Origin of the sequence: Methylobacterium iners, from assembly GCF_022179305.1 — a bacterium.
GTDB lineage: Bacteria > Pseudomonadota > Alphaproteobacteria > Rhizobiales > Beijerinckiaceae > Methylobacterium > Methylobacterium iners.
On record NZ_BPQP01000017.1, the window covers coordinates 1 to 57671 of the forward strand.

Annotated in this window: 51 protein-coding genes, 3 pseudogenes and 1 riboswitch; of the genes and pseudogenes, 28 read left to right on the forward strand and 26 right to left on the reverse strand. The window is 61.4% G+C overall.

Going from position 1 to position 57671, the window contains the following annotated elements; all coding sequences use genetic code 11:
- Positions 1 to 177: 177 nt before the first annotated feature.
- Positions 178 to 675, reverse strand: a complete 498-nt coding sequence (locus MFF55_RS05765) for a hypothetical protein (protein ID WP_238243134.1) — start codon at positions 673 to 675, stop codon at positions 178 to 180.
- 791 nt (positions 676 to 1466) lie between these two features.
- Here MFF55_RS05765 and MFF55_RS05775 point away from each other — a divergent pair.
- Together MFF55_RS05775 and MFF55_RS05780 are read left to right on the forward strand one after the other, a co-directional pair.
- Positions 1467 to 2003, forward strand: a complete 537-nt coding sequence (locus MFF55_RS05775) for a hypothetical protein (protein WP_238243136.1) — start codon at positions 1467 to 1469, stop codon at positions 2001 to 2003.
- The gene (locus MFF55_RS05780) at positions 1987 to 2532 is read left to right on the forward strand and encodes a hypothetical protein (protein ID WP_238243137.1); all 546 of its coding nucleotides are present in this window, start codon (positions 1987 to 1989) and stop codon (positions 2530 to 2532) included. The genes MFF55_RS05775 and MFF55_RS05780 overlap by 17 nt, the downstream gene beginning before the upstream one ends.
- A gap of 296 nt (positions 2533 to 2828) precedes the next feature.
- On the opposite strand, the gene MFF55_RS05785 is transcribed toward MFF55_RS05780, so the two are convergent.
- The 4 genes from MFF55_RS05785 to MFF55_RS05800 all read right to left on the reverse strand — a co-directional run bounded on the left by MFF55_RS05785 (position 2829) and on the right by MFF55_RS05800 (position 10575).
- Entirely contained in the window at positions 2829 to 3089 is a 261-nt protein-coding gene (locus tag MFF55_RS05785) for a hypothetical protein (RefSeq protein ID WP_238243138.1), read from the reverse strand.
- Positions 3090 to 4999: 1910 nt separating this feature from the next.
- Positions 5000 to 8455 (reverse strand): SbcC/MukB-like Walker B domain-containing protein, encoded by a 3456-nt coding sequence (locus MFF55_RS05790; protein ID WP_238243139.1) that lies wholly within the window; start codon positions 8453 to 8455, stop codon positions 5000 to 5002.
- Between the two features lie 115 nt (positions 8456 to 8570).
- Positions 8571 to 9200 carry a DUF4194 domain-containing protein gene (locus MFF55_RS05795; protein ID WP_238243140.1) on the reverse strand — a complete coding sequence of 210 codons (630 nt, stop codon included), beginning with the start codon at positions 9198 to 9200 and terminating at the stop codon, positions 8571 to 8573.
- Positions 9193 to 10575 carry a Wadjet anti-phage system protein JetA family protein gene (locus tag MFF55_RS05800; RefSeq protein ID WP_238243141.1) on the reverse strand — a complete coding sequence of 461 codons (1383 nt, stop codon included), beginning with the start codon at positions 10573 to 10575 and terminating at the stop codon, positions 9193 to 9195. The genes MFF55_RS05795 and MFF55_RS05800 overlap by 8 nt, the downstream gene beginning before the upstream one ends.
- 692 nt (positions 10576 to 11267) lie before the next feature.
- Here MFF55_RS05800 and MFF55_RS05805 point away from each other — a divergent pair.
- Positions 11268 to 11549, forward strand: a complete 282-nt coding sequence (locus MFF55_RS05805) for a hypothetical protein (protein ID WP_238243142.1) — start codon at positions 11268 to 11270, stop codon at positions 11547 to 11549.
- 264 nt (positions 11550 to 11813) lie between these two features.
- On the opposite strand, the gene MFF55_RS05810 is transcribed toward MFF55_RS05805, so the two are convergent.
- The 3 genes from MFF55_RS05810 to MFF55_RS05820 form a co-directional block, all read right to left on the reverse strand.
- Positions 11814 to 12008, reverse strand: coding sequence for a hypothetical protein (locus MFF55_RS05810; RefSeq protein WP_238243143.1), 195 nt, complete (start codon positions 12006 to 12008; stop codon positions 11814 to 11816).
- A 112-nt stretch (positions 12009 to 12120) separates the two neighbouring features.
- Positions 12121 to 12705 (reverse strand): NUDIX domain-containing protein, encoded by a 585-nt coding sequence (locus tag MFF55_RS05815; protein WP_238243144.1) that lies wholly within the window; start codon positions 12703 to 12705, stop codon positions 12121 to 12123.
- A gap of 425 nt (positions 12706 to 13130) precedes the next feature.
- Positions 13131 to 13301 (reverse strand): hypothetical protein, encoded by a 171-nt coding sequence (locus MFF55_RS05820; protein WP_238243145.1) that lies wholly within the window; start codon positions 13299 to 13301, stop codon positions 13131 to 13133.
- Between the two features lie 1665 nt (positions 13302 to 14966).
- Between MFF55_RS05820 and MFF55_RS05825 the strand changes: the two genes are divergently transcribed.
- Positions 14967 to 15116 (forward strand): hypothetical protein, encoded by a 150-nt coding sequence (locus tag MFF55_RS05825; RefSeq protein WP_238243146.1) that lies wholly within the window; start codon positions 14967 to 14969, stop codon positions 15114 to 15116.
- Positions 15117 to 15289: 173 nt separating this feature from the next.
- Positions 15290 to 16975 carry a methyl-accepting chemotaxis protein gene (locus MFF55_RS05830; RefSeq protein ID WP_238243193.1) on the forward strand — a complete coding sequence of 562 codons (1686 nt, stop codon included), beginning with the start codon at positions 15290 to 15292 and terminating at the stop codon, positions 16973 to 16975.
- Positions 16976 to 17207: 232 nt separating this feature from the next.
- Here MFF55_RS05830 and MFF55_RS05835 read toward each other — a convergent pair whose 3' ends face one another.
- Positions 17208 to 17552, reverse strand: a complete 345-nt coding sequence (locus MFF55_RS05835; protein ID WP_238243147.1) for a hypothetical protein — start codon at positions 17550 to 17552, stop codon at positions 17208 to 17210.
- A 701-nt stretch (positions 17553 to 18253) separates the two neighbouring features.
- Positions 18254 to 18676 carry a PilZ domain-containing protein gene (locus tag MFF55_RS05840; RefSeq protein ID WP_283206705.1) on the reverse strand — a complete coding sequence of 141 codons (423 nt, stop codon included), beginning with the start codon at positions 18674 to 18676 and terminating at the stop codon, positions 18254 to 18256.
- 119 nt (positions 18677 to 18795) lie between these two features.
- Between MFF55_RS05840 and MFF55_RS05845 the strand changes: the two genes are divergently transcribed.
- A complete protein-coding gene (locus MFF55_RS05845; RefSeq protein WP_238243149.1) occupies positions 18796 to 19044 on the forward strand; it encodes a hypothetical protein in 249 nt (82 codons plus the stop codon).
- A 364-nt stretch (positions 19045 to 19408) separates the two neighbouring features.
- Here the strand turns inward: MFF55_RS05845 and MFF55_RS05850 are convergent, their stop codons facing one another.
- Together MFF55_RS05850 and MFF55_RS05855 are read right to left on the reverse strand one after the other, a co-directional pair.
- Positions 19409 to 20011, reverse strand: a complete 603-nt coding sequence (locus MFF55_RS05850; protein ID WP_238243150.1) for a DUF4142 domain-containing protein — start codon at positions 20009 to 20011, stop codon at positions 19409 to 19411.
- Positions 20012 to 20473: 462 nt separating this feature from the next.
- On the reverse strand, positions 20474 to 21490 hold the full coding sequence (locus MFF55_RS05855) for an NAD(P)H-binding protein (protein ID WP_238243151.1): 1017 nt from the start codon (positions 21488 to 21490) through the stop codon (positions 20474 to 20476).
- 376 nt (positions 21491 to 21866) lie between these two features.
- Positions 21867 to 21974, forward strand: a riboswitch (glycine riboswitch).
- A gap of 47 nt (positions 21975 to 22021) precedes the next feature.
- Here MFF55_RS05855 and gcvT point away from each other — a divergent pair.
- The 4 genes and pseudogenes from gcvT to MFF55_RS05875 form a co-directional block, all read left to right on the forward strand.
- Positions 22022 to 23167 carry a glycine cleavage system aminomethyltransferase GcvT gene (gene gcvT, locus MFF55_RS05860; RefSeq protein WP_238243152.1) on the forward strand — a complete coding sequence of 382 codons (1146 nt, stop codon included), beginning with the start codon at positions 22022 to 22024 and terminating at the stop codon, positions 23165 to 23167.
- A 27-nt stretch (positions 23168 to 23194) separates the two neighbouring features.
- Positions 23195 to 23557 carry a glycine cleavage system protein GcvH gene (gcvH, locus tag MFF55_RS05865; protein ID WP_238243153.1) on the forward strand — a complete coding sequence of 121 codons (363 nt, stop codon included), beginning with the start codon at positions 23195 to 23197 and terminating at the stop codon, positions 23555 to 23557.
- Positions 23558 to 23596: 39 nt separating this feature from the next.
- Positions 23597 to 26443 carry an aminomethyl-transferring glycine dehydrogenase gene (gcvP, locus tag MFF55_RS05870; RefSeq protein ID WP_238243154.1) on the forward strand — a complete coding sequence of 949 codons (2847 nt, stop codon included), beginning with the start codon at positions 23597 to 23599 and terminating at the stop codon, positions 26441 to 26443.
- A gap of 30 nt (positions 26444 to 26473) precedes the next feature.
- Positions 26474 to 26605, forward strand: a pseudogene (locus tag MFF55_RS05875) (IS3 family transposase); the annotation flags it as partial.
- Positions 26606 to 26619: 14 nt separating this feature from the next.
- Here the strand turns inward: MFF55_RS05875 and MFF55_RS05880 are convergent.
- Together MFF55_RS05880 and MFF55_RS05885 are read right to left on the reverse strand one after the other, a co-directional pair.
- Complete coding sequence (locus tag MFF55_RS05880) at positions 26620 to 27012, reverse strand: DUF4149 domain-containing protein (RefSeq protein ID WP_238243155.1); 393 nt, start codon at positions 27010 to 27012, stop codon at positions 26620 to 26622.
- A 601-nt stretch (positions 27013 to 27613) separates the two neighbouring features.
- Positions 27614 to 28006, reverse strand: a complete 393-nt coding sequence (locus tag MFF55_RS05885) for a cell wall hydrolase (protein ID WP_373874729.1) — start codon at positions 28004 to 28006, stop codon at positions 27614 to 27616.
- A gap of 951 nt (positions 28007 to 28957) precedes the next feature.
- Between MFF55_RS05885 and MFF55_RS05890 the strand changes: the two genes are divergently transcribed.
- From MFF55_RS05890 to MFF55_RS05925, 9 genes and pseudogenes are all read left to right on the forward strand, one after another.
- Positions 28958 to 29923, forward strand: a complete 966-nt coding sequence (locus tag MFF55_RS05890; RefSeq protein ID WP_238243156.1) for a hypothetical protein — start codon at positions 28958 to 28960, stop codon at positions 29921 to 29923.
- 49 nt (positions 29924 to 29972) lie between these two features.
- Positions 29973 to 30221 (forward strand): acyl carrier protein, encoded by a 249-nt coding sequence (locus MFF55_RS05895; protein WP_238243157.1) that lies wholly within the window; start codon positions 29973 to 29975, stop codon positions 30219 to 30221.
- A 6-nt stretch (positions 30222 to 30227) separates the two neighbouring features.
- Positions 30228 to 31754 (forward strand): AMP-binding protein, encoded by a 1527-nt coding sequence (locus MFF55_RS05900; protein ID WP_238243158.1) that lies wholly within the window; start codon positions 30228 to 30230, stop codon positions 31752 to 31754.
- Positions 31747 to 33060 (forward strand): type III PLP-dependent enzyme, encoded by a 1314-nt coding sequence (locus tag MFF55_RS05905; RefSeq protein WP_238243159.1) that lies wholly within the window; start codon positions 31747 to 31749, stop codon positions 33058 to 33060. The genes MFF55_RS05900 and MFF55_RS05905 overlap by 8 nt, the downstream gene beginning before the upstream one ends.
- Before the next feature lie 13 nt (positions 33061 to 33073).
- Complete coding sequence (locus MFF55_RS05910; RefSeq protein ID WP_238243160.1) at positions 33074 to 34507, forward strand: lipopolysaccharide biosynthesis protein; 1434 nt, start codon at positions 33074 to 33076, stop codon at positions 34505 to 34507.
- Between the two features lie 593 nt (positions 34508 to 35100).
- The gene (locus MFF55_RS05915) at positions 35101 to 36138 is read left to right on the forward strand and encodes a YihY/virulence factor BrkB family protein (protein WP_238243161.1); all 1038 of its coding nucleotides are present in this window, start codon (positions 35101 to 35103) and stop codon (positions 36136 to 36138) included.
- 9 nt (positions 36139 to 36147) lie between these two features.
- Positions 36148 to 36225 (forward strand): annotated as a pseudogene (locus tag MFF55_RS26960) (DUF3606 domain-containing protein); the annotation flags it as partial.
- A 125-nt stretch (positions 36226 to 36350) separates the two neighbouring features.
- The gene (locus tag MFF55_RS05920; RefSeq protein ID WP_238243162.1) at positions 36351 to 36593 is read left to right on the forward strand and encodes a hypothetical protein; all 243 of its coding nucleotides are present in this window, start codon (positions 36351 to 36353) and stop codon (positions 36591 to 36593) included.
- A 4-nt stretch (positions 36594 to 36597) separates the two neighbouring features.
- Entirely contained in the window at positions 36598 to 37269 is a 672-nt protein-coding gene (locus MFF55_RS05925; RefSeq protein WP_238243163.1) for a class I SAM-dependent methyltransferase, read from the forward strand.
- A 1105-nt stretch (positions 37270 to 38374) separates the two neighbouring features.
- Here the strand turns inward: MFF55_RS05925 and MFF55_RS05930 are convergent.
- Positions 38375 to 38683 carry a hypothetical protein gene (locus tag MFF55_RS05930; protein ID WP_238243164.1) on the reverse strand — a complete coding sequence of 103 codons (309 nt, stop codon included), beginning with the start codon at positions 38681 to 38683 and terminating at the stop codon, positions 38375 to 38377.
- Between the two features lie 653 nt (positions 38684 to 39336).
- On the opposite strand from MFF55_RS05930, the gene MFF55_RS05935 reads away from it, so the two are divergent.
- Positions 39337 to 39681 carry a hypothetical protein gene (locus tag MFF55_RS05935; RefSeq protein ID WP_238243165.1) on the forward strand — a complete coding sequence of 115 codons (345 nt, stop codon included), beginning with the start codon at positions 39337 to 39339 and terminating at the stop codon, positions 39679 to 39681.
- A gap of 1051 nt (positions 39682 to 40732) precedes the next feature.
- Here the strand turns inward: MFF55_RS05935 and MFF55_RS05940 are convergent.
- The 3 genes from MFF55_RS05940 to MFF55_RS05950 all read right to left on the reverse strand — a co-directional run bounded on the left by MFF55_RS05940 (position 40733) and on the right by MFF55_RS05950 (position 41835).
- Entirely contained in the window at positions 40733 to 41038 is a 306-nt protein-coding gene (locus tag MFF55_RS05940; protein WP_238243166.1) for a hypothetical protein, read from the reverse strand.
- Positions 41039 to 41126: 88 nt separating this feature from the next.
- The gene (locus MFF55_RS05945) at positions 41127 to 41333 is read right to left on the reverse strand and encodes a hypothetical protein (RefSeq protein ID WP_238243167.1); all 207 of its coding nucleotides are present in this window, start codon (positions 41331 to 41333) and stop codon (positions 41127 to 41129) included.
- A gap of 283 nt (positions 41334 to 41616) precedes the next feature.
- Positions 41617 to 41835, reverse strand: a complete 219-nt coding sequence (locus MFF55_RS05950; RefSeq protein ID WP_238243168.1) for a hypothetical protein — start codon at positions 41833 to 41835, stop codon at positions 41617 to 41619.
- A gap of 640 nt (positions 41836 to 42475) precedes the next feature.
- On the opposite strand from MFF55_RS05950, the gene MFF55_RS05955 reads away from it, so the two are divergent.
- The 4 genes from MFF55_RS05955 to MFF55_RS27085 all read left to right on the forward strand — a co-directional run bounded on the left by MFF55_RS05955 (position 42476) and on the right by MFF55_RS27085 (position 46225).
- A complete protein-coding gene (locus MFF55_RS05955) occupies positions 42476 to 42742 on the forward strand; it encodes a hypothetical protein (protein WP_373874730.1) in 267 nt (88 codons plus the stop codon).
- Between the two features lie 280 nt (positions 42743 to 43022).
- A complete protein-coding gene (locus MFF55_RS05960) occupies positions 43023 to 43403 on the forward strand; it encodes a hypothetical protein (protein WP_238243169.1) in 381 nt (126 codons plus the stop codon).
- A 270-nt stretch (positions 43404 to 43673) separates the two neighbouring features.
- The gene (locus tag MFF55_RS05965; RefSeq protein ID WP_238243170.1) at positions 43674 to 44735 is read left to right on the forward strand and encodes an HD-GYP domain-containing protein; all 1062 of its coding nucleotides are present in this window, start codon (positions 43674 to 43676) and stop codon (positions 44733 to 44735) included.
- Between the two features lie 1178 nt (positions 44736 to 45913).
- Complete coding sequence (locus MFF55_RS27085; RefSeq protein ID WP_373874731.1) at positions 45914 to 46225, forward strand: DUF6894 family protein; 312 nt, start codon at positions 45914 to 45916, stop codon at positions 46223 to 46225.
- A 925-nt stretch (positions 46226 to 47150) separates the two neighbouring features.
- Here the strand turns inward: MFF55_RS27085 and MFF55_RS05970 are convergent.
- Both MFF55_RS05970 and MFF55_RS05975 read right to left on the reverse strand, forming a co-directional pair.
- The gene (locus MFF55_RS05970; protein ID WP_238243171.1) at positions 47151 to 47903 is read right to left on the reverse strand and encodes a hypothetical protein; all 753 of its coding nucleotides are present in this window, start codon (positions 47901 to 47903) and stop codon (positions 47151 to 47153) included.
- 55 nt (positions 47904 to 47958) lie between these two features.
- Positions 47959 to 48351, reverse strand: coding sequence for a hypothetical protein (locus MFF55_RS05975; protein ID WP_238243172.1), 393 nt, complete (start codon positions 48349 to 48351; stop codon positions 47959 to 47961).
- A 421-nt stretch (positions 48352 to 48772) separates the two neighbouring features.
- Between MFF55_RS05975 and MFF55_RS05980 the strand changes: the two genes are divergently transcribed.
- The 3 genes from MFF55_RS05980 (at position 48773) to MFF55_RS05995 (ending at position 50927) form a co-directional block, all read left to right on the forward strand.
- On the forward strand, positions 48773 to 48973 hold the full coding sequence (locus MFF55_RS05980) for a PCI domain-containing protein (RefSeq protein ID WP_238243173.1): 201 nt from the start codon (positions 48773 to 48775) through the stop codon (positions 48971 to 48973).
- Entirely contained in the window at positions 48948 to 49124 is a 177-nt protein-coding gene (locus MFF55_RS05985) for a hypothetical protein (RefSeq protein ID WP_238243174.1), read from the forward strand. Before MFF55_RS05980 ends, MFF55_RS05985 begins: the two co-directional genes overlap by 26 nt.
- Before the next feature lie 1245 nt (positions 49125 to 50369).
- On the forward strand, positions 50370 to 50927 hold the full coding sequence (locus MFF55_RS05995; protein WP_238243176.1) for a dihydrofolate reductase family protein: 558 nt from the start codon (positions 50370 to 50372) through the stop codon (positions 50925 to 50927).
- Positions 50928 to 50929: 2 nt separating this feature from the next.
- On the opposite strand, the gene MFF55_RS06000 is transcribed toward MFF55_RS05995, so the two are convergent.
- The 6 genes and pseudogenes from MFF55_RS06000 to MFF55_RS06025 form a co-directional block, all read right to left on the reverse strand.
- A complete protein-coding gene (locus MFF55_RS06000) occupies positions 50930 to 51115 on the reverse strand; it encodes a hypothetical protein (RefSeq protein ID WP_238243177.1) in 186 nt (61 codons plus the stop codon).
- Between the two features lie 238 nt (positions 51116 to 51353).
- Complete coding sequence (locus MFF55_RS06005; RefSeq protein WP_373874732.1) at positions 51354 to 52037, reverse strand: glutathione S-transferase family protein; 684 nt, start codon at positions 52035 to 52037, stop codon at positions 51354 to 51356.
- A gap of 243 nt (positions 52038 to 52280) precedes the next feature.
- Positions 52281 to 52739: a hypothetical protein gene (locus MFF55_RS06010; RefSeq protein WP_238243178.1), complete on the reverse strand. Its 459-nt coding sequence runs from the start codon at positions 52737 to 52739 to the stop codon at positions 52281 to 52283.
- 44 nt (positions 52740 to 52783) lie between these two features.
- Positions 52784 to 53586 (reverse strand): annotated as a pseudogene (locus MFF55_RS06015) (IS5 family transposase).
- Between the two features lie 821 nt (positions 53587 to 54407).
- Positions 54408 to 54782, reverse strand: a complete 375-nt coding sequence (locus MFF55_RS06020) for a hypothetical protein (RefSeq protein WP_238243179.1) — start codon at positions 54780 to 54782, stop codon at positions 54408 to 54410.
- A 770-nt stretch (positions 54783 to 55552) separates the two neighbouring features.
- Entirely contained in the window at positions 55553 to 56128 is a 576-nt protein-coding gene (locus tag MFF55_RS06025; protein ID WP_238243180.1) for a Ros/MucR family transcriptional regulator, read from the reverse strand.
- A gap of 483 nt (positions 56129 to 56611) precedes the next feature.
- Between MFF55_RS06025 and MFF55_RS06030 the strand changes: the two genes are divergently transcribed.
- Complete coding sequence (locus tag MFF55_RS06030; protein ID WP_373874733.1) at positions 56612 to 57373, forward strand: alpha/beta fold hydrolase; 762 nt, start codon at positions 56612 to 56614, stop codon at positions 57371 to 57373.
- Positions 57374 to 57671 lie beyond the last annotated feature (298 nt).

A 57671-nucleotide genomic window follows, 5' to 3' on the forward strand; every position in this document is an offset into this window, starting at 1 on the left:
TGCCCAGACAGAAACCGCGCGAACGCGCGGTTTCTGTCTGGGCATGAGATGCCTCGTACTTGATTAGTGGGTATGAATTTAGAAGGCTGGATCAAACCGACTTCGGCCTACCCGGTCGCGTTATGGAAGCGAGCTCAAAACTGCCGGCGCTATCCCGGAAATCCTGGGCTTGCTCAGTCACGCAGCAACCACTTGGGTGCCCGGCTTTGGCTTTGAGCGTTTTGCCAAAATCGTCGGGGAGACTTCCACATTCTTCTCTAAGATCCCGACCCCGCCTTCCATGACGTTCACGGTCCGGAGGTCGTGAGTTCCTGTCCGCTCGTACAAGCGGTCCGCGTTATGCAATCTGCGCAACATCACTTGGCGACGAGCTGCCCTCGCAGCCTGCCAGGTGCCTTTCAGAGCAGCCGACAGGCATACACTCCAAGACTCACCCGTAACCGTGCGACGGGCCTTCGCAGCTATTGTGGCAGCCCACATGATGGCTATGCGGTTGAATCTTCCGCAGACAATGAGAGGTGTGACGCGCCCCAACGCTTGTGCCCGACCAAAAGCGAGATTAGCGAAGGCTGAAACAGCAAGCGCAGCGCGACGCTCAATTTTGGAGATCTGCTCCCGATCAGCGCGCAAGCCTTGCAAGGCGTAGGACCACGATATTGAACGACGGTAGGCCATCGATATCCTCCAAATTTGATACCTCAGGTATCTAGCATCGGTCGGGAGGTGTCAATACCTCAGGCATCATTTAATACTTTGGGGACAGCGAGCCGGTCCATGCTAACGAGTGAATTGGTCCGCGCGGCTCGCGCGCTGGTTAGATGGGAACAAAGAGACCTAGCCGAAGCTTCGGGAGTGTCTCTACCCACAATCAAACGTCTAGAGACGAAGCCAGGCAGCCTTAGCGCCCACGGACCGACTGTCTCCGCGATACTGCAGGCGTTCGAGCGAGCTGGAGTTCAGTTCATACCAGCGAACGGAGGGGGGGCAGGCGTCCGTTTTCGTGAAAGGCAGGATGCCGAGAAACATATGTCGGGCACTGCGAGCTAGAGCGATCAGAGAGTTCAGCTGAATTCGCCAATGAGCGCGCAGCTTTAGAAGGCGAAGCGAACACTTTTAACGATACGAAGAACTGCCTCTCGCACCTGACACACAGAGGGCATCGATGCATACGATTACTGACACTCGCGGCGATGCTGCCGGCGTCCTGTGAGAATGCAAACGAACCGCGCGGGACAGCACCCTAGGACAAGCAGGGCGGCCAGCGCTTCATGGCAAATCTTCGTTTTGGCGAATTGCCAAGCCTTGTTTAGGTAGAAGAAGGTGCGGCTACGAAGCCGTATCCAGTTCGTCGTCGCACGTAAGGAATAGGATCCATCGTGGCAGAAAGACCATCCCCGTGCTCGGTCGAGAAAGTCACGTCGCACCCTACTAGCATAGATCTGCTTCCACAATCGCACGTCGTTTTGATGGGAGAGGACGCCGGACATTACAGGCGCATCACGCAGCAGATCGTTGAGAGCGTCAGTCCAACGGATATTATCGAGCATTTCTGGGTCCGAGATATTGCCGACCTCATCTGGGAAACCCTTCGGCTGCGCCGCCTCAAGGGCAATCTCCTCCAGACGGCTTCCCACAAGGCATTAAAGCGAGTCCTTCGTGATGCGGTAGGCTTTCCGGCCATCGAGCAACTTGTGAAGAGTTGGTCGACTGGCGATGCAAGCTCCCTGCAAAGGGTTGATGATCTGCTCAAGGGTATGAGTCTCTCATTCGACGCCGTCTACGCCGAGGCGCTGGCGGAAAGAGTGGGAGAGATCGAGCGGATCGATCGCCTAATCGCGAGTGCCGAGTCCCGCCGGAATACGGTTCTGCGTGAGATCAGCCGTCATCGCGACGCTGTGGCCTTGAGGCTCGCCCGTGCCAGCGCCGCGATCGAAGACGCTGAATTCGCCGAGGTGCGGGAAACCGACGAGCAAAGGCCGGTTCAGAATGGTGAGCCCACGTAAGCTTGCGGCCAACCGCGACAACGCGACCCGCAGCACCGGACCGCGTTCGCCTGCAGGCAAAGCGGCGACCGCACGCAATGCCCGCCAGCACGGCCTTGCGACATCCGTTCTCGACCTTGAGCCGTTGCGAGCCGAGGTTCAGCAACTTGCGGCCGCTATCCTCAAGAGCTTCAACGGTCGAGGTGACCTTGAGCTCGCGATGCGGATCGCCGAAGCGCAGGTCGATCTCAACCGCGTGCGTCACGCCCGCCAGATCATACTCACTCGACCGTTGGCCGCACCAATCGCTACAGCATACTCAGGAGGATCTTTCACGGAAAAACTTCGAGCCGCCGTTTTGCAGGTGCATCAAAACGAGAGTGACATCCAAGCTGGCGGGAAAGCGCGTAGCAAATCCGTCTCTACGGACGAGAGCGACCTAGATCACTTCGCTAAGTTCGCTCGAGAACTCTCGGCATTGGATCGATACGAGCGGCGGGCTTTATCACGGCGAAAACTTGCAATTCGTAAGTTTGATTTATCGTTATAATATTTATAAAAAAGAAAATTAAGTATTGATACTTATAGGTCTAAACTGTGATATATAAATGATTACAGAAACATGGAATTCAGAGAGTCTAGATTGCTCTGACGGCCGAGCTCCAGTGCGAGGCATGAAATGGCGCCGCGGACACAGGCTCAGCATTCCGAATCAGAGCGCCCGGCATCAAAACATTTTTGGCAGAACAAACCCACGAGACGGCCACTTACGAAGGGAAGTGCAACCCCTGCGAAGAGTTGCCCGTCAGACGATTTCACAGCATTCCCGGTTGAAAGTGCGCGCCGCTATGTCGACTGCGTGATCGCAGGACCACCGTCGGAACATGAGCCGGCATCGGCGGGATCGGCTTTGGTCGCGTCCCCATCCTCGAGCATTAAATCGATCTCGGCGATTTCAGAGCCGGTGACCTCGTTCTCCAGGTCGAGCACCATCCCCGTCAATGTCGACGGTGTCGAAGCGCTGGTCTGCATCGAACTCTTCAAGAGATTGACGCCGATCCTGATGTCTCGATAGCGCTGAAACTCGAATGAAAACAAAGATTGCACGCTGTTCCAGCACGCGTTCCTCGATCCCAACTAGAGCTTCCCTCTTTACCAAGCAGGTCGAAATCAGCTTAGCTGTTGATCAAGGGGCACAATTTCTGCGATCCTGCCCCTGAAAACGTGAACTTGGGAATAGCCCCTTTTTCGGCAGGATCAATGCGAAAGGCTTGGCGGGATTCAGGCCCAGATCATGCCCGAGCTGTTATGATAGGTCCGTTGCCGGACTCACGGCGCTCAGCGGATACTTGCCCCCATGCTGCGCCTGAGTCGGAGGCGTAGACGTGGTTGCGTAGAGCAAACCGGACCATGCGGCCCGTTTCCGATTGGCTCTCGAGGACATACAAGCGCCCGTGCTGATTTCACGCCGGGCACGCCGCCGCTCACCGCTGCGGGGTGAAGAGCTGCTGGAGCTGCTGTTGCTCACGGCTGAGAGGATCACGGCCCGCGCTCCCCCCACCGCCTTGCCCCTCAAGCAATCCGCTCCGGCCTCTGCTGGATGTGCCACCTGGAAGATTGACCAAAGGTGGGTCTACAGATGGGAGACAGACGATCTGACAAAGGGGAGGGATGTCTGTCGGCTGCGTGCAACGAGCAACCGCGTTTCCCTCGATGCAGCCGCACCCGCAAACCGCCAGAGCCGGCACCGCGGATGATGAGAGCACGAGCGCTAAGAACAGACTTCGCAAGATGACACCTTAGCCTAGGTTCGACACACCGTCCGATTGCTCTGCCGGTCAAGCAAAGGCCTCCGACGCAACCTCACCAGCAGGCACGCGGCAAGCGGCGTTTCCAGAACTCCCCGCGACGGAGTTCACGCTGTGGCTTCCCACGCACTCGACCAGCCGCTTTTTGTAGAACCGCATTGTTTGATGGTTCTGGCTCCGACGTGGGCTCATGCGGCAGCGAAGCGGCCTCGGCAACAGACCCTGGAGCTTCTTGCTCCAGTATTATCTCCGGGGTCCCAGCATCGGCTGCAGAGTCGCACGGAGCCGCGGCATGCGGCACCTTCCTGCTCACCCTCCTCAACCGTTGGTGCGGCGTGATTTCCTCTGCCTGTGGCTCTTCCTGCAGTAGCGTACTCGGCTCGTACATCGGGAGGAGGCTTGGTAATACGCGCCGCGCGGGCTGAGGAGCGGATTGAGTAGCTTCCCCATCCCGCTCCAGAAACCGATCTTGTTCGCGAATGATCTCTGCTGGCGCCTCGATCAACGGCGTGCTTCGCCAAAGCGCTGCACTGTTTGGCGATGAGCGAGCGTTGCTGGCTGACGGTGAAGTCGGTGTACGGGTACGTTTGATCTCGACCACAACGGGTCGCGCGCTCTGGCGGCGCTTCATCTCGTCATCCTAAATCTGCAGGTGAGTTTCGGTGAGTCAGCTGACATAGAGGTATGTGGAGTAACTTTGATTCATTGTCCAGACTGCCTACGTGCAGGTGAAGAAAGTGCTACGCGATGACACATGAAGAAAGGTCTTAACCAATCACCCGAGAACTCTCGATGGAAGGCCGACTAAACGGGTGCCCGAAGCGCATCGATCGCCATAAAAGCGTTTCCTGCAGTGGCTGCTCGCGGTCTAGGAGATGGCTAGTTGCTACTCATTAAGCCTGCGCATCATTCCATTTTGGCTAGGGAACCTGTGTGGTCCGCTCCCTCCGGCTGTCGCATGCCACCAACAGCACGCTCGTATTCCGCACCCGACGGAATACATCGTCCGCAAGCACCGTCAGCCTTCTGGTTACAGATCGGGACTCCCTCGTAATGAGGGCTAATGCTGATGACCGGCAAGCAATTGAGGGCTGCTTGTGCCCTGGTCGGCTTGGTATAAACTGTCCTTGCCGAACGTGCTGGGCTGAACGTGAACACCATTGGTACGATGGAAATGCATGGTTCCGAGCCGCCATCTGTCGAATGATGTCACTCGGCAGCCTCTGATAACTGAAACCCTTCGATACCCTGCCGTTCCGGGTTGATAGCAGCGAGCGCGCGCTTAGCTGTTTCCAGGGGATGCTCGGACTCTATTCGTACTGTCGTCAGATCGGGGCTTTTGTAGACCGTCACGATCGTGTCCATCACTTCTGTCAGCGTCGTGCGCTTGTCCTCGGGTGCAGCAATGAGGAGCTGAAGCCCCCAGGCTTGATAAAGGTCGACCAGGGCTTGCGAGTTGCGGATGTCCAGCTTTGAGAAGGCTTCGTCGAGCAGGCACAGACCAAGCCCGGGATTCTCGTCGCCCGGACGGTCGCCGGGGTAATAGGCTGATGCCAGCGAGGCGGCGATGGCAACATAGAAGGGTGCCTGAGCCTCACCGCCGGAGCCGCGCAATGCACGATTGGACATCGTTGTACGATTGCCGGAACGATCCCGCATACCGATCTCGTAGACGAAGTAGTTGCGATAGTCGGCCAGTCGCGAGGCGCTCTCTTCGCCCGAAATAAGTGCCGTGATCTCCTCTATTGCGGCAACCAGTGGCCCAGTCGTGTTTTCGGAGCCTGACTCCTGAAGGAGCGCTTGAGCGGCTTCAGCCGATCGCGCCACCTCGGTGGCAAGCGCGTGGACCGCGGCGTAGCGACGATCAACAGTCGCCTCGAAGGCGTAGGTCTGCCCGGTGAAGGTTTGGCTCGACAAGCGTTCGTTCAACGCATCGAGCCTCGCGTACACGCGCTCGAACTTGTCGGCGAGGCGCGTCAGGAGATCTTCGATCATCAGGCGGCGCATCTCGCCCTCAGCCTGCACCGCCTGATCACGGTACCGCCGCAGCTCGTGGCCGGCGACCTCGTCGTAGGACCGCTTGGTCCAGGCGTAGCCAAAGGACGCTGGAGCGTCGCCCTGACCGAGCGGATTGTCGGTGCGCCACTCGGCACAATACTCGGCTAGATCGCGCTCTGCCGCTCGGCCATGCCGCCGTGCCCGATCCGCAGTCTCCTCAGCCGCAACTCGGGTGGCCTTGGCGAGGGCTGCCAAGTCCTTTGCGTCGAGGCCGCGCATGTCTGCTCGGATCTTAGCGGGGGCTAAGGAGTCAAAGCCGTCAGGACGTACGAGACGAATCCGGACAGCGTCGGCTCCGTTCCAGCGCCCATAGGCCCTTCGCTTGGCTTCTAGAGCGCCTCGGACGTGCTCTCTTGCTGAGGTCAGCTTCGCACTCAAGCCCGCATGCTCGCTCAGCAGTGCGTCACGCTTCGGCTCGAGAACCTGAACGAGCTCGGTGAGATAGGCCGACCTCTCCTTCACGAGCGCCGCAATCTCCTCTTCCAACGCCCCGGAGTTCACCTTCTCGACAGCTTCACGCTCGGTCGCAAGGCTACGCCTGAGCCCTTCGATAGCATCAGCCTCCTGACGCAAAGCGCCAACGTCTAGGGGTGCCTCGGCCAAACGCGCTTGGAGCGCGGCAGTGCGACGGGCGGCCTCCCGTAGAACCTCGGCCTCGCGCCGCAGCCGACGCGCCTCGGCGGTTGCATGCTCTAGGTTCCTCCGCGCCTCAGCGGTCGGGCCCCGATTTCCTCGCGTCATCATCAATTGCACGGGTCGGACGACCGAGTACGCCATGCCCGAGGTCGAGCGCCCACTAGGGGCTACTGCGCGACTCATATGGGCGAGCGCAGCGTCATTCGGAGCCAAGTCGAACCCCCCTAGTCGAGCGGTCAGGAAGGCTTCCGCATGCGGATCATCGGTCTTGATCAGACTTAAGGGTCCGTCGTCGAACCGACCGCCACGCCGCCGTGCGGTGTCGGTCGTCTTCACGAGGATGCAGCGATAGAACTGGCTCTTGCGAGCTTCGAGATGCGCGAAGGCCCGATTGAGCTCATCGGGTTGAACGACAAGCGCCTCGCGAGCATTTCCCAAGAGGCCTTCCAGGGCTGGACCCCAAGTTGGATCAACAATCTCGGCAAGCTCGCAGATCGGGACCGCGTCGATCCCGAGCCGAGCTAGTTCGTCACGGAATGCGATCACCTCCTGCGAGAGGCGTGCAGCCTTGGCAGGTCCAACCGAGAACTCCGCTGACAGGATTTGCGCTTCCCGCTCCTGTGCGCGTGCTCGCAAGGCTGCATCCTCGGCAGCGATGTCTAGAGGACCTGCCAAGTCAGGCAACGCGACAAGGTCGGCAAGCAGGTGCCCGAACACCCCGTCCAGGCGCAGAGTCTCCTCGGGCGGAGCCTCACGACGCAGACCGGACCTAGCACAGGCCTCAACGAGTCGGAGCGCCTCAGGATTATTGGATCGGATCTCAGCCGAAACGGCTGTGAGCTTCCCCGCCTCCTGGATGATGCCAACCAAGGCGGCGACCCGGGCCGCAAGGTCTCGGCGATCTCGCGTGAGTATCGCGTGTCGCGCGTCGGTGGCAGCCCGCAATCCCTGCGCAGCTCCTCCACTCAGCAGCGCCTTCTTCATGGAAATTTCGGCGTCGATCTCGCGTACGAAGCCCTGGCTGGCAACGACGCTCTCGGTCGCGATGCGCAGTCGGTTGGCGACATCGCCAACCTTTTCCCGAAGCGTCACAAACTCGAGCACGCGGCGGCGGAGATCGGCACTCGCGGCCCGCAGCTCGTCGAGGACGCTCGAAAGGCTTGCTTCCGCCCAGGTGTCATAGCGGCGAAGGATGCGATCGAGCTGCGAGAGGCGACGCTCGAGTTCATCGATGGTTTCAAGGAGGCGCCGCCAGTTTTCAACCGATTGCCGGATCCGGGCCACATCGAGGGGTTCGGGCTCAAGGACGAAGGACCGCACGAAGGCTGAGGAGTCGAAGATCGGCTTGAAAGCGACTGCGTTGGAGAAGGTTCGAAGGAAATGCCTCGGCTCCGGGGCGGTGGCCCCTTCGCGGAGAAGCGCGAGAAGCTCGGCGGTAAATCGCTCGCCGGACGAGCGGAACTCCTCGAACCGGTCTGCGCGAAAGCGCAGATCCTTGGCGATCTCGGCCCAAGGCGCGACGAAGCTTCCCTCATGCGCCTCGCGGACGTAGTCGGCGATCTCGAAGCGATGGCCGTCGGCGATGAAGCGGGACAGTGTCGTCTCGCGGCTTTCCTCGGCTCGCGCCGCGAGGGCAAGCCCAACCGAGACGGTGCGGCGTGAAACCTCGTTCTCAAACACCAGGACAATCAGGGTTTCACAGGCTTCGCGGGTCGGACGTCCGCCCTCGGAGGGATCGCTGATCCAGCCGAGGCAGTAATCTCGCACCGTGCGTGCGCTACGCCCTGAGGCGGAGGCGTTAAGGATCAATCGGCTGGCATTGTTGCCGGCCAGGACCGTGCTAACCGCATCGAAGATGGTCGACTTGCCTGCTCCTGTTGGTCCGACCAGCGCTGTAGCGCCGCGAATGCGGATCTGCTCCCGCCGGATCAGGTACCAATTGGAAAGGGCGATGTCGGTGAGGCGATACACCGGGATGGCCGTTCGATTTGCGAGTGACAGACACCTATCGCACGAACACCGGCGCCGGGCGACTCGAGGGTTGAAGCGTCAGCTTCTCGGCAAACCTAATTGTGCTGGTCACGTCCTATGCGTCGCTTCGAGCCTCAGCCCAAGCCCGCACTTGATCCATCCAGCTATCGGAAGCGAGCACGGCAATCCCTGGCAGGATCATCAGCAGCGTGATGCGCTCCGTCCGGTCGCGTTCGCCGAGCCTCACCGCGCCTTTCCGCGCGAGAAAGCGCAGAATCTCGATGAGCCGGGACTCCTCGGGCGGATCATTTCGGGCCGCTGTTCGAATCGCCTCAGCAACGTCGTCCGTTGTGCACTCGACGACGCCGTCTGTGGTCACGCGGTGGTCACGTAGGCCCTCCTCATAGGTCAGTCGCAGCGCGAGGAGCACCAGAGTCTCGTCCTTGCGCAGGCGTTCGGCCTGTACATCGTGGCGGATCGCTTCGGCAGGAACTTTTAGGAACGCCATCTGATCGCGGTGCGAGACCGCAAAGTCATAGCCGATGCAGGCAAAGTAGCTCTGGAAGAAGGGTGCATAATGGGTGGCCAGTTCATAAGATCGGCCGATGCCCGGTGTGTCCGAATATACGCATTGCGCCTTCAACAATACCTGAAGTGCACGCACGAGTTCGCCCTCGTCCGGCGCCTTCGCGCCCGACGGCGGTGGCTCGGCGCCGTCAATGATGGCCCGAAATTCCTCAAGCACCGGTGGCACGCTCCACGATGAAGTCAGGGCAGTCCAACCATCCGTTCTCGATACGGCCCCCAACTCGCGCGATGTGATAACGGGCACTCAGGGTGCCGTCGAACAGCACGTCGATCTCACGCAGGCGCTGAAACACGATGAATTCGTCGACGTCGGCGACGCATATTTGTGAGCCGCGGATCGAAGACGCTGAGCCGAGCTTGTTCTCGATAAAGCGCACGACGCGATCAGGTGTCACTGCGACGCGTGTTCGGAATGCGTTCTTGGCCGCGATGAACGCCTCTATGGCTGGGTCAATGGTGATTTCGGGCAGAGGTTCGGCCCGAATAGGTGGCCGCCGCACGCGTGGAGCATAGAGATGCACCCCGCCCACAGGCGCTCGGAACAGAGATACAGGTGCTTGAGGTAGGCTGTGAAGTGCGGCTCCAGCAGCACCGATCGCCCGTAGGGCGGCGGCGGTGCGCTCGATCCGATCGGAGTCACGGTGATCTATGTAGCGCAAGGCTGCAGCGATACGACGCTCCAACCGGGCTACAATGTCGGCCACTCCGTCGAGATGTCGGTCGAGCCCCTCGAAGATGGACTGGATTTCTGCAAGATCGGCTCGCACGCTCCGCTCGGCCAGCTCGATCGTGGAGGCGCGCCCCTCGCGCAATCCGGCCTCAGCCAAGGCTCGAATCGTCAGGGAGTCGCGAAGCGTTCGTCCCGCCTCGCGCACGATGCCTGATCGGAAGCGGAACGGATTGAACCGCGTGTGCAGCGTCCGGTAGTCACTCACGAGGTGGCGGGCGACAAACTCATCGAAGTAGAGCCGAAAGGCTGCGTATTGGTCTTCCTCGCGCAGAATGCGATCCTCGATCTTGCGCATCGCACCAGCCAGGCTGCGAAGATGGCTGAGAAAGGCGCGCGAGGCCTTGGCCGCGTTAACGAGCGCCTCGGATCGATCGCTCGGATTAGCCGTGGCGCTCTCCAAGCTGCCGAGGACTTCGAGGACGGCGCCGCCGTAAGATCGGGTTTCGCCGCGGCCGAGGCGTCCGAGCTCCTCGATGACGAGGCGTGCATCCGGATCGAACTCAACGACAGGCACGTAGCGCTCACGACGCTCCACCAACCAACCAGCGTCCAGCAGCCGTCGATAGATCGCGGAGCGACGTTCTACAGGATCAGCAGGCGTCGTTTCATCGTCGGCAATCTCGTCCTGCGACCAACCCGCTGAGAAATCCGCGATGGCTGCAAGGAGCTCTGTTTTTCGTAACGGCTCAATGCCGGTGCTGAAAACCTTCGACTGTAGATGCTGCAGTAGTGCCGCGTTGAACGCTCGGCTCGCCGAGGCAAGGGGCTTGAACAGGTCGTTGGGGAGGTGGTTGAAAAGCATTTTTGGCGGCATTTAGGTTGGCACATTTGATCAGTCAGACTCAACATCCCTTCCTGTGAGAAGAGGGTGCGGCCATCCTAGAGCATCAACGCGGTGCATGCTGGCTCATGGGAACTAAGGTGGCGAGCTGTGGCGACATGTCGTGCCGAAGGTTGGTGGCCCGCTTCAGAATGGGTAGCCGATCTCTGCTCACGCACGAAGTGGACCGCCTCTGGGGAGCCCTGCAACTGGTGCCCCGGAGCGCGAGCAAATCACTTGCGATGATGCGGCCCAACCGTGGGGGGAGCCTTGATGTCTCTCGCTTCTGAGCTTCACCCCGACGCCGACGAGGCTGGCGCATCTGCCGATGGTGAGGCCCAACCCCTTCCGATTGAAGGGCACCGAGTGCTCGCGGTCCGCGCGATCAAAGCCCTAAAAGGGCAAGGCGATCTGCTGTTGTTCAGTCTTGAGCACTTGCCCGCAACTCGGTGAGAATGCCGCGGATCACCCCATCAGCCGACCCGCTATGATGCGGCTCTGAGCAACGCGATGCGACCAACCTTGAGGAATTGCGTGCGGGGTCGCAGTGTCATGGGCTGCGCAAAGCACGTGAAGGCGTAGGACAATCTGCAATGAAAGCCGCTCCACTTGTCTCCGTGCTGCGGACACTCATGACAAACGCAGCGTTCGCTCAGGAGCAGGCTCAGTAGCCCTTGCTGCTCGATTGCACGAAGTTCTCGAAGAAGACCGACGAGGCAGTCCTCGTGAAGCAGTTTGGCGGCGAGAACGTCGTGAGTGTCAAGCTCGACGGTGCCGAGGGTCAAACGGTTCGCGGGACGGCCGTCTTCCCTAAAGATCCCAGCCGCCGGCTGAAGGTGTACTGGCAAGACGAGGCAAAGCGGCGGGGCTTGGCCAGCATGGCCGTTCGCGGCAAGTCGGAGTGGATGGTCCGCACCAGCCCTCGCCCTCGATCAGTAGCCCCATCGGAACGGTGATGCGTTCCGACTTGATGTTCCACTTGCCAGCATCGACAAGCAGCGACTTCCCCGCCGCAGCGGCTTTCGTGACCGCATCTTGAAGGCAGGCGCGAAGGTCTAGAGCGCCAGCATAAGATCTCACATCCGCGCGCTCGGCGACGGTGCAGTTGTCGAGCGTGTGGAGCCGGCGATCAAGAACTTCGGCGAGTGAGCGCGTGGCGCCGCGTGACATGACCGCGCCCTGGCGCTCAGCGTCGAGGCGTCGCCCGTTGAGCCAGGGCTCTAGATCTCCAACTTGTCGGGTGTCGAGATGTACTCGTTCCCGGACTTCCGACAAATCTTGATGTCGTCCGACATCCGGATTTCGCCGGTGTCCTTCACGCGCGGTGATGGCAGGACACGGTCGAAGGCCAGCACCGAAGCGCCAGGTGCGAAGGTCAGGAGGGCGGCGAGCAGAAGACGGAGGGCGATCGTCATCGAGCGAGGATCCAGACTTTGGTGGCGCCGCGGCGCAGGCCGAGCGGGTGAAGGGCGCAGGCGCTCAGCGCCTCGAGTTGGCGACCGCGGAAGGGCGCCGTGGTGTCGTCACTCACCCGCCGGCATCGTCTTCCGGTTCGAACAAGCCCGGGCGGCGCAGGCGCAGGGCCTGGACAAGCAGAGCTGTCTTCATGTCGTTGATCGTGCCCATGGCGAAACGCTCGGCTAGATCGGCCAGCGGCACTTCAAGCACCAGCATCTGCTCGCCTTCCTCCGTAAGCCCACCGCCTGAGCCGATCCGATCGCCCTGCGAGTAGGGAGCAAGGAATAGGGCGATGCGCTCGCTGGAGACACTCGGCATGCTGTAGCCGTCGAAAACCTGTTCGAGGCTTGTCAGGCGAACGCCAGCCTCCTCGTAGGCCTCGCGGATGGCGGCCGCCCGCGTATCCCCGTCCTCGACGCCTCCGGCCGGAGCCTCGTCCACCTCGCCGGGCTCGCCCCAGAACATTGGACCAACACGAACCTGACGGACGAGAAGGGCGACACGCCGGTCAGGATCGTAGGGCAGGACGCACACGGCCCGGCCGTGATCCTCCAGGGCGCGCTCGACGAACGTTCCATCGCGCTCAACGATGGTGGCGATGCCGAAGGTGTTCCAGCCCTGATGGATGACGCGGAAGCGGAAGGCATCAGCCAAAACTCTTCCCTTCGACCGTCGCGTCAATCTAAATGGATCTGCTAGAGATCAGGCAAGCTGCCCAAGGCGGGCGTTAGCCTCTGCAAGCGCTTGCTCGACAGATGGATACGGTGTTGCTGCCTCTTCGCGGAACATGGAGTGGGTTCCGCACATCGTCCAAAGGTACTTGGACGGGTCGGAAGGGGCTGGCCGTATCTGGATCCGGTATGCCGCGTTGCCGGTCGCCATGTCCCGCCTCCGAAAACTGAATTTTGCTACTTGAAGCATATGCCAGAAGGGCGCAGCTTAGTTCCAATCCGAGATGGGCAAAGCAGGACGGATCTGAACGCGACGTCTCACCCCTTCACCGGCCGAGCCAGTAGGATCGCCGTGCGCACCGCACTGCGCTTCGAGACGTCCTGGATGGCGGGATCGGCAAGCATGCTTTACGCATAGGGACTTTTGGCTACGGCACCAGCGAGGTCCGCAACGTGCTCGCCAATGACGAAGTGGCTGGTCGTTGGAAGGGCCATATAGGCATCAACGGCGGCCTTCAGTTCGTCGTCGCTAATCGCCTTTGCCTTGAACAAATCGCCGAAATAGGGGTCCTCGGCCATCGCTACTGCATCCTCTTGGAACCGCCCATCAGGCCGTATCGTTCACCGGCCTAATGCGGCAAATAACCTCCCGCCTACACGCCTGGTCCCGATGGGCTAATGCACCCCGCGGACGCTCGTACCTTCCATCAGGGCCTTAAGTGGTCTTCACCTCGTTGATCTCGCCGGCTGAGACATGCAAGTCGGTTTCGGCGGCGAAACGGTACAACCGCCGAGTGGGTTAAGGAGCGAGCGAAGGAGTTCGGCTGTGCCCCACCTGATGGCTCTCGTGGCGATCCTACTCGTAGCTGGGACGGTCCATCTTCCAGCCAGAGCCGAAGACGCTGCAACGGTGCGCTGGCCAGCCCAGGGTGCTCGAGCTGAGATCCGTGGACCGTTTCGCGGATCGGACATTGTGGTTAGTACGTCGTCGCGCACCGCAGGAGCGATCGACAGCATGACCTGGGCGGGGCGCGAGTTCGTCAACGCCTACGATCATGGCCGTGAGTTACAATCGGCAGCATCGTTCGACGGGTATGGAGAGTGTTTCAACCCGACTGAGGCAGGCAGCGACAAAGACGGTACGGGTGCGACCAGTACCAGCTGGTTGGCTGAGGTTCGTACAGGTCAGAACTGGCTCCAAACGAAAAGCCAAATGGCCTTCTTCCTAATGCCAGGCCAAACCACGCCCGGATGCCCGAAGGGGCCGGGGCCTTACAGCACGCTGCGGTCTGACTATGCGTTGACAAAGCGCGTTTCGATTGGAGTCCACGGTATCGCTAACGCAATCGAATACCGGGCGACTTTCTCAGTACCACGCGCCCACAGCTCCGCGGGCTACGAGGTGGCTACCGCTTACATGCCACCCAATTTCACGCGCTTCTGGACCTACGATCCCTCTCGCCGGGAGTTGTTACCGCTCTCGGATGGGCCCGGCGAGCAGAGCATTCCTGTCATTCTGGCAACTGAAGATGGCTCTCACGCTATGGGCGTGTACAGCCCGGCTTTGCCACAAGCTTCGTTCCCCAACCTGGGCTACGGGCGTTGGAGCTTCACCGACCTTCCTGGACCGGGCAATGCGACAGTGAAATGGAACTGTGTCTTACGCGAAGACAATCTCTCGCCGGGTGATCGTACCTTCATTTGCTACGTGCTGATCGGGACGCTTGATGACGTTCAAGCTGGGATGAGCGCGCTCCAAGCTGCAGTGACGGGGAGTCGCACTGAAGCCTCACAGCCAGAGCTCCATCACGGTAGATCAAGAGCCAATCCAGGGGTGCGGCTTTTCGTTGGCATAGAACCGAACTGCAACTCCGGGATCATCACAACCGACGCAAAGTTCGGAGGTTGCGCAACTGCACCAATTGGCTGGACGCTGGCGAGGCGGTCTGCACCTGGTGATCTACCAATCTACGTCAGCACAGCGGATGGACCCAGCGCCGGTGTTGTGACGAGCAACCCTGACCACCGCGATGCCCCAACAAGGTCAATCGGGTTCCTCCTACCCAGTGCGTCAGACGGAACTCCGGTTTATGTCGGCACCCAGGATGGCTGCAACGCGGGGGTAGCTTCCACAAACTCGGCGCACCTCAACTGTAGCAGTGTCCTTTTGGGTGTTGCGTTACCGTAACGAGCGTTGTTCGTCCCGGTCGAGGCCGGCGTAATGACAAGCGTTCCGTCTCGCACATGGCGGTCATGGACGCCTGCAACGTGCGCTGGGGCCGCGGCGTCGTGCCGGGCACCGCGGGGCTGGCCTCGTCGCGCAAAGATTCGTCGACGAAGTTCGAGATGGAGGGCAGGTGGCGGATGGCGACCGCGGTCAATGACATAGCGTGATTCTCGGACGGGCAGGGGCGGGGTGGCGAGAACACTCCCGCCACTCCCTAAAGCGTCACGCCGCAGAGCGTCTATTAACTCTTTTTATCGATTGTCGCCTTCCGAGTGTCTTGCTCGACCGACTGCGATCGAAAGCCTCGAACCAGTCGCTTGTGGTAGCTGCCGGATCTGCGATGCGCCTTTCTCTGAAGACCATCCTTCCCGCCTTGTTCGGCTTTGTCGCAATGATCGCGGCGGCTCAGGGCGCACTTACGCTCTTCGATTTGGCCCGCATCCGAAGCAGCGTCACAGAAGTCGCGTCGAACTGGCTACCATCCTTCGAAGGGGTCAGTGGAATCAGCAGCTTGGTGGATCAGGTTCGCATCAGCCAGTACCGCCTCGTGATTGCCTCGACCGACGATCAGAAGCTTGAGGCACACCGGAGGCAGTACACCGAGGCAGTCGAGAGGCTGGGCGAAGCTCGTAAGCGCTACGAGCCTTCGATTACAGCTCCCGCGGAGCGCGCCATCTACGACGAGTTCGCTCGTATATGGACGACCTTCATTCAATCGACCGAGCATCTTGATCTGTTGATGAGCGCCGGAAGCCAGGCTGAAGCCCAAGCCGAGCTGATCAGTCCTGCCGTGCTGAAGCTGCATGCTGAGGCCACCACTGCTCTTGCACGCGGGGTTGCCTACAACAGAGATGGTGCGAGGCGCGATGTCGATGCGAGTGTCGCCAGCACGGACGCGGCCTCAAAGACCGCCTACATCGCGATCGGCATCGCTATGCTGGCTGCTTTCGGAGCGATGCTGTTCAGTTTCATGCGGATTTCGCGCCCAATAACGCAGATCACCACGACCATGGGCGCTGTTGCCAAGGGTGATGTAGCCGCCGCTGTGCCTTACCGCGAACGCCTTGACGAAATCGGCGCGATGGCAGCAGCAGTTGAGGTGTTCAAGGACAACCTGATCCGCAGCCGGCAGCTCGAGAACGAGACTGAACTGGCTCGGGCCGGAGCCGAAGTCCAGCGTAAGGCAGCGATGCGCGAGATGGCCGACAGCTTCGAGCGTGCTGTCGGCGGCATCGTGGAGATGGTGACGTCCGCTGCCACCGAGCTGCAAGCCACAGCACAGGGCATGGCCGGGACGGCAAGCCTGACCGCCAAGCAGTCGACCACCGTCGCTGCAGCGGCGGAGAAGGCCGCCGCCAACGTCACTACCGTGGCTGCCGCCGCCGAGGAGCTTGGCTCGTCCGTCGCCGAGATCGGCCGACAGGTGAACGGTTCTGCCAACCTCGCGCAGACGGCGGTCGCAGAAGCTAACCAGACAGCGGCTCTTGTTCAGGAACTCAGCGGAGCCGTGTCGAAGATCGGCGACGTCGTGGCGATGATCTCGTCCATTGCTGGTCAGACCAACCTGCTTGCGCTCAACGCCACGATTGAGGCGGCGCGAGCGGGCGAGGCGGGACGCGGCTTTGCGGTGGTCGCGACCGAGGTCAAGGAACTTGCCAGCCAGACGGCAAGGGCGACGGAAGAGATCAGCGGCCAGATCGGTCGCATCCAGGGATCGACCGGGCAGGCCGTCAGCGCCATCGGCACCATCACAGCTCGCATTCAGGAAATCAGTGGTGTTGCCACCACCATTGCTGCAGCGGTCGAGGAGCAGGGTGCAGCCACGCAGGAGATCGTGCGCAACGTCTCTCAAGCTGCCGTGGGAACCAGCCAAGTCACGACGAACATCGGTGGCGTTGCAAGCGCAGTCGAGGAAGCGGGCGCAACGGCTAGCCAGGTTCTGTCGTCGGCCTCGGAGTTATCGCGTCAATCGGAGCACCTGAGCAGCGAGGTCAAACGCTTCCTTGCCACCGTACGCGCTGCATGAGGGAATGCCAGTGTTGGCCTTTGTCGCGGGAGAGGCGAACACCATAAGGCCGACGTTGATCAATAAAACTCGAAAAGGCGGATGCAACTGAAGTTTAAGTCGAGTAGAGTGCCTAAAGAGGATGGTCGGCAAGAGTTGGTAGAGGGCATGCCAGGGTCAGAATAGACGATCAGGTTGCTTCAGCAATCCGTGTTCGCCACTATTCTTGGGTTCAAGTGCAACGCTGGCTGCATCAACCCTTCCTTCTGCGTGCTCGGGCGATGAAACCCTTGATACCACCCGCATCGCCGGACGTGTACGGAGGCGGGGCGAGGGTGCTCTCTGATGCAGAAGGCTCTTCTGCCTCCGGCAAGCTCTCCTCTGCTGCATCAGCTATCTCATGGAGTGCTTGAGTCAGCATGGGTGGCCATGGCTCCCCAAGATCCTGAAACAGGCCAGCTGCTTTGAGCAGCGCTTCCACCTGCTCGGCCGGGATCTCTTGCCCTAGAAGCTGCGAATTGAGTACGCGATCGCTCAGCGCACCCGCGAGACGAACCGCCTCGGTTAGGCGGCTTCTTGTGGCGTCAGTCTCGCTCACTTCAGCTAGTCCTTCACTTTGAGGTGCTCGCCAGGAACGTTGCCTGGTCAGCCACCTTCCATATCCATTCTTACCGAACCATCCGCGCGATTGAAGACGAAGATGCGTGCACCACGATCCCTGCCGCTCTGCCCTTCCCATGCCCTTAGGACAGCTACAGATACGCCTCGTCCGAAACATCGGTCGATTTAGTGAAAACCGAAGTCACCTAGTGGCATGGACCGTGGCGATCCTTCGAGGGCATCAAATTCGCCACACAAGATCGGATCGACCGACTGAAAAAATCCGCCGCCTCGAAGCGAATGGGGATCTCCCTCCTGCCGAGGCCGCGGCGCGCTAATTCAGCAAGCTGAAGCGCAAGGCTTGGCCGCCTGACCCAACCTATATCGCCTCCAGAAAACCGGTGGGGTTCACCACCGCCAAGGAGCAAGCCTTTTGAAGGTGATGGAAGAGTCCAGGTGTCACCACCGCAATGGCACAAGGTCAAGGCAAAAGGAAAACTTAGGCCACACGAGCGCACGATCGGACTTCAACGTCGCCTAGATCCTGCAGGGTCCATCCGGTGAGGATAGCCTGCGTGAAGCCGCGTGTCAGGATGTTTGGACATGATGCGGGCTCGCAAACATGCGGGAATAAGCAATTCGCAGAGCAAATTCTGCTATTGTTAATATAAGTCGATTGAGGTCCTTAGCAGAGGGCAACTAGATGGCGCCGTCGGTGAGTTGGAGGATCCTGTTCTGCAGGCGCAGGACCTCCGCCTCAAGTTCCTTAATCCGGCGGCGTAACGCGGCACTCTCCTCCTGAGTAGACTCCGCCTCAGCCTCTTCCTCCTCGCGACGAAACTGGATGCCCGCTTCGTTCTCGGATCGCCACTTCAGTTCAGTCTGGAGCCGCTTCTGCTGGATGGGAATGTAGAGCTCGAAGTGGGTCGGCAGCGTCACGGCACGATCGATATCGATGCGTGCGCCACCCTCCGAGATGTTGCGGACGACGCATTCCCAGGTGGTGAGACCCTTATTGAAGGTGATGGTTGCGGCCATGAAGCAGCGCTTGCGCACCTCAGCCCGATTAGAGGTGGCTTGGGCGGGCTCGGTCTCAGCCTGAGATTGTGCGAATGACGACATCCCAAAATACTGGCACAAGCGACGCTAAGGATCCGTTGCGCGAATCCTATACTGTCTGCCGCAGTTAGTTCGCAATGCGAGAACGAAGGCTTTGACCGGCAACGTCACCGACGCGCGTCTTGAGCCTGTCGCAGACACATCCGGTGAGCTGGAGGGTAAGTCCGCTCAAGGGCTGTGATCGTGTCGAAGCGCTCGTTGGCTTCCACGATCTGCTGCATGCATCGGCAGTAGCGCTTTGCAGTCAAACCGTGGAGATCACTCTTGGCCCGCTGCTCGACGCAGTCCCTGATCCAGGTTCTATCAGCGTCACCGAGCGTTACGGCGAAGGCTGGGCCGGCGCAAAGCATGATGAAGAACATGCCTACTAGCGCAATCAGCTGCATCGGCTCAGGAAGACCAGGAGCTGCAAGGTAGTGACAGACGAGGCGCCACTGACCCCATCCTAGTCACGCTTCGGAACATCGCTTTGTATCAGCGTCAAGCCTCATTACCATAGCTGCGGACTTGACGCCCTTGGTGGCAACGCGAAAGCGGAGCGCGCACTTGGGGTAGTCACCTATCTTTACGCGGGCCGCGCCGGCTGGATCACCTCGCGTGCCCACCTGCCGGTTGTGATCGGCTTCTACGATGGGTCGGCCGCAACTTGGGTCGCTAAGTCTTGTTCCGGCGATTGTGACTTGGGAGCTTGCCACCTCCGCGAGGGGCTGAGGTGGCAAGCGGCGTAGTGATGGATCAGCTGCGGCCGAGCTGCTTCTCAATGTCCTGCAGCATGGCCAAGTGCTCCTTGATCTGGCCGCGCATCAGCTTGGTCACGTTCAGGTTCTCTCGATCCTTGCCACTCTTCAGGTAGGCTTCCTGGATCTGCAGCAGCTGCTGGTGGCCCTGGATCTGCCCCTGCACGTACTCGCGATCGAACGCCGCGCCAGCCTCAGCCTTCTGCAGCTTCTCAACCATCTGCTTGCCCTTCGCATCCAGATTGGTCTGGCTGATCTCCTTAGAAGGAGCCTTGACTTGACCAGAGGCTGGCGTGCCCTGGTCGCGCATGGATGTCAGCACATCAGCAATGGTCTCTTGCTCGGCCACCTCGAGCTGTGCGAACTCCTTCACCTTCGGATTCTGCGCCTTCTTCAATGCAATACGGCTGGTTTCCAGGGACATCAGCCCTGCAGCCGACGTGTCAGCTGCATGCTTGGCTTCCGCGTCGCCCATTGCAGCTGCGGTATTGCCGGTCTTCTCCGAGACTGAGCTGGGACTGTTCTGGGCTAATGCCGGGAGTGCAAGGGCTGGCGTCACGATGACGGCTATCGCGGCAGCGAGCGTACGACGGCGATCCATGAGAATTCCTCTTTGTTGCTTTGCTTAAGCCCTGCGCAAGCGGGTGCGTTTGCGGTGGGCCGGTGTGAAAAGCCAACAAGGAGTCGGGCGGGATTGTTTCGTGCGTTGAGGCTCATGATCCGTCATGCGTCAGCGTGGCACAGATCACCACGAACCACACGCCAAAATGGCTACCTTCGGCAGCACTACAACGCAGTCAAGCTCACTCTTGCGCCAAAGCTTGTTCGGGTGCACCTCATGCGGACATGACGAACACAAGGCCGGTTCGATGAGGGTGACGCTAGAAGCGAGAATTCGTCCTAATCAAGATTCGCCCGCTCGCTTTCCTCCCATGTATTATGGAAAGACCAGGATAGAACGTCTTCTGCGTATCGGCTTCTGAACGGCCGACGAAATGCGGATAGAGCGATCCAGTTGCTGTTGATCGAAATCGAAATCTTAAGGTTTGAGTTCCGCGTGTCGTCAGAACACGGCATGATCGCCGCGCTCGGCAATCACGTCGCCTCGGACTAGACGCGCGTAATAGTCGAACAGCGTTTCCGAACCCGTTGATGGGGTAACACTCGCATCGTATCGACCTGTCGCCTGATCCAAAACGAGCATAGATTCGGTGGCATAGTAGCGCCCGATGCGCGCGAGCTCAGCCTTGACCGCCAGTGCCGGTACCAACCGTCCGAGCGTCGCCAGTACTGCGATGATGACGTCCAGCATCACCACCGGCACATGCATGAAGCGCGGCTCGCGCCCGATCAGGGCGAAGAGTCGCTCGCCCTGCGCCCTCGGCGTGATCGCTTCGCCCGGTCCGCCGATCGGGAGTACACGATTGCGCCGGTCATCGTTATCGAGGCAGTCGGCGAGATAGCTGCCCAAGTCGTCGTCACTGATCGGCTTGCAGGCTGTCAGCTGGCCGTTGCCGAACGCCAGGAACGGCTTCCCGCGCTTCACGCGGTCGATCTGCCCCGAGAGTGATTTGAAGAAGGCCGTCGGCCGTACGATCGCGTAGTCGAGGCCCGATGCGATCAGCTCACGCTCGAAGGCAAGCTTGGCATGCTGAAAGGCGAGAATCGGCTTCTGGACACAGATCGCCGAGAGATAGATGAACTGCGTCACCCCGGCGGCCTTGCACGCCTGCAACGCACTCACATGTGCCGCGTAGTCGATCGCCCAGGCGTCGTCGGGCAGTCCGGTGCGAGAGGCGAGACACGAGACGAGAACGTCGAAGGGCTCGCCGCGGAAGCCATCGCCAACAAGCGCGGAAGGATCGGTCACGTCCAGAACCCTTGCTGTCGCGCCCGGAGGCACTCGGGTACGATCGGCCAGCCCTGAAGAGGCGCGGTTTTCAGCCTTGTGCCTGACGAGGCAGACGACCTCATGACCGCGTGACACCAAGGCCCGCACGGTTGCACGACCGATCGTGCCGGTCCCGCCGAGAACAAGGACGCGTCGTGGTCGCCGCGTGTTCGATCGATCAGCAGTCACACTCGCTTCGTCCGGACGCTCAGGGATCCGACAGAGACGGCAATGGTTTGCAGGGCCGCGTCAACCCACCCGAGGCGGGCGCCAGCCTTGGAAGGTTCGGGCTTCCACGATGGGATGCAATGGCTGGGGTTTGAGGCCGCTCTTCTTGCCTGAACTGATCATCGCTCATGCCTCACAACCGCGGCGCGACGCAGGTCCTCTCCTCACGCGTCGACAGCACTCTGGCCTCCGCAGGTGACCTTGCGCCTCTACCGCGGACATGACAGTCTTGGCTCGTCCGATCAGACGATGCGGGAGAGCCCAGGCTTGCTTCATGCGGGTCATGGCGCCGACGGAGCAACCACCCCCGGAAACTCTCAGGCACAATCACCGTATCGTTGGACAATCTGGAGAGAGGCGCCTGACGGCGTCCACCGAAGGAGAAATCTCGGGCCGCTCGGCGGCTTGAGAGAAGCTCTCAGGTAACCGCGACAGATGGGGGCAACCGGACGCCAACGGCGTCTCGGTGGCACGCTGTCGTGGAGTGACCTGATGCCGAGCGAGACTGCCCGCCCCCAAAACGCGCGCACGCCCCTCCACGCCTTGCACCTGCGCCTAGGCGCGCGGATGGTGCCCTTCGCCGGGTACGAGCTGCCTCTGCATTACCCGCAGGGTCTCCTCGCCGAGCACCTCCACACCCGCCACAGCGCCGGGCTGTTCGACGTGTCCCACATGGGCCAGATCGTTCTGACCCCGCGCTCGGGTCGGATCGAGAACGCAGCGCGTGCCCTTGAGGCTCTGATGCCCGTTGATGTCCTAGGGCTCGCACCAGGCCGGCAGCGTTACGCCGTCCTCACCCATGACGACGGCGGCATCCGCGACGACCTCATGATCGCCCATCTCGGCGACCGATTGGCCCTCGTCGCGAACGCCGCAAACAAGGAGTCGGACGAGGCGCATCTGCGCGAACAGCTCTCCGATTCCTGCGACGTGTCGGTGCTGCGCCGCGCGCTCATTGCCCTCCAAGGACCGGCGTCCGATGCGGCGCTGCTTCGCCTCGTGCCCACCCTCGCCGGCATGCGCTTCATGGATGTGCGCGAGGTCGATCTGATGGGCGCGCCAGCGACCGTCACGCGCTCGGGCTACACCGGCGAGGACGGCTTCGAGATCTCGCTGCCCGAAGACGCGGCCGAAGCGGTCGCGGACGCCTTGCTGAGCGATGTGACCGTTCGACCGGTCGGACTTGGTGCCCGCGACTCGCTTCGCATGGAGGCGGGGCTCTGCCTGCACGGTGCCGACATCGACGAGACGACCTCCCCCATCGAGGCCGGCCTGACCTGGGCGATCCAGCCCGTCCGTCGCGCGGATGGCGAACGCAGCGGCGGATTTCCCGGCGCCGAGCGGATCCTGCGGGAGATCGCGGAGGGCCCGACGCGTCGCCGCGTAGGTCTGCGCCCCGAAGGCCGCGCCCCCGTCCGTGCGGGCGCCGCGCTCTTTCTCGGCGAGGCCGAAGCCGAGGCGGCAGGCCAAGTCACCTCGGGTGGGTTCGGCCCGAGCCTGCGCGCGCCGATCGCGATGGGCTACCTCCCCCTCAAGGCCGCGGAACCTGGCCGCAGGGTCTTCGCCGATCTGCGCGGCGAGCGCCTTCCTATCGCCGTCACTCCCCTCCCTTTCGTCCCTGCCGGGTTCAAGCGCTGATCCGGCCCACCCTACGAGGAGCGAACCATGCTGAGATTCACCGACGAGCACGAATGGCTGCGGGTCGAGGGCGACATCGCGACGGTCGGCATCACGAAGCACGCCGCCGAGCAACTCGGGGACCTCGTCTTCATCGAGCTGCCGAAGGTCGGGGCGACGCTGAAGAAGGGTGCGGCGGCCGCCGTCGTGGAGTCGGTGAAGGCTGCCTCGGACGTCTACGCGCCCGTCGATGGCGAGGTCACGGAGGTGAACGCCGCCGCCGTCGAGGACCCCACCATGGTCGGCGGCGATCCGCAGGGCGCCGGTTGGCTCTACCGCATCCGTCTCGATGACACCTCCGCCTTGGACGGGCTGATGGATGAGGCCGCCTACGCCAGTTTTGCGAAATAGCGGCGCGTTCAGGCGGATCACCGGACAGCGAGGACGTCCATGACGATTGACAAGTACGATCCCTACGACTTCGCCAACCGCCGCCATATTGGCCCGACCACGGCCGAGATCGGCGCGATGCTGAACGTGGTCGGTGCGCCGACCCTGCAAGCGCTTGTCGACGAGACCCTGCCGACAAACATTCGCCAGGCGGACGACATAGAGTTTGGACCGCCGCTAACCGAGCGCCGGGTGATTGAGCGGATGCGGGAGACGGCCGACAAGAACCGGCTCCTCGTTTCGCTGATCGGCCAGGGCTACCACGGCACCACGATGCCACCAATCATCCAGCGCAACATCTTCGAGAACCCGGCCTGGTACACGGCCTACTCGCCCTATCAGCCTGAGATCAGCCAGGGGCGGCTCGAGGCGCTGCTCAACTTCCAGACGCTCGTCTGCGACCTGACGGGCCTCGGAGTCGCCAATGCCTCGCTCCTCGACGAGGCGACTGCCGCGGCCGAGGCGATGGGGATGGCCAAGCGCATTGCCGGCAACGACGCCGAGACCTTCTTCGTCGACCGGGACTGCCTGCCCCAGACGATCGCGGTGCTGCGGACCCGGGCGGCGCCGCTCGGCTGGCGCGTCGTCGTCGGCGATCCCTTCACGGACCTCGACCCGACAGCCGTGTTCGGTGCCCTGTTCCAGTACCCCGGCGTCGGCGGTGCCATCCACGACTTCTCCGGCCCGATTGCAGCGTTGCACGAGTCCGGCGCGGTCGCCGTGATGGCGGCCGATCCCCTGGCTTTGACGCTGCTGAAACCGCCCGGTGAGATGGGGGCGGACATCGCGGTCGGCTCGATGCAGCGTTATGGCGTGCCGATGGGCTATGGCGGTCCGCACGCCGCCTACATGGCAACCCGGGAGGCCCACAAGCGCACCCTACCGGGTCGGCTCGTAGGTGTCTCGATCGACGCCCGCGGCAACCGCGCCTACCGCCTCGCCCTTCAGACTCGCGAACAGCATATCCGCCGCGAGAAGGCGACCTCGAACATCTGCACAAGCCAGGTCCTGCTGGCGGTGATTGCCTCGATGTACGCCGTGTTCCACGGGCCGCGCGGCTTGAGGGCGGTCGCGGGTCGCGTCCATCGCGACGCGGTCCGCCTCGCCGATGGCTTGTCTGGCCTCGGCTTCGACGTCGGCCCAAAAGCCTTCTTCGACACGATCACCGTGGAGGTCGGCCCGTTCCAGGGCGTGATCCTCGCCAACGCCGTGGCGAACGGGGTCAACCTGCGTAAAGTCGGCACCGACTGCATCGGCATCACCGTAGACGAGCGTACGAGGCCGGACATCCTTCAGGCCGTATGGCGCGCCTTTGGCGGCGATCACATCGCCTACGACGAGGCTTGGCCCGAGCCGCGCCTGCCGGCGGATCTGGTTCGGACCTCCGACTTCCTCACCCACCCGATCTTCCACCTGAACCGAGCCGAGAGCGAGATGACGCGCTACATGCGCCGCCTCGCCGACCGCGACCTGGCGCTGGACCGCGCCATGATCCCGCTCGGCTCCTGCACGATGAAGCTCAACGCCACCGCCGAGATGCTGCCGATCTCATGGCCGGAGTTCTCGGAGGTTCACCCTTTCGTGCCGGAGGACCAAGCCGCCGGCTATCGCGAGCTCATCGACGACCTCAGCCGGAAACTTTGCGAGATCACCGGCTACGACGCGATCTCGATGCAGCCAAACTCTGGCGCGCAAGGGGAATATGCGGGGCTGCTCGCGATCCGCGCCTATCACCTTTCGTGGGGTGACGGCCATCGTGACGTCTGCCTGATTCCCTCCTCGGCCCACGGCACTAATCCGGCCTCCGCCCAGATGTGCGGCATGCGCGTGGTCGTCGTCGGCGCCGACCCGGAGGGAAATGTCGATCTCGACGATCTCCGCGCCAAGGCGGAGCAGCACGCGGACCGGCTCTCGGCCTGCATGATCACCTATCCCTCGACGCACGGCGTCTTCGAGGAGCGCGTCCGCGAAATCTGCGACATCGTCCACGCCCATGGTGGCCAAGTCTACCTCGACGGCGCCAACCTCAACGCCCTGGTCGGTCTGGCCCGGCCCGGCGACATCGGTGCGGATGTCAGCCACCTCAACCTGCACAAGACCTTCTGCATTCCGCACGGTGGTGGAGGCCCGGGCATGGGGCCGATCGGCGTCAAGGCGCACCTGATCCCGTTCCTGCCCAGTGATCCGCGAATGGGCGAGGAAGGCGCGGTCTCGGCCGCTCCCTACGGCTCAGCCTCGATCCTGCCGATCTCCTGGAGCTACTGCCTGCTCATGGGCGGGCGCGGACTGACCCAGGCGACGCGGGTGGCGATTCTGAACGCGAACTACATCGCCAAGCGGCTCGAGGGCGCCTATCCGGTGCTCTATGCGGGCAAGAACGGCCGCGTTGCGCATGAATGCATCATCGACGTGCGCCCGTTCCAGAAGAGCGCCGGCATCAGCGTCGACGACATCGCCAAGCGCCTGATCGATTGCGGCTTCCACCCGCCCACGATGAGCTGGCCCGTCGCCGGCACCCTGATGATCGAGCCGACGGAATCCGAGACGAAGGGCGAGATCGACCGCTTCTGTGACGCCATGTTGGGCATCCGCGAGGAGATCCGCGCCGTCGAGGAGAGTCGGGTCGACCGCCAGAACAACCCGCTGAAGCACGCACCCCACACGGTCCAGGACCTCGTCGGTCCGTGGGAACGGCCCTACTCTCGCGAGGCGGCCTGCTTCCCCGTGGGAGCGCGCGGCATGGACAAGTACTGGCCCCCGGTAAACCGCGTCGACAACGCCTACGGCGACCGCAACCTGATCTGCTCCTGCCCACCGCCGGAAGCGTTCGGGGAGGCGGCGGAATAGGCAACCTGCGCGCTGCCAACCTCAGCAATTGTGTTGCTTCTTTCACGCCGTGAGGGCTGGCGGGTAAATCGGAGGAGGGTTCACCGTCTTCAGCGGAACGAAGGCCTAAGCCTGAGGCTCAAGCGCCCGCGTCGGCACGTCAGCGGCGCGGAGCGCCGGCGGTGATCCAAGATGCCTCACGACAGTCTGACGATCACTGCGGCTGACCCGGCAATGTGGGCCAGGGTCACGAGGACAGAGCCTGTGTGGAGAATACTGAAGCGTGCGCGATTTCCCGTATCGGTTGCGGCGTTGATCGCTGGCATCAAGAGCTGTCGCGCGAGGAGAGCTGTAACGGCGATGAGACCCAGTATGAGCGAGGACGTTGTGTCGAGACCAACCGTCAATGCGGCGGCGCCAAGAGCGCACAGAATGACGAAGATATAGAAGTGCGGGAAGGCGCGGCGCAGGAGAGGTCCTGCTACCTCGGCCGGTAGCGCGCTGAACAGGAAGGAGGCAAACCCGAACGAATACAGCACCATCCCGCCAAACAGCAGGGCCGACAGGAGGATAGCTACCTGCGTGAGCATCGTTTCAAACCCCAATGTGGTTGAAGCGTCAATTTAACATTCTCCTTGCCCATCCTGAGGATACTTCTGCCTTGCCTCACGAGGAACCCAGGCTCGCTCGATGCCCTGACCGTTGGCACACCAAGCTTGGCGCAGTCTCAACGGTTGATAGAACGTGATCAGCACGGCATCCTCGAGCAGGGCCGAGGCCTTGTGGCTCCACCAGTGTCGGACGCAAACCATCATCAACCCATCTCAACTGCCGCCGTCTACACTCCATGGTGGCGTCCGGCCCGAGCGACAGGAGTGATCGCACATCGTGCGCGGCCCAACCCTTGCGGATCGGCCGAGGGAGCATGAGAGGGAGCGGCAACGTGCATCGATTGGAGACAATTCTGGCTCGCTTCGACGCAGGCGCAAACCGGACAGAGTGGACGCTCGTCGCATTCGGGTTCTTCGGGCTTGCGGCGTCTGCGACCCTGATCAGCCTGAGCTGACCGGCATCTTCCAGCCCGTGCGTGTTGGAAAAGCGTTCGGAGCGCATCAGGCTTCGTCGAGAACACGAATAGCTTGAGGCGAGCGTTCAGCGACCACGCGCTCAGCGTTCGAACCTGATCAGCAATCAAGGCGGCGGGCTGAGTGGTAGAACGATCGGCGCTGAGGCCCTTGGCTCGACAGGGTCTGGCTTACGCTTCTCGTAGAAGGCATTGCCGCCCGCCACCGCGACGTAGTGCATGTTCGGGTAGGAGAAGCGTCGGCCCGCCACATGGAAATGCATTGCTTTGCCCACCTTCGGGTGGCGCTCACCGGCCAGCACCGCGTCGGCCGCGTCGGCGACCTTCTGGAGGTCCTTCTCCTGCATCGGCTTGGTGAGCACGCCGGACGCGAATTGGCCGGGTTGACCAACGACCTCGCAGATGCCGCTTGGCAGGACTGCGGCCTCCAGCCGGTTCATGACCACCGTGCCCACGGCGAGAAGCCCCTCCGCGTCGCTTCGGTTCGATTCAAAGTACATGGCACGACCTAGGCAATCGCGCTCAGCATCACTGACGGTCATGGCCGGCTTGCGATCCGTGATTGAGCCTGTGACCACGGGTGTGGTGCTGTGACACGCAGCGAGAGTACTGCCGACAGCCAAGACGGCCAAAGTGGATAACGTCCGTGCTGCCTTGCTGCTACGCATTCACTATCACTCCGCGCTGACCCAGCGCGACCCTTTCTGCCGTCGTGCAGCCGACAAGCCTCGCGCCGCCTCAATCTTGAGTGCAGCTTCGAGGCGCAGATGTGGCAAGGATAACTGCGAGAGATTGACGTTCCGAAGCGGACCGGTGGAACCGCACCGACTTACAGGCGCCCACACGCGCCGCCACGATAGCGCAGAAGACTTGGACGGACGAGCGGCGCACCTCGAGGTGGATGGCCTGCCTGAAGGTAGGACGCGCAGGCATACGCCAGTCGGATCGCCGATCAGCGTAGGCCTGCTGTTCTCGACTGCCGTGGTGAAACAGGTCCTTCTCGGCCTCTTAGAATGTCCGCTTCCTGGCATCCGAACGAGCCAAATACATATGACCTTGAAGCGTAGAATCGCGGCGGCCTACTTCCGGGCAGGCGCGCCGCGATGGAGCCGTTCCGCGAAAAGTCTAAGCTGAACGCATGACCGTGCAGAGGCACCGGTACGGGTTAGCGCTTTCGAACGACTGCGCGAGGTTCCACTTGGTTCATCAGCAGCCAATAACTGTGGTGAGTGTTTTCAAACGCGAAAGCGAGAGGCCAAGCGCGTCGAAGCGGCCGCTCGTAGATCGTTGATGTGGCAGGCCTCTCACACCTTAGACCCCGTTTCCTAACGTTCTTGCCAGCCGACTGACGAGGATCATGACGGCGGCCAAGAACGTTAGAAAAAGGGGTCTTATGTGGAACCCTCAAATTTACCAAAACATCAGGCGGCAACTAGACGTTCAAGCTAAGCTTGGGCATCATGTTTCGATCGGATCAACGAAGTCATGATCGTGGCTGTTGTCAGCATCCGGCGATCGAGCGCACCATGTCGGGAAGTAGTTCAATCTGCGGGGAGCGGCAGGGGATAGTTTCCATCGACGCGTGCAATGCGACGGATGCGCTTCGGGTCCTTGAGCGGGGCTTCCCAAATCTGGATACCGCCTTCTGGCAGAAGGGACTTGTGCGTTGGAACAGTCTCGTTGATGCGCGTAAGAACGATCTGTACTTAGACGGCCATATCTTCCAGATCTTTGGTAAGGATGTTGGGGTCTTGCTGACGTTCAAGAGCGATCGAATTCGGTCGGACGGTACACGTTATCAGATGATCAACCTGTCCAGCTGGTATATCGATGTGGCGTACCGCTGGAGAGCCCCCATGATGCTTCGAAGCGTCGTGCGTGATGAGCGCTCCGTCTTCACGGACCTGACCCCTTCACCCGAAGTCGACCGTATCAACGTCGCCGTCGGATTTCGCGATTGGAGCGACGGCATGCTCATCGCTGCGGCCGTCCCTTGGGCCGCGAAGCGATCGCCCAACGAGGTGAGGCTGGTCGAACTCGATGATCCGCGAGCCCGCGATCTCGGGGCGCAAGAGCGTGAGATGCTTGCCCGGCACCGTGCCGTCGGTTGCCTCGCCGCAATCCTGTGCCAGCCGCATGGTGTCGCTGCGCTGCTGTTTCGGCTCATCCGAAGAAGAGGGATTGTCTTCGCTCAGCTGCTCTATGCAGAGAGCCGGCGGATGGTCATCGAGCACTTACCGGCCGTCATGCGCTTTCTCCTGGCTCGCGGGGTCCTCCTGCTCTCGATCGACGCGACGAGAGCACAGTGTCCGTCAGGAACGTTCTTCCGGCCCGGCCGGAGGCGCTTCTGCAAGGGGCCGATCGATCCCGACCGATTGGATTATGCCTGTTCCGAGCTCGTTGCTTTTGGCATTTAGCGCCGAAGGCCGACTGAAGCGGTACACACTTTCTATTCCGGGCGGGGACATGGACGACATTCGGCAGAAGATCATTGGTTACATGGCTGGCCGCGTTCCCGAGGCGCTCACCTCCACGCTCTCCGATCACACGCCGTTGCTGACGAGCGGTGTCCTGGATTCGATCGGTGTGCTCGAGCTGATGATGCATCTCGAGACATCCTTCAACATCCCGATCGATGACATGGATTTCGACGCCGAGAACCTGGAGACGATCGGTTCGCTGGTGCAGTTCGTCGAACGCAAGCTGGCGCACTGACCGGCGATGTACCTCCTGCATCACTTGCTGGATCCGCGTCCGGATGATGCGACACAGGTGGCCGTCGTCGAGGGGGAGAACGAGGCCTCGTTCGCAGCGCTCCGCTCGGCGGCCGTCGCCTACGCGGCGCGTCTCCGGGGAGGGGGGATTCAGCGGGGTGACCGGATCGGAATTCTGCTTCCGAAGGGTCGCGAGGAATGCGCCGCGATCTTCGGAGTGAGCTACGCCGACGGCGTGTTCGTGCCGATCAATCCTCTGCTCAAGCCCGCCCAGATCCGTCACATCCTGGCCGATTGCGGTGCGCGAGTCCTCATCACCGCGCAGGCGATGCTGGAGGGGCTCGCGGATCATCTTGCAGGCCTCGACCTGCAAACGCTGGTCGTTCCAAGCCAGGATGTCGGGTCGAACGAGCATGCTCGCGCCGCGCCCTCTGCGAGCATCGGCGAGGATCTCGCGGCCATCCTCTACACTTCCGGATCGACCGGAAACCCGAAGGGCGTGATGCTCAGCCATCGCAACCTGCTTGCGGGGGCCCGGATTGTCGCGAAGTATCTCGAGCTCAAGAGCAGCGACCGCATCCTGTCGCTCCTGCCGTTCAGTTTCGATTACGGACTGAACCAGCTCCTCACCGCGGTCCAAGTGCGCGCGGCGATCGTTCTCCAATCCTTCCGGCTGGGCAACGACATCGTGGATGCCCTCAGCCGGCACCGGATCACTGGGCTTGCCGGCGTTCCAACTATCTGGACCATCCTTGCGCGCACCGCTCCCAAGCTCGCGACGACGCCGCTGCCGCACCTTCGCTACGTGACGAATTCCGGCGGGGCGCTGCCGACGGACACGGTCCGGCGCCTGCGCGAGCGCCTGCCGCAGGCCCGGATCTATCTCATGTACGGGCTGACCGAGGCGTTCCGCTCGACCTACCTTCCGCCCGATGAGATCGATCGCCGCCCGACCTCCATCGGCAAGGCCATTCCGGAATGCGAGGTGTTCGCCGTCTCGCCCGACGGTCGCCGGACGCGGCCCGGCGAGCCCGGCATCCTCGTTCATCGCGGCCCAACCGTCTCGCTGGGCTATTGGCGGAACCCCACTGAGACCGCGAAGGTCCTGAGGCAGAACCCGCTTCGACCGGCAGAGGAGGGCATCGAGACCGTCTGCTACTCGGGCGATCTCGTGGTCGAGGACGAAGACGGCTTCTTCACCTTCGTCGGTAGGTCCGACGCGATGATCAAGTCGTCCGGCTACCGGATCAGCCCGTCCGAGGTCGAGGACGCGCTGATGGCGACGCGCGCCTTCCGTCAGATCGCGGTCATCGGGCTGCCGGACGATCTGCTCGGGCAGCGTGTGCACGCCGTCGCCGTCCCCGGACCTGAGCCGGTCGACGTGGCGGCCATCCTGCGCGGAGCGGCCCGGCAGCTCGCCCCCTACATGGTCCCGCGCATGATCGAGCTGGTACCGGACCTGCCCACGACGCCCAACGGGAAGGTCGACTACAAGCGCCTGGTTCACGACAGAGGCACCGGCGTCGATGGCTGATGACGGGCGCCACGGTCTTGCGGGTCTTGCCGTCTCCCTGTTCACGGTCGAGGGTGACGCTCTCGTCGTCGGCGGCGTTCCGGTGTCGCAGCTTGCAGAAACCTACGATACGCCGCTCTTCGTCTACGATGCCGCCGGGCTGCGCCGCGGCTACCGGGCGCTCGTCGAGGCCGTCTTAGGCCTCGCGGAGGTGTTCTACTCGATCAAGGCCAACCCGAACCCGGCCATCGTGCGCGTCTTCGTCGAGGAGGGCGCCGGCCTGGAGATCGCATCCGCGGCCGAGTACGAGGTGGCGCGCGGGGCTGGCGCCCGATCCGACCGCATCCTGTTCGCCGGCCCCGGCAAGCGGGCGGATGAGCTTCGCCACGTCGTTGATCACGGCATCGGCGAGATCCATATCGAAAGCTTCGGGGAGATCGAGCACCTGGCAGCGATCGGCTGCGCGCTGTCCGCGACCATCCCCGTCGCCATCCGGATCAACCCGTCCGCGGCGGCGCAGGGCGGGGCGATGCGCATGGGCGGCAAGCCGTCACCCTTCGGCTTCGACGAGGAGGAGATCGATTCCGTCCTCGCGGCCATCGCGGCGCAGCCGCGGCTGGACTTGCGCGGAATTCATCTCTTCGCCGGCACGCAGATCCTCGACGCCGAGGTTCTGGCGAGCCAGTGGGGATACGGACTGCAACTGGCTGGCCGGGTCGCGCGCCGGCTCGGAAGACCGCTGGCGACGATCGATCTCGGCGGCGGGCTCGGCATCCCCTATTTCGCGGGCGAAACCGCGCTGGATCTCGGGCGATTGCGGGAGCGGGTCGGCGACCTGATCGCTCTCGTGCGCGACGAGCCGCTCATCCGCGACGCGCGGATCATGATCGAACCCGGCCGCTTCCTAGCGGGGCCGGCTGGGATCTACGTTGCCCGCGTCCTTGCGGTGAAGGCCTCGCGCGGCACGCGCTTCCTCGTCACCGACGGGGGGATGCACCATCACCTTGCGGCGTCAGGGAATCTCGGACAGGTGATCAAGCGGGATTATCCGATTGTCGCGGCGACGGGCCTGAGCCGTCCCATCCAGCGCGCCACTCTGGTCGGCCCGCTCTGCACCCCGCTCGACACGCTGGCGCGGCAGGCGGAGCTTCCCGATCTTCGTCCCGGCGAGTTGGTCGCGATCCTGCAATCGGGCGCCTATGGGCTGACCGCTAGCCCCGTCGGCTTCCTCAGCCATCCAACGCCGGCGGAGCTGATCGTGGACGGTGGTGAAGCCTCGCTGATCCGGCGGCGAGGAACCTTCGCGGCGCCGATTGCCCTTCCTTGAGGAGGGCCAAGCGATGCTGCTGCGCAAGACCCTGCTGTACCTGCCCTCCAACGCGCTCGGGCCGCTGATCCAGCTCGGCACGATCCTGGTCTGGACCTTTTGGCTATCGCCGGCCGATCTCGGGATCTACGCCCTCGTCACGGCGCTGCAGGACCTCGTCCACTTGGCGAGCGTGACGTGGTGGTCGCAATACGTGCTGCGCTACCTCGGAATCCGTGGCGAGGAGACCCGCCGCATCCAGGATCGCACGGAACTCGCCGTGCTCGCCGTCATGGGCGTGGCGCAGGCCGCGATCGTGCCGGGCCTGATCCTTCTTGCGGTCACGGGCACGGTCGATGCCCTGCTCCTCGCGAGCATCACGGGCGCCAGCGTGGCGCGCAGCATCGTGGTTCACTGGGGCGTCCGTGCCCGGGCGGAGCAGCGCATCGGGATCAATGGTCTCGCCCAGACGCTCGCACCGGCGCTGAGCCTCGTCTTCGCGCTGCTCCTGTTCCACGCCTTCGCGCCGAGCCTTACTGTCATCTTCGCCGGCATGGCCCTCGGCCACCTGGTGGTCGCGGCCCTGATCCTGCGTCCGCTGGGCCTCGTGCCCGTGACGCCGCATCTCGATCGCGAGATCCTGCACACGGGGCTGAGATACGGCACCCTCGCCACCCTCGGCGCCGTCTTCGCCTGGGTGTCGATGCAGAGCGTGCGCTTCACAACCGACGTGATCCTCGGAACCGCCGCCGTCGGCCTGATGACGGTCGGCTGGGGGATCGGCCAGCGGATCGCAACGCAGATCGCGGTCATCGCGACGGCAGCGATCTTTCCGCATGCCATCGCCCGCGCCAGGGAGGAGGGGGCGATGGCAGGGTTCAACCAGCTCGCCGCCGCCGGCCCGATCCTGATCGCCGCGCTCCTGCCGGCGACCGTCGGGGGAATGCTGGTGGCCGCTCCCCTCGCCGACCTCCTGACCGCTGGCCCGTACCGCGAGGCGACCGCGACCATCCTGCCCTACGCCATGCTGGCGGGCGCCTTCCGCGTGTTTCGCCACCACTACCTGGACGAAGTCCTGCAACTCGCGGAACGCCCCGACATCATGACGAAGCTCGATGCCTTCGAGGCGGTCGCCACGGTGATCCTCTGCGTGCTCGGCACGCTCTTGTACGGCATGATGGGAGGCGCCGCCGGCTGCCTCGCCGCCTCGGCGGTCACCACCGTGATCGCGATCTTCGCGATGCCGCCCCAGGCCGACGTCCGGCTGTCGGCCCGCCAGATCGGCCCGAGCGTAATGGCAACGGCGGCGATGGCCGCTATCGTCATCGCCATGCCGGAACCGCGCCATCTCGCCGAGCTCACCGCCTCGATCGCCGCCGGCTCCGCGACCTACGCCCTGACGCTAGCCGCCCTCGAACGGCGACGCCTGCGCGCCTGGCTGTCGACCTCTTCGGTGTCCGCTTCCTGACGCATCATCACGCACGAAACCGCGAGAGTTGCTGAACGCAGGAGTTCACCGACCGCACGGGTTCCTGCTGCAAGGCCATGCCGGCGGGGCCAAGATACCCTGTCACGAGGTCGGAGGGCGGTCGCCAACACCGACTTTGAGAGGGCACCCGCCTGAATCTGAATCGCCTGACGAGCGAAGCTGGTTATGACGAACCTCAGCAGATCGCCAATGACCGGGTGGTCAGAAACGAAGCTTCAGTGTCGGCGAGGACGCCTTGAAGCGCAGCGACGCCCTGGCTTTAGGTCAGGCTGGGCTTTGGCTTCTACGCAATCTGCGCCAGCGTGAGCGCAGCCCTCGAGCCGACAGCGACAGGGCTGGCGAACGACGAGCAGGCGTGTCGTCAGAAGATCACGGGCATTCCTCGATCTCGGCACTCGCCCGGGCTGAGTATCGCGGGCAACCTCCCCGAGGAGTTGATTGTCGTGAAGCCGGTCGTTGGTTTCCTCGGTCGCCTACGCAGCGGCGGCCTTCCAGGGTGACGAAGCCTGCTGGTTCAAGAGACAGGACGGCGATAGTCTCGACGGCTTACGTTCTCCGGCGCGACGGGCCTCATGTCCCCAGACGAGGCAGACGGTGAAGATTGGCTCTCGGTCAGCACGCGCGCGCCCAATGCCGCAGCGATCGAAGCGGCCCAAGCACGCGCTGGCGAGGCCGGCCGGGGCCGTACCGCGGCGCAGCCCGCAGAGATCCCGGCCCGGGGTTGGCACGATATCCTGCGGCGTGTGTTCTGGGCCGTACCGCGCGATCGCGTCCTCTCCACGGCCGGCAGCGTCGCCTTCTTCACCCTCCTGTCGACGTTTCCCGGTCTGGCAACCATCGTGTCGGTTTATGGCTTGTTCTCAGATCCTGGCGTCATCAGCCATCAGCTCAACACGCTGTCAGGAGTGCTGCCGGACGGCGTCCTTGAACTCATCGCCGACCAGCTCCAACGCGTCGCCGATCAGGGCACCGGCCTGCTCAGCACCGCGTCGCTGGTCAGCCTCGTCATCGCATTCTGGAGCGCCAACTCGGGCGTGAGCGCGCTCTTCGATGCGCTCAACGTGATCTACAAGGAGCGGGAGAAGCGCAACTTGATGCGCTTTTACGCGACGACCCTTCTGTTCACGGTCAGCGGCGCCCTCATCGCGGTCGCCGCTATCGGTATGGTGGTGGGCCTGCCCATCGTCTTGAACCAGGTCGGCTTGGGTGCGCGCACCGACACCTTGCTGCGGATCCTGCGCTGGCCCGCCCTGCTTATCCTCGTGAGCCTCGGCCTGTCGTTAGTCTATCGGTATGGGCCGAGCCGCCAGGAGGCCAAGTGGCGGTGGGTGAGCTGGGGCAGCGTCGCTGCCGCGCTGGCCTGGGTCTGCGCCTCGGTGCTGTTCTCCTGGTACGTCGCGAGCTTCGACAGCTACAACCGCGTTTACGGTTCGCTCGGTGCGGGCGTCGGGTTCATGACTTGGATCTGGCTGTCGATCGTCATTGTGCTGCTCGGGGCGGAGTTGAACGCCGAGATGGAGCGACAGACGGCCTGCGACAGCACCATCGGTCGTCCAAAGCCCCTGGGCTCTCGTGAGGCGTTCGCGGCCGATACGGTTGGGCCACCGTAGGTCACGCAAGACCAGCTGGTTGCAGCCCACCGCAAGGTCGGCCGCATGACCAAGGACATCGCGGCTGAGTTGGGCAAAAAGCGTTGAGGGGACCCATGCCGCATCCTGCGTACCATCGCGGGGTCAAGCGCGGCCGGCCGCGATCTCGGCGTGCGGCATCGACGGCCCACTCGGCAAGCGAACTGAGAGTGGCTCCAGCCCGTTGAGCCGGCATGACCGAGCCCCATGCTGACACCGCCTCGCAGCTCACCGATGCGCGACGCCGCGAGATGGCGATTGAGCACCTGCTGTTTGGCACCATCCGCTTCGTCGCGCAGCGCCACCCTGAGCTTCTCGACGAGCTTGACGGCAGCCTCGACCACCTCTGGGACAAGGCGGACGGCGAGGAGCGCGACGACGAAGCCGTTCGCGAGGTTGCCCGTCGCTTCGTGAGAAGCCTGCGCGCTGGCAGCTGACGCCGTGAGGACGGACCAGGCGCCCTCGGTCGATCATCTGCCGGAGTTACCACGGGAGGCGTTCCGAAAGCATGACGCTTCGCCCGACCCGCTGTTCTACGCGGCTCCGCGCTTCGTCACGCATATCGACGACACCGCGATTGCTGCGGTCACAGACTTGTACCGCTACGTGCTGCCGCCCGGAGGTGCCCTCCTCGATCTGATGTCGAGCTGGGTCAGTCACCTGCCGGACGAGGTGGTCTATGCTGCCGTCATCGGTCACGGGCTGAACGCTCAGGAGCTTGCAGCCAACCCGCGTCTGACGGCCAGCTTCGTGCAGGACCTGAACATCGATCCGATGCTACCGCTCGAGACCGCCCGCATCGACGCGGTCACGATGTGTGTCTCGGTGCAGTACCTGCAGGATCCTGTGGCCGTGCTGCGCGAGGTGGCGCGCGTGCTGCGGCCTGGCGCACCCGTGATCATTACCTTCTCCAATCGATGCTTTCCGACGAAGGCCGTGGCGATCTGGTCGGCGCTTGATGGAGGGGATCGTGCCCGGCTTATTGGCCTCTACCTCCAGCACGCCGGGTTCACTGAGGTCGAAGGCCGCGTGCTGGTACCGGAGGGTGGTTCGAGTGATCCCCTGCACGCCATCATCGGCCGGACGGAAACTATTTCTGGGCTTGAGGAGTGAGGGCCGCTCCCTCGTCTGAGGCGCGCACTGTCGTCAGGATGGCTGTGACGAGATCGAAAATCGGTCGCAAGGTCGGCAGCGCTTCTCTCAAACCGCATGGTCGAGTTGGTGAGAATGGTCATTGCCGGAGGATCGTAGGTCCGACAACCCCACGCCGATCAGCCGCAGGTTGCGCCAGAGCGGATAGGCGCCGCGCAACAGACTGGCGCTGAGTTCGGCCAACCAAGCGCGATTCGCCACGCTTGGGCCGCCGCAGCGAAGGCGAACACGTCGAATCCTGACGTGATCGGACGGTTACTCTGCCAACAGGCAAGAAGGCTCAGAGGGCCTGCGTATCCACCGAAGACCGCCCACACGTACCGAGGCGTTGTTCCTCGACGATCCTCATGCCTCATGCCACGCCACAAAAGGGCGGACAGGGAAACGTTGAGGATGGTCGTCTCCGCAATCGGCGGATAGAGGCTGGCCAGGGTCACGGGGGCCTAGCGGTTGCTGAACGGCATCAGCGAGGATGGCCTGGACCGCCCCATTAGCCAACCCGCTATGATGCGGCTACGCGGCTGGCCACTCCGTCTACCTGGGGAGGTGGGGAGTGCGCCAGATCGACGATCGGCATCTCGTCCGCTGCCAAGCGGCTGCTCGACTCTACGATCGTCTGCCAAAGCGTCCGCTGTGATGCGTAAACACGGGCGTCGCGACGGGCCTGCCGAAGCACGATGCGGGCTGCAGTGCGTGCGTTGGATGCTCGCAGCTCGGATTTCGGACCACCGTCGCGAAGCGCTTTCCAGGCCAAGGCACGAAACCAATTCGCATTGGTGATCGCAATAGCGCGGCGCTCCACCAGACTAGCCGGCTCAACCTCGTTTGGTACAGTCGAAACGGACATTGCACTGCCCCTGGACTACGAGACCCTACTTGTCTCAAAGCGGGACAGAAATGGGTACTCGTATCCCTTCCGTGCAATAGAGGCACCACCGCTTCTGAAGGGTAGGGTGCTTCCTGGGTGAGGTACTGGCTGGGCTCAAAAAAGATCGCGTACGGAATGCATCCGCTAGCGAATGGCGCGGGGTCGATCCATACTTTAGCGCTGAAGGGGCAGCCTGCCTCAGGCTGCTTGCACGCCCTTGTTGCTGGCGTCTAGACTTCCCTCGGCCGCTCGGCCCAAACCGCTGTCTTGCTCCGCTTGCGCGGCGACCCCCCTGAGCGCGGCGACCATCGCGTCGGTCTGCTCATCAAGATCATCCCGGCTCTGCCAGTTGGCGCCACGTCGGCGTGCGATGAGAGCCGCAACCAGCGTCGCAAAGAAACTTCCTCCGAGAGGCGCCAAAAGAGCGCTCGAAATAGCGCCCAGAGGAGCTGTGGCCGCAGCTGTAACAAGACCACCGCCAATCGCGGCGAACACCAACGGGAACACGAGGACCTCCTCACACCCGTGCGGTGTGCCTGAAGATGAGTATCAAGCGTGAGGCTGCTGCTGGAGTTGTTTCCATGAGGTTAACCGGCGGACTCAGAATAATGTCAGACAGACAGGGATCATCTCGCTGCGCCGGCTCGTTTTCCCTCGCGTTCGCAGACCTGCAGCAACAACGGGTAGGCACATCGCTAACTCTTCTGCGCGGTGAAGGATGTCGCCATGGCTGGTAACGACACACCAAATCCCCTCGGAGCTGCGTCGGTGCAGCCGAGGATGAACGAACAACCAGCGTCCAAGAGCACGTCCGGCACGGCCGATCAGGCTCGCGAGGCGGTAAGGAACGTTAGAGATTACGCATCTGACACATTGAGTGACGTCTCGAGGCGTAGCACAGACTATTATCGCCAGGGCAGCCAAGCTGTTGGCGGCGTAGGTAGTACCGCGATGGTGAGCATGTTCATTGCCGGCGCGGTAGGCTTCGGTATTGGCTGGTTGGTCTTCGGGCAGCAATCCCGCTCGGGCGGCTACGTCGCTCGGCGCATGAGCTACGGCAGCGAACGTGATTTCTGAGCGGCCGTCCTTTCGGTGCCTCATGGTCCACAAACTCGTTAGGCCCTGAGAGTGATGCTCCAGAACATCAAGACCGCAGTCCAGTGACAACAGAGCTACGCCAGGAGCTTGTGAGCAGGCGGGCCGAGGGCATCGAGGCTTCGCTGCTTCAGATCGGGCTAGGCCGCGATGCCAAGGATGCAGCGCTGACCATCCGCGCGCATCTGATTGATCTGTTCGGCTTGCTCACGCGCAATCCCGGCCAGGATGCGGCGGCTGACGACCTACGGAAGAGTGTTCACTCTGTCGTCAAAGCAGGTGAGGGTCCCGGCGTGGATGACCGACAAGCGCGACAGCTGGCGCAGGCTCACGCTCGCTTTCGTGCTCGTCTCGTAGCCGCCGGCGTCGATTTCAACCTCGAAGGCGGAGTGGAGAAAGCGCGCGGTTAAGTGGCTCCAGAGTTGTCAGGTAGGACTAAGCGCTCTGGAAGGATCATCACGATGACAAATCACACCCTGGAAGGCTGGCACGCCGAGCCGCTGCCGTCAGAACCAAAGCGAAGCGCTCCCCTGCAGGCGCGTGCCGCCGAGGCGACTGGCGCAGCCGCAACGGGTGCCCAGGCGGTGGGAGCTCTAGCCGTTGGCGCCATCGCCGTCGGCGCCCTGGCGCTTGGGGCAGTCGCCATCAGCGCCTTCACCATCGGCCGGCTGTCAGTTCGACGCGTGTCGATCCGAGACGGGTACTTTCGCCGTCTACATGTCGACGAGTTGACGGTCGGAAACCTAGAGGAGCTCCGGCGAGATCCCACTGCCGACGCATGAGAGGCGAATTCAGTGTCGAATTGCTCGCGGAGGACGCTTCTGGACCAGGGGTGTGGCTGTGGATGCACTAGGTGGATTGAGGCTGATCATGAAGGGGCGTAACGGGTGCAGGATGAGCCCCTTCGCACGTAGCGTCCTATCGTCTGCAGCAATCGCCGTCCTGGCCACCGCGGCCGTTTGGCTGTTTGTGATGCCGGATGAGCCTCAACGCGCCGCGGATGACGGTGTTATCGCGGCTCTTGTTGCGTCGGTCATCGTGACCGAGAAGGTTCGGCGGGACTCGCAACAAGGCTGATCAGGCATCTGAATGCGAAAGGCTCTTTGAAGTGAGGAACGGACTGATTTTGTCCTCGGGATAGCTGTATGCCTGTTCTCCTACCGCTTGGCTGAGGTGGAGAACCAGCGCTACGCATCATCGGTGAACATGTGTCCAGCAAAAGTCGGATTGTAGTTCACGATGCCTCAGCAACGACGCCGTAATGTCTGCAGGATGACCAAGGAAATTACCTGTAGATCCAAAGCAGCGTGCCACAGGAAGGGTCCTAATCAGTGGTCATGGAACTCCTAACTGGTAGCCAATGCCATTTGGGACCAAGCGCTCCTAGGTTCGAAAGCCCTTTTTTGGGAATCGAACCGTGCCGAAGGCTGGGACGCGCATCGTCGCTCGTCGTTGATGGGTCTAGACCCCACTTCCCGCCTGCGGGATGGCTGCCTCTAATAGGGTCAGGACGATATCGATGATGGGCTTCTGCTTGGCGCTGTTTGATCCGCCGATCTCACCGGTCTCAACTCCCGCGATCAGGCTCTCACCGAAGGCATGCACCTCATGAAGGCGATCCGGGCCAACAGCGGTACCGAAGGCCACGAAGGTGTGGTTCAGCGCGATCGTGAGAAGATCCAGGACGGCGCGAAGCTGCTCGTCACTGAGCTGAGAGAGCGTGTCTTCGGGCTGCTCATCGCCGTCCTCTACGAACTCGATTTCCATGCTGCCCTTGTCTCGTTGGCGCCTCGAGGGTGAACGCAGTGGGTGAGCCACGCAACCGCGTTTTGGCTTACCAAACTCGACGTCGCACTTAGCGAAGGTAGCCGCTCGCCCGTAGCGCCTTCTCGACCTCCTCATAGACCCCTTGCATCACGTCGTCGTTTTGAGCTGGCGGCGGATGTACCGGCACCATCGGCTTGAACTTCATCGTTTCAGGCGGAAAGTGCGCAGGCTGCTGCTCCATGAGGACCTCATCAGCGTCTCGACGGGACACCGTGGCGAACAGCTTTCTCAGCATAAGCGCCTCCAATCTCTGCGGCGCGCGCAATGTAGCGCTCGCTTGCTGACTGCATCAACCATGCTGGAAGGCGGTTGGTTCGACGGCTTGAAGCAGAAGCCTGAACCGTTCGCTATCGGAGTTGCTGAAACGCTTACGAACGCGAGCCCGAAACCGAACCAGCTATCAGGACAATCACGCACATGACGATGATGGCAGGCTCAACCATGAGCGACGGGCCCTCCTTGGTGAAGCGGCGTTTCATGCTCTCGCCGGCCGCGCGAGCAGGATCGGCATCTTACCTTCAGGAGGGCTGCTCCTCCGTGGTCTCCTCAGCGCCCTTGGCGGTTTTGTCCTCATCCTCGTCGCTAAGCAGCTCGTCGATATCGTCGGCCAAATCGCTCAGCTGGTTCTCGGTCGCGAACACGCGAACAACCTGACCGTCGTCTGTTTCCAAGGTGATTTGATAGCCGCCCTCCACGTCATCGGTCAGAACGCGAGCAAGTATTTTCATGGGGGCCATAGTGAGTCTCCATCCAGTTGGGCCAAGGGCAACGTGCAACACGACTGAATGAGCCAATCCAGGATGCATGAGCGTCACCGTTCCCATGGAGAGCTGCGTCCCCTGCATGGTCACCAGTCGTCTGGAGGTTACAATTCTGCTCCAAAGCGCTACTTATGGTGGTTAACCTCCTGAACGAAAGCGGCTCAGCACATGCACGACCTCAAGGACAGTGGTGCCCGCGATCGATCTGAGACAAGGGCTGCCAAACAGAAAGAACGCAACATTGCGGGGGCGTCAGCCTGGGCGGACCATGACGCAAAGCAGGAGGTCATGGAGATTAACCTCTCTCGCCAGCGAGCTTTGCGCCTTGCTCGGGACGAGGCCGTGATTGCGACTGCTATGGTAACGCCGAAAACCAAATTGAGAGTGCGTCATCGAGCAGCTTGACTGGACTGTAACCCAGCTCTCGTTCCGAGATTGCTGCGGAAGACGACCGTCGCATACGGCCCCGCCCGGCGCACGCCGCGGCGGGATTATCCGTGCCTGATCTCCTCAAAAGAAAACACCCATGTTTGGAAACAATTGGTGCAGAAGGAAGCTTATCTCTGCTCGTGTAGCGGCCAACGGTATGTCCGAGGGTCCAACCAGAGGTGCTCCTGTGAAGAACATCATTCTTATCAGCGCCGCTCTGTTCGCCACACTGCCGGCGCTAGCTCAAACCGGTGCGGCACGCCAACCTGGAAGCGACGGGACTGTCATCCAGCGTGAGCCGAACAGCACTGGCAATAGCAGCAATACCGCCATCTCTCGCGGTGCGACCGGCGCTGACACCGCTACGACTAATTCTGCTTCCGGCGGCAACGCCAACAAGCCCGAGCAGGCAATCCCGAATAGCAGTGGCGGTGGTGGCAGCGGATCTCAGTAGCGCTCGTACTGATCTTCCATGGCGCGTCGCAGCCCCGCCGGCGTCCGCCGAGCGGGGTTTTGTCACGTTGTTCCGGCCAAGCACCTGCTTCATGGACGGCGATGGAAGTTCACTGACACTTCCGCAACCTTGAACCCGCCCGGCACACGCCGCGGCGGGCTTTTTCATACATACGGTTGTATGAGCCATTTCCGTGCGGCCCACAGCTGAAACTTTCTCTCAAGTGGCAGCGTATCAAGCTGTACGAGGGGAGTGCTCACTGAAATCTCAGGAGCCTCACATGCGCATTTTTGCGCCACTAATCGTCGTGCTTTGCGCGCAAGGCTCGCTCGCTCAGGCTCAAGGAAAGCCTCAGTCACGTCCCGGGACCTCAGAAAAAACCATCGCTACGAGCGATGAGAAAGCCGCGGAGATCAAACGTCTGATCGAGGCAGGTCAGGCTCGCCAACGAGCAACGGACGCTCGTAATACCTTCATCTGGAAGCGATGGGATTATGCGGTTTGCATCGGATGTGGACCGATGCCGAAGACGTTCCGGATCGTTCACACAACACCATCGCGTGTTCTTGCGGGTTTTCTCGCAGCCAACGACGACCAGCGCTCGATGCGGTCTTCCAAACGGGCTGTGACAACCAGCTCCTGGGCCTCGATGCGAAGGTAGACGTCGCCTCCTTCGGCCAGCCTGCCCGGCACCCGCCGCGGCGGGCTTTTTCGTCAGCATTGATTGCGCAAAGCATCGCCGACGTTCCCAGATCTGAGCCAGACTTGTATTTCTTGGAAAGTTCGATCCCGCAGCGCTGGTTACAAAAGGCCGGGAGAGATTCAGGCTTTGGCAATACCTAGGGCACAAAACTCAACCCGCTGATCCACGGACTCTCTGCGAAGAAGCCGCAGGCGCTTGAAGGTCCAACAAGCCGGGGAAGATGTCTAAATGCTGGCTCTTGTCCTCGACGACGATGAGATGAACAACCTGCTGATGGTTGCCGCCTTGCAGCCCCTCGCTGGATGTACACCGCGTGACTTCACCCTGCCGGTCGAGGCGCTTGCTTTTGCAGAGTCCCACGCTGCCGAGATCGGCATCGTCGTCACGGACTACGAGATGCCGGGCATGAACGGCATTGACTTCATACGAGCGGTGCGGCGCATTCCAGACCTCGCGAACGTTCCGACCGTTATGGTGACCTCCTTCAACGAACGCAGCCTGCGCCGTGAGGCGCTGGAGGCTGGCGCGACCGATTTCCTTGGGAAGCCCGTGGACCCCTTCGAGATCCGGGCTCGCGTCACAAACCTCCTTGCACTATCAGTTGCTCACCGCGTGGAGCAGCAGCATGCGGCACAGCTCGCGCGCGAAGTCGCCGCAGCTGTGGCGCTGGTTGAAGAACGCGAGCGCGAGATCGTCTCGACGTTGATGCGGGCAGCCGAGAACCGGGATACGGAAACGGGCGATCATATCGCCAGGGTTTCAACCTACACGGGGTTGATTGCGGAGGCTCTCGGTCTCGCTCCCACAGAATGCCGGCTCTTCAGCTTGGCCGCCGCCATGCACGATGTCGGGAAGATCGCGATCCCGGATGCCATTCTGCTCAAGCCCGGCCCTCTCACCCCTGAAGAGCGCGCGGAAATGGAGCAGCACGCCGCACGGGGCCAGCGCATCTTGGGGGGAGGCGCCTCACCTGTGATGCGGCTTGCTGCCGAGATCGCAGCGAGTCACCACGAGCGCTGGGACGGCAAAGGATACCCATACGGTCTGAAGGAAGAAGCCATCCCGCTGTCCGGCAGGATGGTGGCCGTCGCTGACGTTTTCGACGCGCTTACGACGGAACGGCCCTACAAAAAGGCTTGGTCACCGGAGAAGGCGCAGGCTCATTTGATGGAAAACGCCGGGGCTCACTTTGATCCCAGGATCGTGGAAGCATTCATGAGCCGTTGGTCGCAAGTGCAGGCAACCTTGTCGTTGTCGCAATTCGACCAGCGTGGCGGGGTCGCGGCCTAACGCTCTCTACCGTGATAATCCAATCATCAATCGAGTTTGAGATCGTGGCTCGCGTGCCGTTCTGAATGTCACCCGCCTGCTCTGGATCGTACCTACGCTTTCCTGAGATCCACGTCTGGTCCCGCCGGTAACCAGGTTACACGCTGGCAGATCAACAGGAAGCCCGCCCGGCTCATGAGTTAGCGGGCTTTGCCGTGCAATCCGGAAGGATTGAAGTTCGGAACAAGAATGGCCTTTGCGCATGGCAGCTATGCTCCTGCAACCAAGAAAAATGGTTGCCTGAAAAAGCGGCCCAAGTCTTGGGAGAAAACGCCCGTAAGGCCAGCCATATCGCGATGCTATCGCGATCTCGCAGAGGAACAATGCGTTGTCTGGGATTCCAAAGTCAGGGCTGCTCGTCGCTTCTCGTGCCGGGGCTTGATAAGCCATCAGCTACTTCGCGAACCGCAGGCGTAATACGGTCCGCGAGCATTTAGTGTGTAAGTGCGCAAAGCTGGGCTGCGTTCAATCATGAGTTCGGGTGATGTCGCTAAAAAAAATGGGGGTGCGGAATCGCGCCTTTTGGAGCCTGCTCGTGCCGGACACTATGCGACCGGTGGTGCTTTCTGTGCGCTCATTCACGCGCATAGCTTCGATCAATGGCGGCGATACGATCGTGGTGCGTTTTCAGGCGCCGGATGGTCGGGACATCGCCCTACTCGTCCCGAAGTAAGCCCTTGAGGACTTTCGGCATCTGCTGAATAAAGGTCCTTAGCGCCTTCTAGCACCCATATTCGTGCCCACTCGGCTCGTTCCGCGGCGGGCATTTTCCGTGCGCATAGTTGCAGATTCGCGATTGTGTGGCTTGCTGGTGCGTAGCAGGATCGCTGGGCTGCTTCCGCAAGCAGTCGGTTTGGATCTCGCTGGTTCTTTCCCCCGATCAGCATCAGCGAGGCCAACTGAAACTAAGATCAGCCCGGCCGTCTCTCTGACGCGCCGGGCTTTTTCTCTCCTCGACCACACCAGTTGCACATGCAGGCGATTGTGGGGGTGGCGCAGGCCGAGGCTCTCGCGCACTCAACTTTTGTTCTTGCCGCTGCGGATCTCGGGGCTAAGGTGACCCCGTCCCGGTCACAACCCTCAGCACACCACCCATGTGAGACCAGTGTGCTCCCGCCCGTTTGCGCGCAGGGAGGCATGTGGACCACTACCTCTTCAATGTTCATGACTTGACGCTCGTGCGTGACGAAGTCGAGAGTGAGTGCGTCGGCCATAATGGCATTCGCAAAGAAGCGAGGTCATGCTGCCCGCCCTCGCAAAGGACGAGATCCCCAAAAGATGGCGAACGGCAGGCGTTTACGATGTTGGTGCGCAACGAGACCAAAGTGACGGCCTGCGCGGCGATCCTGATCTCGCGGATCTTTGACTCGGCGAGGACATCCCGCCGGTCGAGATGCTGCCAGAGGAGGACATTGCTCAGCGACTTCGGTCTTCCTCCGCTTGCGCGATAACCCGCCCAGCTTGCGCCGCGGCGGGTTCGTCGGCTTCTGGTCCGCTTCACTTCTAATCAAGCTCTCCTCAGCGAACTTCCCGACACCTACCTCGCACCCGAGGCCTGGCTCGCGGCCTTCGATTAGACTGGGCGGACCTTCGCGTCTGGATCGCTGCTTTATTCGGAGAACCTCACCGAGTTCATTGTCTTCCTGGCCCTGACGCGGGGAAAGCCGATTGGCTGGCAGCAGCGGGTCATGGGCTGACGGTCATTCAGAACGTCGTCCAGGGCGACGGTGAGGAGAAAGAGGTGACAGCCGCGATCAGGATGAGGTCCAACGGCGACACGCAGTTCCTGATCGTGGCGGAGAAGACGAGCGTAGGACCGGCCTTTTGGGCGATCGCAGATACCAGGATCGACGGCCATCTGCCTCCCGGCTTCAGTGTTCGCAAAGAGCTTCGCGATCTGCGATCGAGCGTCAGACGTCTGATCGGTCGTAATCCCTTCGATCCCGTTCAGGTAACACGTCGAGTTCATCCGGCTGGCGACACGCGCCCAGCAAAGCCGAAATGGTCTGCGTCAGCGTTGTCCCGGTTCGCACCCGTAGGGCGGGACTGATCGCGGGAAGCGTTCCTTGATGCGCGCGCAACCCCACTCGCGTAACGGCCCCGGCAAACGGGTGTTCACCTCAATCCCGATCTCATCGTAGGGAGACGCTCCCGCAGTGACATAGCTGTACCACTTCCAGCCGAGGATTCCGACGAGCGAGAGAACTCCGACCAAAACCGCTGTGACGATGATCGATACTGGGCTGTTGGCAGACCTGCGAGGCGCTGTGTTCATGGCGATTCCGATAGCACAAAGCGACGATCGTGCCGGAGGTGAGGCGAACCCCGCCGTCAACTCGGAAGCAGGCGGGATGATCCGGTCGACGCCAGGACGGATCATCGCGTTCGAACAACTCCTTCGAGCGGAGCTCTGGCGAGGACCTGTCGAGCCTCGGAGCGTTCCTTAGCCTCCGCCCCACATTTCGTGACATGCACGACCCGGTTGACGACCTGCAGATTGGGAGCGCCCCAATAGCCAAGCAGCAGCGGCCAAGGCTCATCGCGATGTTCCCGCCAGACTTGGTAGAGTGGCACCCGGTGGTCGACTTCCGCCGTCCGGAGCAGTCGCTTGCCTGAGGAGGAGCAACGGTGCCGCTGGTGCGCCTTCAGGGTCCGTACGTGCTCGCTCGGCGCCACCCAGAGCTTCCAGGCCGCAACGCAGGCCGCATGCCAGCGCGCGTTCGTGTTCGGCTTACTGCTAGCCCAGAGATCCTTGTGCCAGCCGAATCGGTACACGGGCTGCCCGCAGATGCAGCAGTGACCCCGGCCATGAGTGTGAGCTGGTTCCCGATAGGGTGAGGGTGGCATGCGGAAGGTGGAGGCGAGACCGGTCCCCTTCTCGTTGCCAAGGCGCCACCTCCAACCCTCGGGCGAGCCTGAGCGGGCTGCCAAGGCTCTTGCAAGGCGGTCAGCGCGCAGGATGTGCGTGCGCCAGTAGCTCTCGACCGCAAGGCGCGGGGTCGGCGGGATCAGCGGTCTTGCAAGGGCGTGCTGCAGGACCGGCGCTGGAAAGATCGGGGGCAGGGCACGCGCAAGTCTGGCTGTCGCTTGCGCGTTGCGGGTGTCACGCCACTCGGATGCCTTCGTCATAACTCGCTTCGCGGTATGGAGACGCCAAACTGTGACTTCGGGCACTGACAGGAGGCTACAGCCATCTTCCGCCCTTGAAAGCCCAGAGTGCAACGCCATCGGTTGGCTGGCCAGGGACATTGCGGCGGTAGTGGGTCCGCTGAAATAGAATGCGGTCCGGTTCAATCCCGGACGCTGTCTCGCCGCTCAGGACCAGAGCACCGCAATAGTCGGAACGCAGGACCCCGAGCGTTGGGTGCACTCCGAACAGCTCCAGCGTCGTCCAGCCGTAGCCTGCGGCCTCCTCCGCGTAATGGTCGAGGAACGCCACCGCGGCGGCATGCACCGCCTGCCACTTCGCCCCCGCAAGACCGGGGCAGGGCGGCACGCCTGGCTTCAGCGAGAGGAAGGTGTGTCGCCAAGCTGCGACTTCGGGATGTGCAGTTAAGAAGGCGGGTGAGTCTGACATGCGATCCGGACGCTGAAGCGGGCCGGATGCGATGAGGCGTCAGGGTTAAGAGACAGTGAAAACCAGCGTGCGAACTCCATCATGGGGAAAGTCCGCCTTGCTCATGGGGGCACAACGGCGGCGGTGGAGCTGACGTGCAACTTGGTCTGCATGGCGTCTGGCGGCCAGCCCAAGCGCCCCGCCGCCCGGTCTGATTGTGGGCAGGCGGGGCGCTCGTGTGAGAGATCACGACGGAGCCGATACGCAACTTGGCTCGCGCAGAGAGTGGGGCTGAGAGGTTAGCCAAGCCTCAACCAACACGGAACAGCTAATCCCAAAACAGGAGCACATCCAAATGGTCGGATGGACATTGGAGAGACCGCGCGATCCGGGTTATTGCGCCGCGTCTCGGTATCTCAGCACCCTGAAGCAGGATTGGACCATGCAGGCCTTCACGTCACCCGCTCCCACGATGCACGCCGTCGTGCTGCGCGCATGGTCGGCCGGCGACAACACGGCCGACATCGCGCAGCTGCTCGACGTGAGCGAGCCCGAAGTCGAGCGGATCCTTGTCGAGGCGCGCGAGGCGCGTCGCATCACGCCACCGCAGGACGGAGATGGCGCAGCACCCCTCAGGACCTGAGCCACCGCGGCCCGGCTGGATCTACACGGTCGTCGGCCCCTGGCTCAAGGCGGCCTTCCGAGCCAAGCCGACGGCGGGCATCTACGCACGGCGCGTCAACACGCTGTTCACGTTCGCCAACGAGCGCCGAGCGCCACCTTCGACCCCCTGACGTTCACAGGCACAGCGCTGAGCGACCGAAACGGCGAGCGCCTCGCGCTCCTGATCTCGGCACGCAGCATGGCGATGCGCGGTGAATCCGTGGGGTTGATCGTCCAGTTTTGCGCCGAGAAGGACCGCAGCCGATCAACTTTCAGGTTCCGCCGGCGCCGGTCCTGGGAGCGGATCGCCGCTGCAGAAAACAAGGGGGATTTGAAAGGGTAAATTGACGATCATTCAGTCTGTGTGATGGCTGACGATCGAGATTGCGCGGCACCGCAAAGATGATCAGTGAATGCGAGGGACCAGAAATTAACCTGTCCTGCTGCAATGCATCGATCTGGATTAAAACAGCGAGTTACAACACAGTTTTGCTAGTCACCCATGAGAGGCGACGGCGCGTCTTACGTCGTAAAGTCAAACATGGTTTGACCTTCTATGAAGGGTCTCTCGTACTTGATGGTGGTTACTGCGGAGTCTGACGCCAGGCTGGTCGCCGGCGACAAACTCTACGCCCGCTTCCTCAAGTGCACGCTGAACAGCTTGCACTTTCGCAAAGAGGCCCGGTAGAGGACCGGAACCGCCAGACTCCATCTTGCGGATAGTGTTGACGTTGACTGAGGCACGTTCGGCAAGCGCAACTTGTCCCAAGCCGACCAACGCACGAGCTGCTTTCAATTGGTTGCTAGTTGTTAGCATGACCCCTCACGATGGGAGAGATATGTATTGCAACCAAAAAATTGTCGATGTGAGAAACCAAGATCTCCCATATGTAAAATACCTACGTATGTTACTTTTTTAACCATACAGTGAAACACTAATCCCCATGTTGCAATGCAACGTGAAAAGGATCGTCTCCGATCAAAGCGATGGCAGATTTTCCCAGCTTCCAACCGATGCACGTGATGCATCTCATATCGTCGCTGTAGCAAAGCTTCCGAAGCTGGAAACAAGCCTTAGCACCTGTAGAGCTGCAACAGGACCTAGCCCTCGCGCAGGCGTGATTGCGCGCCCCCGAGGAGATCGAGCCGTGACCGTGACAGGCGCTCAGTCCTCGTCCATGCGAAGACGCATGTCACGCTCACGCTTGCAGGGCGAATCCACACAAGCAAGACGCTGGTCGGTTGCGGCTCTGCGCCTTCGGCCGACACTGGGCTCAAGTGGGCTAGACGGCTGCGTCCGACCTAACGCGGAAATGGAACATCCATTGCCAGCAAGAGCCTTCCGTCTTTTTGAGCGTATAGCATAGGCTGGCCGCATGGGACGCTTGACCTTCGGCTTGAATGTCACCCTGGACGGTTGCGTCGACCACCAGGAGGGGATCGCTGACGACGAGACGCACGTGTTCTTCACCCACCTGATGGACGCGGGCGGGGCGATGCTGTGGGGCCGAAGCACCTACGAGATGATGGAGAGCTACTGGCCGGCCGTCGCTCGCGGCGACGTGGAGGCGCCGCCGGCAATACGCGAGTGGGCGATTAAGCTGGAGGCTAAGCCGAAATACGTGGTGTCGAGGACGCGAAGGCACTTCCCTTGGGGCAACAGCCACCACATCGCTGACGATCTGCGAACAGGCGTGCAGAGGCTCAAAGACGCGACTCCTGCGGGCGTCCTCCTTGGTAGCGGTAAACTCGCGACCGAACTGGACCGGCTGGATCTGATCGACGAGTACCAGTTCCTCATCCATCCCAGGATCGCTGGCCACGGCCCGACCCTGTACCAGGGCGGGCTGCCTCTTACGCGACGGCTCAAGCTGGTTTCGGCCAAGCCGCTCCGCAATGGTGCGGTCGCCATGCACTACCGGCGCGAACGCTAACTTCAAGCACCGGGCAAGTTCATGTCGATGAAGGCGAGGTCGGGCTGCGTTGCGGAAGCGAATGCCTTGGCTTGTACGGACTTCGCTGCAGGCCCATGCACGTGATGTTTGATATCTTTGAGAAGGTTGATGAGGTTAAGGGCGATCAGTGCCTCGATTTCAACGATCAAGGCCGATTCTGAATTCAACGCTTTGTTCGACGCCTTTATCATGCGGTTACAATGCGAGGTGCCGTCGCAGAGTTCGGGGCTGCACCATGCACCGCGGTGTCAACTACCGGTAAGATGTTTTCGGCGGAACGAAGGCAGCAACTAGGAAAGCCCCCGGGAGGCGATTGCGGATTTATAATTTTCACGGAAACGAACGCGGCCTTCATGCTTTCTGGTTCTGCTTGGACAACTTGCCGCGCAGAAACCTGCTCGCTCCCTAGCCTGTGCGGGTTTCGTAATCGCTCTCAAGCCGTCTGCTGAGCGACTCGTCAATCGCTTCCGCGCGGGCAACTGCGGAGCGCGTCCGGAAGCGTTCGACATATCGCAGCAGCTCGAGCTTCGACGGTACGAGCTTGAGGTTCATGGTCCAGCCGAGCGCTGTGGCCCACAGGACGTCTGCAGCCGTAAACCGTTTGCCGAACAGGTAGGGTCCCTTTCGGACTTGCGATGTTAGCAGGTCCATCAATGCGTCGTAGCTGCCGTATGGCGACATCGACTGAGGTCCCGGACCGCGCTTCATGGCTTGATCGACGACCGCAGGCTCGAAGGAGGAACCGTAGAGAACAAGCCAGCGCAAGTAGCAACCGCGCAGAGGGTCGCCGAGCGCCGGGGCGAGTTTCGCCTCGGGATAGAGGTCAGCGAGATAGATGAAGATGGCCGCCTGCTCGGTGACGACGACATCGCCGTGTTCGATCGCCGGCACCTTCCCGAGCGGATTAATGGACAGGAAGGCGGGCGCCCACTGTTCACCGGCCTTCATGTCGAGCGTGCGTAGCTCGTAGTCAGCCCCAAGCTCCTCTAGAGCCTGTCGTCGCTTGGGGTGGCCGGGAGCGGGAGCGAGGCAGAGGACGTCGTCAGACTGCGTGATAGCTCTTATGGCAGGTCGTCTGGCGGGCGAGATACCAACAAAACCGCGATCTACTAGCCATCACCAGACCGCACCGAAGGCAGTCACAGCGCCGCGGACGGCGAGGGACGCTCGCGGCGGCCCCGACTGACCTACTTGAAAAATCGTGTGGATGCGATGCTCCGATCTCTATCTCGAACACGTCGCCCAACGGGAAGGCGCGATGATAATGCTTGTGCGTTATATTGGCTCGTCCCAGCGCTTTTTAGAATATAAGTTGATAACATATCACCCGTGCTAGGGTATTATTGCGAGATTTATATAATCTCCATTTGGAGCGAACACCTTGGAAATCAAAAAATTCGCAGACGCCCTATAAGAACATCGAGGTCCTTCCATACGATAGATCTTTTGATTATCAATTAAAAACACTTGAGCTGACTTCTTCGATTTATTGACAAATACGATTCCCAATCTCCCTTCATCGACATAGCGATTGTTTGGGAAGAATTTAAGCTGTGCAGCATCTTTTGGTAGTTCACGCGCGAGAACATCAGAGGCAAAAGAGTAATCATCTATGTAACATACTAAGTCCCATTCATCAGGTTTAATCTGAGAAAAATTCGTTGGTTTGTCGATATTTGCTAGTAGAAGATCTGTAAATTTTATGTCATCCCGCGAGATGTCATCGAAAAATAACAAGTATAATATTCCGCCAACTCCTATCGCCGCAACCGATATTAGTGTTTTGATCATTGCGCTCCCCTCGAAATATACAAATACATGCTATCGTTACCAGATTATGTCTTCGAACAGAGCAAGGGTCGGGTCCTGTATCGCTTGAGCCAGTCGATGGTTGCGGCAAGGCAAAGGATACCGACGAAGCTGCAGGCCGTCTTCTCGTAGCGCGTTGCAACTGCGCGCCATTCCTTAAGCCTCGCCTAAAGACGCTCGACCTGATTGCGGTTGTTGTAGATCCAGTTCGGGCAGGCCACGGATGCCTCGTGACGCTGAGGCGGGATCGCTGGCCGAGCGCCCATATCCCAGATGTGCTCGCGAAGGGCATGGCTGGTGCAGCCGCGGTCACCGACGACCCACTTGGGCATGCTTGGCAACTGGTCGAGTAGCGGAACTGCGTGAGGCAGTTCATGAGCCTGACCTGATGCCAGCCGGAAGGCGATGGCGCGGCCCAGCCCGTCCGCGATCACGCACGCCTTAGTGCCATAGCCGCCACGTGATCGGCCAAGAGCTTCACGAGCGTCTCGCTCGGCTGCAGATCCCCCCTTTTGGCGGCCCCGGCCGCCTTCTGGTGTGCGCGCACGTTCGTGCCGTCGAAAAACACCATTCCGAGCTGGACGCCCCGCTCCTGGACGAGGCTGAGGAGCCGTTCCCAGACTCCGGCACGGGACCAGCGAATGAAGATCTGGGCGGCCCGCCACCACGGACACAGGTCCTTTGGAATGGCCCGCCACTTGGCCCCGTTCTGATGCCGCCAAAGGATCGCCGAGAGCGTGCGGCGGAGATCCTGGGGCGGCGTCTTGGCCTTGGGCCGGCACGCCTCAATCAGCGGCTCCAATTCAGACCATTGCGCGTCGCTCAGCATCGCCCCTCCTTCCTCAGGAGGGATAAAACGCAAGCACACCCAATCCGTTTAGGTGACGACAGGCCCTAGCAGGACCTAGATGGCGGCAGCCCTTCTTTGGTATATCTTTGATGCGATGAATATACAAAGGTGGGGTATAGTAAAGGCGCACGGCAATAAAAATATATGGAGCACGGAGTCCTTTATCAGAAAGGCCGAATTTAGGTCGAAGAAGAAAGGTGCGATCAGATAGGCGATCGAGTTCAAGACGAGCAGAATTTGCAATCTACTATTGTTGATATCTGAAATGAGCGCTGGATCGGTCGCCAGAACAATCCTTCTGTACACAAAAAAGTAGTACAAGAACGTAACAGCATAAACCGCCTCTGTGAATACGACATACTTAAAGGTAGTTGGCTTCAAAAATGCCGCAAAGGACGTCAAAAAAAGACAAGCAAAGACGTTAATCATAGTGTGGTATAAGAATGAAAGATGAAAAGCTTCGACGAGCTTCTTCATAGCGCCACCCTTTTAATTCTGCATGTGCCCAAGTCACTGATATGGGAAGCTTTCGTTGGTTCATTCCGCTCCTTGACGCCGAGGTTGGCCTAATTCTCGACCTTGATGCTGGCGTCATCTGCATGATGGGTATGCTCTAGAGAGCCTTTGCCGTCTGCTCCTATCGAGACGAAGTGCGGATGCAGACTATGCTAGCGATGGCAGCAACCATCTTAACACTTTACCAAAGAAAGGATATTCTTCGTGGGCAGATTGCATTCGTCGCCACGATAGATGGCAAGCCGCGCCGCTGTCAGGTCGAAAACTCGCCTGTTCAATTTCTTTTAGGGCCTGAACTTGTCTGATATGGCCTTAAATTCTGTCCGGCTCATACGATCTTTCCATAAGAAGCGACTAACAAGAATAAGAAAAGGGATCAGGAACGGCAGGCTGTAAAACACTGCGAAGAATACAAACGCAACCGGATGTTCATCAAAAGCTATCCAGCCGGCATCATCACCTGCGATGCTGTAAACTAGCCCGAAGCTTGTCAATCTATAGAGATTATACAATGCGAAAATAAGGCAAGCTAATAGGAAAAGCTCGCCCATCGTTTCGCTAAGAACGCCGGGTTTGCTTTGCTTTTTCGCCAGCTTCCAATAGGGGCTTATCCAAAACGCAATCAGGCCTAGAAGGAAGGGTTTCACCAGAGCCCACATAGGTCATCCTAACTTACAATATTCGATATTTCCGAGTGTGTGCTAACACCCTGTTTCCTAAGGCTACTGCCGATCGTCTGAAGCTGCGGCTAATTTGCGGATCGCGGACGGCAACATCAGCGAAGGAAACCAATCTTCTTCAGAGATTGGTCAACGTTCGGCTTCCATGACGCAATCGCACCGACATGCCTGTCCCCGTCCTCACCATACGCAGGAGCTTGCAGGAAATGCGCGCAACCGCCGACGCTTGGGACTTCTGGGAAGCAATCTACGTTTAAACAGTGCTAGGACCGGTTTTCATGGGGGGGAACGGCTGCCTTCATGTGGATCCAGCGTCACGACCGCATCTGATCCGCCGTACGCCCCTGTTCACCCTTGCTCTAGATGGCTCCTGCGCGCGCACCGTGGTGCAAGCGACGACACACCTTAGAAGGGTTAGAACACCGGATGAGCGGGTGCGTGGCGCGTGGTAGAGCGTGATGCGGCGGGAATTGGTCACGGAAAACTCTGTTGATCGATCATCCGAGTGCGGGCACGGCGCGGATTGGCGCGGCGTTTTTCAGCAGCCCTACCTCAATCCACTTTCTTGAACCAAACGGCTTGGACAGAGACACCAACATGGGTCAGCGCCCGTCGACGCCGGCGCTAGATCACACTTGGTTCAGGAGCGATCGGTAATTGCGGACGGGGACTTCAGAAGCGAGAGTGAGCGGCCAAGCGCGTCGACACGGCCGCTCGTAGACATGTTGATGTGATCGACCGCGCTCGCCTTACTCGGCGGCGACGGCGGCCTCAATCTTCTTGCCACGTCCCTTTCCGGGAGTCTTCGCCGTCGATGACGAGGCAGGCCGGCCGCGACGGGCCTTGGGCGCTTCGGCAAGCGTCTCGGTCACCTCCGCAGCCTTCGGCTGCGTCTTGCGGCGCTGCTGTCCCAGACCCAGGTCGCGCGCGAGTGCCGACCGCTGCGCCGAGTAGGCGGCAGCCGTCATTGGGTAATCGGCTGGAAGGCCATACTTGGCCCGGTAGCTCTCAGGCGTCAGCCCCCGTCCCGAGAGGTGGCGCTTGAGCGTCTTGTAAGCTCTGCCATCCTCGAAGCTGATCAGCCCCTCATCGGTGATTGACTTCTTCACCTGCGCAGGCGTGGCCTTCGTCGCCGCGTCTTGAACCGCAGCACTGGGCTGGCCGAGGCCGAGGAGGGCCTGGTGCACGGATTGGAGGAGGTCTGCCAAGCCCGCGGCCGGCACTGGGTTGTTGGCCACGAACGCACAGACGATCTCGGCGGTGAGTTCGATGGAGTTGGTCTGTTTGGCCTGATCGAGGGGTTGAGCTTGTGCGGTGTCTGACATTTGCGCGTCTCGCCTAGGGATCGTAGATACGCAATCTGCCAGAACCTTCATGGAATCAAGCTGTCTGCCAGCATTCACCTTGGACAACGCTGTCGTTCACCACAGCGTGAACGCTTGCTTGGCTGCGGTGTTGCTGCAGACCGACACACCACGCAGTGCAGAACGTTGCAGCGTCGAGCTTCTCCTGGCCAGTCAGTCGTCGTGCGCTCGAACGCTACAAACGCTGCTTTTCTCGCTCGCGCTGAGGAACAGAAAGAAGCGATTGCGTTTCGTGAGACTAGTTCTTCTCGGCACGCAGATCATGACTGGCTATGGTTGAAACGGAAGATGACTGTGTCCCTGCGGTGGATCGTTGTGGCGGCTGGCGGCATCCTGGCCGGCCTAGGCCTGGCTGCTTCCTTAGCTAGGCGGCGGGCCAGCGAGGACCGCAGCACACGTCTTGGACAGCTTGCAGCGACGCACAGCCGCGTTAGCGGTAGGATGATGCATGCCAGAGTCTCGGTCGGCTCTTTCCCGGATGACCGCCTGCCCATAATCCTGGTTCACGGGCTCGGGATGTCGAGCCGTTACATGATCCCCCTCGCGAAGCATCTCGCCCCTTACTTCAGGGTCTACGCTCCCGACCTCCCTGGCTTCGGTCTGAGCGACAAGCCTTGCCGAGCGCTCACGGTTCGCGAGCTCGCCGATGGGCTGGCTGCCTGGATGCGGGTGGTCGGGTTAAAGCAAGCAGCCTTCATCGGCAATTCGCTTGGCTGCGAGGTGTTGGTTGAATTGGCTCTCGTTCACCCGCAACTCGTCGATCGCTTGGTGTTGCAAGGGCCCACGCCGGACCCTGAGGCCCGCGGCCTCATCCGGCAAATCGTCGGGTTTTTCGCCATCGCACCGTTCGAGCGCTGGTCGCTCGCCTGGGTGGCGCTCGCTGATTACGTCCGTGGTGGAGTCAGCCGCTATCTCCTGACTTTGCGCAGTATGGTCGGCAATCACATTGCAGAGAAGGTGCTCCGGGTCACGCAACCAACGCTCGTGGTCTGGGGCACCCGTGACTACATCGTCCCCTATGCATTTGTGGCGCGCCTCGCCAGCTCCCTGCCTCGCGGCCAACTTGCCATCATCCCAGGTGCTGCCCACGGAATAAACTATTCGCATCCTAAGGCGTTCACCGCGGTCCTACTCCCATTCCTCCTTGCCGCACGGAAGATGCCTTTGGCGCAGGACCTAACCCGACCGGCCGGCGCAGGCCGGTAAAGCACCGGCGAGCGTCACAGCCATGCCCTGCCATTTCGATTAGGCCACGCAGGGAGGTCAGCCGTCACCGGATGGATAAAGGCGCGCGCCGAAGCTTCTTCTACCGACATGTTCGCCGAGATGCAGGCTTTCTCAGCATTTTTCAAGCCTACCTTTACAGACAGCATTTTCAGTTAAAGCGGAGCTGTAGGTTTTAAAAGAAGCGTGTGACCCGAGCGGCTGCATCGAACTGCGCTGAATCAGTCAAGCCCTGACCCTGCCCCCTGTAGATTTTGATCTCGTGAGGAGTGCCCTGTTC

Coding starts and splice junctions, on each gene's coding strand:
- MFF55_RS05765 (WP_238243134.1), bottom strand. CDS start 675: ATGGCCTACCGTCGTTCAATATCGTGGTCCTACGCCTTGCAAGGCTTG.
- MFF55_RS05775 (WP_238243136.1), top strand. CDS start 1,467: ATGGGAGAGGACGCCGGACATTACAGGCGCATCACGCAGCAGATCGTT.
- MFF55_RS05780 (WP_238243137.1), top strand. CDS start 1,987: ATGGTGAGCCCACGTAAGCTTGCGGCCAACCGCGACAACGCGACCCGC.
- MFF55_RS05800 (WP_238243141.1), bottom strand. CDS start 10,575: ATGCTTTTCAACCACCTCCCCAACGACCTGTTCAAGCCCCTTGCCTCG.
- MFF55_RS05810 (WP_238243143.1), bottom strand. CDS start 12,008: ATGACGATCGCCCTCCGTCTTCTGCTCGCCGCCCTCCTGACCTTCGCA.
- MFF55_RS05820 (WP_238243145.1), bottom strand. CDS start 13,301: ATGGCCGAGGACCCCTATTTCGGCGATTTGTTCAAGGCAAAGGCGATT.
- MFF55_RS05825 (WP_238243146.1), top strand. CDS start 14,967: ATGGCGGTCATGGACGCCTGCAACGTGCGCTGGGGCCGCGGCGTCGTG.
- MFF55_RS05830 (WP_238243193.1), top strand. CDS start 15,290: ATGCGCCTTTCTCTGAAGACCATCCTTCCCGCCTTGTTCGGCTTTGTC.
- MFF55_RS05840 (WP_283206705.1), bottom strand. CDS start 18,676: ATGTCGTCATTCGCACAATCTCAGGCTGAGACCGAGCCCGCCCAAGCC.
- MFF55_RS05850 (WP_238243150.1), bottom strand. CDS start 20,011: ATGGATCGCCGTCGTACGCTCGCTGCCGCGATAGCCGTCATCGTGACG.
- gcvT (WP_238243152.1), top strand. CDS start 22,022: ATGCCGAGCGAGACTGCCCGCCCCCAAAACGCGCGCACGCCCCTCCAC.
- gcvH (WP_238243153.1), top strand. CDS start 23,195: ATGCTGAGATTCACCGACGAGCACGAATGGCTGCGGGTCGAGGGCGAC.
- gcvP (WP_238243154.1), top strand. CDS start 23,597: ATGACGATTGACAAGTACGATCCCTACGACTTCGCCAACCGCCGCCAT.
- MFF55_RS05880 (WP_238243155.1), bottom strand. CDS start 27,012: ATGCTCACGCAGGTAGCTATCCTCCTGTCGGCCCTGCTGTTTGGCGGG.
- MFF55_RS05885 (WP_373874729.1), bottom strand. CDS start 28,006: ATGTACTTTGAATCGAACCGAAGCGACGCGGAGGGGCTTCTCGCCGTG.
- MFF55_RS05895 (WP_238243157.1), top strand. CDS start 29,973: ATGGACGACATTCGGCAGAAGATCATTGGTTACATGGCTGGCCGCGTT.
- MFF55_RS05900 (WP_238243158.1), top strand. CDS start 30,228: ATGTACCTCCTGCATCACTTGCTGGATCCGCGTCCGGATGATGCGACA.
- MFF55_RS05905 (WP_238243159.1), top strand. CDS start 31,747: ATGGCTGATGACGGGCGCCACGGTCTTGCGGGTCTTGCCGTCTCCCTG.
- MFF55_RS05910 (WP_238243160.1), top strand. CDS start 33,074: ATGCTGCTGCGCAAGACCCTGCTGTACCTGCCCTCCAACGCGCTCGGG.
- MFF55_RS05915 (WP_238243161.1), top strand. CDS start 35,101: ATGTCCCCAGACGAGGCAGACGGTGAAGATTGGCTCTCGGTCAGCACG.
- MFF55_RS05920 (WP_238243162.1), top strand. CDS start 36,351: ATGACCGAGCCCCATGCTGACACCGCCTCGCAGCTCACCGATGCGCGA.
- MFF55_RS05940 (WP_238243166.1), bottom strand. CDS start 41,038: ATGGAAATCGAGTTCGTAGAGGACGGCGATGAGCAGCCCGAAGACACG.
- MFF55_RS05945 (WP_238243167.1), bottom strand. CDS start 41,333: ATGCTGAGAAAGCTGTTCGCCACGGTGTCCCGTCGAGACGCTGATGAG.
- MFF55_RS05950 (WP_238243168.1), bottom strand. CDS start 41,835: ATGGCCCCCATGAAAATACTTGCTCGCGTTCTGACCGATGACGTGGAG.
- MFF55_RS05960 (WP_238243169.1), top strand. CDS start 43,023: ATGCGCATTTTTGCGCCACTAATCGTCGTGCTTTGCGCGCAAGGCTCG.
- MFF55_RS05965 (WP_238243170.1), top strand. CDS start 43,674: ATGCTGGCTCTTGTCCTCGACGACGATGAGATGAACAACCTGCTGATG.
- MFF55_RS05970 (WP_238243171.1), bottom strand. CDS start 47,903: ATGACGAAGGCATCCGAGTGGCGTGACACCCGCAACGCGCAAGCGACA.
- MFF55_RS05975 (WP_238243172.1), bottom strand. CDS start 48,351: ATGTCAGACTCACCCGCCTTCTTAACTGCACATCCCGAAGTCGCAGCT.
- MFF55_RS05980 (WP_238243173.1), top strand. CDS start 48,773: ATGCAGGCCTTCACGTCACCCGCTCCCACGATGCACGCCGTCGTGCTG.
- MFF55_RS05985 (WP_238243174.1), top strand. CDS start 48,948: ATGGCGCAGCACCCCTCAGGACCTGAGCCACCGCGGCCCGGCTGGATC.
- MFF55_RS05995 (WP_238243176.1), top strand. CDS start 50,370: ATGGGACGCTTGACCTTCGGCTTGAATGTCACCCTGGACGGTTGCGTC.
- MFF55_RS06010 (WP_238243178.1), bottom strand. CDS start 52,739: ATGATCAAAACACTAATATCGGTTGCGGCGATAGGAGTTGGCGGAATA.
- MFF55_RS06020 (WP_238243179.1), bottom strand. CDS start 54,782: ATGTGGGCTCTGGTGAAACCCTTCCTTCTAGGCCTGATTGCGTTTTGG.
- MFF55_RS06025 (WP_238243180.1), bottom strand. CDS start 56,128: ATGTCAGACACCGCACAAGCTCAACCCCTCGATCAGGCCAAACAGACC.
- MFF55_RS06030 (WP_373874733.1), top strand. CDS start 56,612: ATGCATGCCAGAGTCTCGGTCGGCTCTTTCCCGGATGACCGCCTGCCC.